Origin of the sequence: Streptomyces sp. NPDC088732, from assembly GCF_044751205.1 — a bacterium.
Classification (GTDB): domain Bacteria; phylum Actinomycetota; class Actinomycetes; order Streptomycetales; family Streptomycetaceae; genus Actinacidiphila.
In genome coordinates this window covers 279,980-336,547 of the sequence record NZ_JBIVLI010000005.1, presented here as the reverse complement: position 1 = coordinate 336,547, position 56,568 = coordinate 279,980, and the positions used below count along the sequence as shown (strand labels likewise).

General features: G+C 71.2%; 49 protein-coding genes and 1 pseudogene. 27 read left to right on the top strand and 23 right to left on the bottom strand.

Features of this window, described 5'->3' with window-relative positions:
- Nucleotides 1–73 precede the first annotated feature (73 nt).
- From ACIP9H_RS11895 to ACIP9H_RS11885, 3 genes are read left to right on the top strand one after another with little or no spacing between them, the layout of a single operon-like run.
- Nucleotides 74–856 (top strand): helix-turn-helix domain-containing protein, encoded by a 783-nt coding sequence (locus ACIP9H_RS11895; protein WP_401587993.1) that lies wholly within the window; start codon nt 74–76, stop codon nt 854–856.
- The gene (locus ACIP9H_RS11890; protein WP_401587635.1) at nt 853–1,122 is read left to right on the top strand and encodes a DUF397 domain-containing protein; all 270 of its coding nucleotides are present in this window, start codon (nt 853–855) and stop codon (nt 1,120–1,122) included. The genes ACIP9H_RS11895 and ACIP9H_RS11890 overlap by 4 nt, the downstream gene beginning before the upstream one ends.
- Before the next feature lie 32 nt (nt 1,123–1,154).
- Entirely contained in the window at nt 1,155–1,376 is a 222-nt protein-coding gene (locus tag ACIP9H_RS11885) for a hypothetical protein (RefSeq protein ID WP_360914096.1), read from the top strand.
- Between the two features lie 39 nt (nt 1,377–1,415).
- On the opposite strand, the gene ACIP9H_RS11880 is transcribed toward ACIP9H_RS11885, so the two are convergent.
- Entirely contained in the window at nt 1,416–1,982 is a 567-nt protein-coding gene (locus tag ACIP9H_RS11880; protein WP_401958956.1) for a Uma2 family endonuclease, read from the bottom strand.
- 244 nt (nt 1,983–2,226) lie between these two features.
- On the opposite strand from ACIP9H_RS11880, the gene ACIP9H_RS11875 reads away from it, so the two are divergent.
- Nucleotides 2,227–3,303 (top strand): glycerophosphodiester phosphodiesterase family protein, encoded by a 1,077-nt coding sequence (locus ACIP9H_RS11875; RefSeq protein WP_401587629.1) that lies wholly within the window; start codon nt 2,227–2,229, stop codon nt 3,301–3,303.
- 63 nt (nt 3,304–3,366) lie between these two features.
- Here ACIP9H_RS11875 and ACIP9H_RS11870 read toward each other — a convergent pair whose 3' ends face one another.
- From ACIP9H_RS11870 to ACIP9H_RS11860, 3 genes are all read right to left on the bottom strand, one after another.
- On the bottom strand, nt 3,367–4,275 hold the full coding sequence (locus ACIP9H_RS11870) for a DMT family transporter (protein WP_401587627.1): 909 nt from the start codon (nt 4,273–4,275) through the stop codon (nt 3,367–3,369).
- A 161-nt stretch (nt 4,276–4,436) separates the two neighbouring features.
- Nucleotides 4,437–5,633: a MarP family serine protease gene (locus tag ACIP9H_RS11865; protein WP_401587624.1), complete on the bottom strand. Its 1,197-nt coding sequence runs from the start codon at nt 5,631–5,633 to the stop codon at nt 4,437–4,439.
- Between the two features lie 252 nt (nt 5,634–5,885).
- The gene (locus ACIP9H_RS11860; RefSeq protein ID WP_401587621.1) at nt 5,886–7,403 is read right to left on the bottom strand and encodes an MFS transporter; all 1,518 of its coding nucleotides are present in this window, start codon (nt 7,401–7,403) and stop codon (nt 5,886–5,888) included.
- Nucleotides 7,404–7,593: 190 nt separating this feature from the next.
- Between ACIP9H_RS11860 and ACIP9H_RS11855 the strand changes: the two genes are divergently transcribed.
- Together ACIP9H_RS11855 and ACIP9H_RS11850 are read left to right on the top strand one after the other, a co-directional pair.
- The gene (locus ACIP9H_RS11855; RefSeq protein WP_401587619.1) at nt 7,594–7,863 is read left to right on the top strand and encodes a DUF2630 family protein; all 270 of its coding nucleotides are present in this window, start codon (nt 7,594–7,596) and stop codon (nt 7,861–7,863) included.
- Nucleotides 7,860–8,168, top strand: a complete 309-nt coding sequence (locus tag ACIP9H_RS11850; protein ID WP_401587616.1) for a GNAT family N-acetyltransferase — start codon at nt 7,860–7,862, stop codon at nt 8,166–8,168. Before ACIP9H_RS11855 ends, ACIP9H_RS11850 begins: the two co-directional genes overlap by 4 nt.
- 42 nt (nt 8,169–8,210) lie before the next feature.
- On the opposite strand, the gene ACIP9H_RS11845 is transcribed toward ACIP9H_RS11850, so the two are convergent.
- Both ACIP9H_RS11845 and ACIP9H_RS11840 read right to left on the bottom strand, forming a co-directional pair.
- On the bottom strand, nt 8,211–8,807 hold the full coding sequence (locus ACIP9H_RS11845; protein WP_401587614.1) for a TetR/AcrR family transcriptional regulator: 597 nt from the start codon (nt 8,805–8,807) through the stop codon (nt 8,211–8,213).
- Between the two features lie 135 nt (nt 8,808–8,942).
- Nucleotides 8,943–9,380: an OsmC family peroxiredoxin gene (locus ACIP9H_RS11840; protein WP_360914068.1), complete on the bottom strand. Its 438-nt coding sequence runs from the start codon at nt 9,378–9,380 to the stop codon at nt 8,943–8,945.
- A gap of 285 nt (nt 9,381–9,665) precedes the next feature.
- On the opposite strand from ACIP9H_RS11840, the gene ACIP9H_RS11835 reads away from it, so the two are divergent.
- The 3 genes from ACIP9H_RS11835 to ACIP9H_RS11825 all read left to right on the top strand — a co-directional run bounded on the left by ACIP9H_RS11835 (nt 9,666) and on the right by ACIP9H_RS11825 (nt 14,928).
- The gene (locus tag ACIP9H_RS11835) at nt 9,666–12,182 is read left to right on the top strand and encodes a SpoIIE family protein phosphatase (protein ID WP_401587611.1); all 2,517 of its coding nucleotides are present in this window, start codon (nt 9,666–9,668) and stop codon (nt 12,180–12,182) included.
- Nucleotides 12,183–12,391: 209 nt separating this feature from the next.
- Nucleotides 12,392–13,855 carry a dihydrolipoyl dehydrogenase family protein gene (locus tag ACIP9H_RS11830; RefSeq protein WP_401587609.1) on the top strand — a complete coding sequence of 488 codons (1,464 nt, stop codon included), beginning with the start codon at nt 12,392–12,394 and terminating at the stop codon, nt 13,853–13,855.
- A gap of 119 nt (nt 13,856–13,974) precedes the next feature.
- Nucleotides 13,975–14,928 (top strand): hypothetical protein, encoded by a 954-nt coding sequence (locus tag ACIP9H_RS11825; RefSeq protein WP_360914053.1) that lies wholly within the window; start codon nt 13,975–13,977, stop codon nt 14,926–14,928.
- A 231-nt stretch (nt 14,929–15,159) separates the two neighbouring features.
- On the opposite strand, the gene ACIP9H_RS11820 is transcribed toward ACIP9H_RS11825, so the two are convergent.
- Nucleotides 15,160–16,761: an IucA/IucC family protein gene (locus ACIP9H_RS11820; RefSeq protein WP_401587606.1), complete on the bottom strand. Its 1,602-nt coding sequence runs from the start codon at nt 16,759–16,761 to the stop codon at nt 15,160–15,162.
- 36 nt (nt 16,762–16,797) lie between these two features.
- Between ACIP9H_RS11820 and ACIP9H_RS11815 the strand changes: the two genes are divergently transcribed.
- Nucleotides 16,798–18,423, top strand: coding sequence for an IucA/IucC family protein (locus ACIP9H_RS11815; RefSeq protein WP_401587604.1), 1,626 nt, complete (start codon nt 16,798–16,800; stop codon nt 18,421–18,423).
- A 1,107-nt stretch (nt 18,424–19,530) separates the two neighbouring features.
- On the opposite strand, the gene ACIP9H_RS11810 is transcribed toward ACIP9H_RS11815, so the two are convergent.
- From ACIP9H_RS11810 to ACIP9H_RS11800, 3 genes are all read right to left on the bottom strand, one after another.
- Entirely contained in the window at nt 19,531–20,253 is a 723-nt protein-coding gene (locus ACIP9H_RS11810) for a VWA domain-containing protein (RefSeq protein WP_401587601.1), read from the bottom strand.
- Nucleotides 20,254–20,326: 73 nt separating this feature from the next.
- The gene (locus ACIP9H_RS11805; RefSeq protein ID WP_401587598.1) at nt 20,327–21,109 is read right to left on the bottom strand and encodes a GNAT family N-acetyltransferase; all 783 of its coding nucleotides are present in this window, start codon (nt 21,107–21,109) and stop codon (nt 20,327–20,329) included.
- A gap of 7 nt (nt 21,110–21,116) precedes the next feature.
- Nucleotides 21,117–22,103: a helix-turn-helix domain-containing protein gene (locus tag ACIP9H_RS11800; RefSeq protein WP_401587595.1), complete on the bottom strand. Its 987-nt coding sequence runs from the start codon at nt 22,101–22,103 to the stop codon at nt 21,117–21,119.
- A 737-nt stretch (nt 22,104–22,840) separates the two neighbouring features.
- Here ACIP9H_RS11800 and ACIP9H_RS11795 point away from each other — a divergent pair.
- The gene (locus ACIP9H_RS11795) at nt 22,841–23,965 is read left to right on the top strand and encodes a hypothetical protein (protein ID WP_401587592.1); all 1,125 of its coding nucleotides are present in this window, start codon (nt 22,841–22,843) and stop codon (nt 23,963–23,965) included.
- A 22-nt stretch (nt 23,966–23,987) separates the two neighbouring features.
- Here the strand turns inward: ACIP9H_RS11795 and ACIP9H_RS11790 are convergent, their stop codons facing one another.
- Nucleotides 23,988–24,884: a helix-turn-helix transcriptional regulator gene (locus tag ACIP9H_RS11790; protein WP_401587587.1), complete on the bottom strand. Its 897-nt coding sequence runs from the start codon at nt 24,882–24,884 to the stop codon at nt 23,988–23,990.
- A gap of 242 nt (nt 24,885–25,126) precedes the next feature.
- On the opposite strand from ACIP9H_RS11790, the gene ACIP9H_RS11785 reads away from it, so the two are divergent.
- The 3 genes from ACIP9H_RS11785 (at nt 25,127) to ACIP9H_RS11775 (ending at nt 27,414) form a co-directional block, all read left to right on the top strand.
- Nucleotides 25,127–25,828, top strand: coding sequence for a type 1 glutamine amidotransferase domain-containing protein (locus tag ACIP9H_RS11785; protein WP_401587585.1), 702 nt, complete (start codon nt 25,127–25,129; stop codon nt 25,826–25,828).
- Between the two features lie 122 nt (nt 25,829–25,950).
- Nucleotides 25,951–26,637, top strand: a complete 687-nt coding sequence (locus ACIP9H_RS11780; RefSeq protein WP_401958945.1) for a helix-turn-helix domain-containing protein — start codon at nt 25,951–25,953, stop codon at nt 26,635–26,637.
- Nucleotides 26,638–27,075: 438 nt separating this feature from the next.
- The gene (locus ACIP9H_RS11775) at nt 27,076–27,414 is read left to right on the top strand and encodes a YbaB/EbfC family nucleoid-associated protein (RefSeq protein ID WP_401587579.1); all 339 of its coding nucleotides are present in this window, start codon (nt 27,076–27,078) and stop codon (nt 27,412–27,414) included.
- Nucleotides 27,415–27,811: 397 nt separating this feature from the next.
- On the opposite strand, the gene ACIP9H_RS11770 is transcribed toward ACIP9H_RS11775, so the two are convergent.
- Nucleotides 27,812–28,441, bottom strand: coding sequence for a TetR/AcrR family transcriptional regulator (locus ACIP9H_RS11770; RefSeq protein WP_401587576.1), 630 nt, complete (start codon nt 28,439–28,441; stop codon nt 27,812–27,814).
- Between the two features lie 240 nt (nt 28,442–28,681).
- Between ACIP9H_RS11770 and ACIP9H_RS11765 the strand changes: the two genes are divergently transcribed.
- Nucleotides 28,682–29,731: an NAD(P)-dependent alcohol dehydrogenase gene (locus ACIP9H_RS11765; protein WP_401587574.1), complete on the top strand. Its 1,050-nt coding sequence runs from the start codon at nt 28,682–28,684 to the stop codon at nt 29,729–29,731.
- A gap of 186 nt (nt 29,732–29,917) precedes the next feature.
- Entirely contained in the window at nt 29,918–30,223 is a 306-nt protein-coding gene (locus ACIP9H_RS11760; RefSeq protein WP_401587571.1) for a hypothetical protein, read from the top strand.
- A 63-nt stretch (nt 30,224–30,286) separates the two neighbouring features.
- Here the strand turns inward: ACIP9H_RS11760 and lepB are convergent, their stop codons facing one another.
- Both lepB and ACIP9H_RS11750 read right to left on the bottom strand, forming a co-directional pair.
- Nucleotides 30,287–31,033, bottom strand: coding sequence for a signal peptidase I (gene lepB, locus ACIP9H_RS11755; protein ID WP_401587568.1), 747 nt, complete (start codon nt 31,031–31,033; stop codon nt 30,287–30,289).
- Nucleotides 31,034–31,085: 52 nt separating this feature from the next.
- Complete coding sequence (locus tag ACIP9H_RS11750; RefSeq protein ID WP_401587566.1) at nt 31,086–31,934, bottom strand: alpha/beta fold hydrolase; 849 nt, start codon at nt 31,932–31,934, stop codon at nt 31,086–31,088.
- Nucleotides 31,935–32,315: 381 nt separating this feature from the next.
- On the opposite strand from ACIP9H_RS11750, the gene ACIP9H_RS11745 reads away from it, so the two are divergent.
- Nucleotides 32,316–33,008 (top strand): alpha/beta hydrolase, encoded by a 693-nt coding sequence (locus tag ACIP9H_RS11745; protein WP_401587564.1) that lies wholly within the window; start codon nt 32,316–32,318, stop codon nt 33,006–33,008.
- A gap of 21 nt (nt 33,009–33,029) precedes the next feature.
- On the opposite strand, the gene ACIP9H_RS11740 is transcribed toward ACIP9H_RS11745, so the two are convergent.
- The 3 genes from ACIP9H_RS11740 to ACIP9H_RS11730 all read right to left on the bottom strand — a co-directional run bounded on the left by ACIP9H_RS11740 (nt 33,030) and on the right by ACIP9H_RS11730 (nt 35,764).
- The gene (locus tag ACIP9H_RS11740; RefSeq protein ID WP_401587561.1) at nt 33,030–33,779 is read right to left on the bottom strand and encodes an IclR family transcriptional regulator; all 750 of its coding nucleotides are present in this window, start codon (nt 33,777–33,779) and stop codon (nt 33,030–33,032) included.
- Nucleotides 33,780–33,919: 140 nt separating this feature from the next.
- Nucleotides 33,920–34,783: an alpha/beta fold hydrolase gene (locus ACIP9H_RS11735; protein ID WP_401587558.1), complete on the bottom strand. Its 864-nt coding sequence runs from the start codon at nt 34,781–34,783 to the stop codon at nt 33,920–33,922.
- Between the two features lie 159 nt (nt 34,784–34,942).
- Nucleotides 34,943–35,764 (bottom strand): alpha/beta hydrolase, encoded by an 822-nt coding sequence (locus ACIP9H_RS11730; RefSeq protein WP_401958939.1) that lies wholly within the window; start codon nt 35,762–35,764, stop codon nt 34,943–34,945.
- A 538-nt stretch (nt 35,765–36,302) separates the two neighbouring features.
- Between ACIP9H_RS11730 and ACIP9H_RS11725 the strand changes: the two genes are divergently transcribed.
- On the top strand, nt 36,303–37,106 hold the full coding sequence (locus tag ACIP9H_RS11725; protein WP_401958937.1) for an SDR family NAD(P)-dependent oxidoreductase: 804 nt from the start codon (nt 36,303–36,305) through the stop codon (nt 37,104–37,106).
- A gap of 26 nt (nt 37,107–37,132) precedes the next feature.
- Here ACIP9H_RS11725 and ACIP9H_RS11720 read toward each other — a convergent pair whose 3' ends face one another.
- Nucleotides 37,133–39,874 carry an AAA family ATPase gene (locus ACIP9H_RS11720; RefSeq protein WP_401587550.1) on the bottom strand — a complete coding sequence of 914 codons (2,742 nt, stop codon included), beginning with the start codon at nt 39,872–39,874 and terminating at the stop codon, nt 37,133–37,135.
- A gap of 635 nt (nt 39,875–40,509) precedes the next feature.
- Here ACIP9H_RS11720 and ACIP9H_RS11715 point away from each other — a divergent pair.
- Entirely contained in the window at nt 40,510–41,100 is a 591-nt protein-coding gene (locus ACIP9H_RS11715; RefSeq protein WP_401587548.1) for a TetR/AcrR family transcriptional regulator, read from the top strand.
- Between the two features lie 32 nt (nt 41,101–41,132).
- On the opposite strand, the gene ACIP9H_RS11710 is transcribed toward ACIP9H_RS11715, so the two are convergent.
- From ACIP9H_RS11710 to ACIP9H_RS11700, 3 genes are all read right to left on the bottom strand, one after another.
- Complete coding sequence (locus ACIP9H_RS11710; RefSeq protein ID WP_401958934.1) at nt 41,133–42,644, bottom strand: ATP-binding SpoIIE family protein phosphatase; 1,512 nt, start codon at nt 42,642–42,644, stop codon at nt 41,133–41,135.
- A 110-nt stretch (nt 42,645–42,754) separates the two neighbouring features.
- Nucleotides 42,755–43,828 (bottom strand): PP2C family protein-serine/threonine phosphatase, encoded by a 1,074-nt coding sequence (locus ACIP9H_RS11705; RefSeq protein ID WP_401958932.1) that lies wholly within the window; start codon nt 43,826–43,828, stop codon nt 42,755–42,757.
- A 609-nt stretch (nt 43,829–44,437) separates the two neighbouring features.
- On the bottom strand, nt 44,438–45,178 hold the full coding sequence (locus tag ACIP9H_RS11700) for an IclR family transcriptional regulator (RefSeq protein WP_401587540.1): 741 nt from the start codon (nt 45,176–45,178) through the stop codon (nt 44,438–44,440).
- A gap of 385 nt (nt 45,179–45,563) precedes the next feature.
- On the opposite strand from ACIP9H_RS11700, the gene ACIP9H_RS11695 reads away from it, so the two are divergent.
- The 5 genes from ACIP9H_RS11695 (at nt 45,564) to ACIP9H_RS11675 (ending at nt 51,624) form a co-directional block, all read left to right on the top strand.
- Nucleotides 45,564–46,139: a TetR/AcrR family transcriptional regulator gene (locus ACIP9H_RS11695; RefSeq protein ID WP_401587537.1), complete on the top strand. Its 576-nt coding sequence runs from the start codon at nt 45,564–45,566 to the stop codon at nt 46,137–46,139.
- Between the two features lie 1,649 nt (nt 46,140–47,788).
- Nucleotides 47,789–48,544: a hypothetical protein gene (locus ACIP9H_RS11690; protein WP_401958929.1), complete on the top strand. Its 756-nt coding sequence runs from the start codon at nt 47,789–47,791 to the stop codon at nt 48,542–48,544.
- Nucleotides 48,545–48,978: 434 nt separating this feature from the next.
- The gene (locus ACIP9H_RS11685) at nt 48,979–50,148 is read left to right on the top strand and encodes a GNAT family N-acetyltransferase (protein WP_401958926.1); all 1,170 of its coding nucleotides are present in this window, start codon (nt 48,979–48,981) and stop codon (nt 50,146–50,148) included.
- Between the two features lie 178 nt (nt 50,149–50,326).
- Complete coding sequence (locus ACIP9H_RS11680; protein WP_401958924.1) at nt 50,327–51,058, top strand: hypothetical protein; 732 nt, start codon at nt 50,327–50,329, stop codon at nt 51,056–51,058.
- Entirely contained in the window at nt 51,055–51,624 is a 570-nt protein-coding gene (locus ACIP9H_RS11675) for an ASCH domain-containing protein (RefSeq protein WP_401587530.1), read from the top strand. The genes ACIP9H_RS11680 and ACIP9H_RS11675 overlap by 4 nt, the downstream gene beginning before the upstream one ends.
- 167 nt (nt 51,625–51,791) lie before the next feature.
- On the opposite strand, the pseudogene ACIP9H_RS11670 reads toward ACIP9H_RS11675, so the two are convergent.
- Both ACIP9H_RS11670 and ACIP9H_RS11665 read right to left on the bottom strand, forming a co-directional pair.
- Nucleotides 51,792–51,947 (bottom strand): annotated as a pseudogene (locus tag ACIP9H_RS11670) (helix-turn-helix domain-containing protein); the annotation flags it as partial.
- 204 nt (nt 51,948–52,151) lie between these two features.
- Nucleotides 52,152–52,868, bottom strand: a complete 717-nt coding sequence (locus ACIP9H_RS11665) for a TetR/AcrR family transcriptional regulator (protein WP_401587527.1) — start codon at nt 52,866–52,868, stop codon at nt 52,152–52,154.
- A gap of 186 nt (nt 52,869–53,054) precedes the next feature.
- Here ACIP9H_RS11665 and ACIP9H_RS11660 point away from each other — a divergent pair, with 186 nt between their 5' ends.
- From ACIP9H_RS11660 to ACIP9H_RS11650, 3 genes are all read left to right on the top strand, one after another.
- Nucleotides 53,055–54,491 carry an MFS transporter gene (locus tag ACIP9H_RS11660; RefSeq protein ID WP_401958920.1) on the top strand — a complete coding sequence of 479 codons (1,437 nt, stop codon included), beginning with the start codon at nt 53,055–53,057 and terminating at the stop codon, nt 54,489–54,491.
- Nucleotides 54,492–54,760: 269 nt separating this feature from the next.
- Nucleotides 54,761–55,966: an epoxide hydrolase family protein gene (locus ACIP9H_RS11655; protein ID WP_401958918.1), complete on the top strand. Its 1,206-nt coding sequence runs from the start codon at nt 54,761–54,763 to the stop codon at nt 55,964–55,966.
- Between the two features lie 143 nt (nt 55,967–56,109).
- A complete protein-coding gene (locus tag ACIP9H_RS11650) occupies nt 56,110–56,511 on the top strand; it encodes a Sec-independent protein translocase subunit TatB (RefSeq protein WP_401587519.1) in 402 nt (133 codons plus the stop codon).
- The last annotated feature ends 57 nt before the right edge of the window (nt 56,512–56,568 follow it).

Genomic DNA, 56,568 nt, shown 5'->3' with positions numbered 1-56,568 from the left:
GTTACCGAGAGTGACTGTCGCTTCACGGACGGGGGTTGATGTGACGGTGCCCAAGGACAAGCGCTCCGTGAGCATGGCGATCTTCGGCGACCTCCTCCACGCCCTCCGCGAGGGCCGGGGGATCACCCTGGACGCACTGGCCGCGCACACGGGTTACTCGAGATCACTGGCCGTCAAGATCGAGTCCGGTGAACGCCTCGCGAGCAAGGCCTTCATCGACAAGGCGGAGGAACTGCTCGGCGCTGCGGGTGCGTTGCGGGCGGTCGCGCCGCACCTGTCCCGGGAGAAGCTGCCCGCGGGGTACGGCGAGTACGCGGACGAGGAGGCCCGGGCGACGAGCATCGGCTTCTACGACGCCCACGTGGTCAATGGGCTTCTGCAGACCGAGGCCTACATGCGCGCGGTGTTCAACGCCCGCTGCCCGGCACTCGAAGAGGACGAGATCGATCACTGGACGGAGGGCCGGCTCGCCCGCCAGGCGCTCATCACGCGCAAGCCGGTGTGCATGCTGTCCTTCGTCCTGGAGGAATGGCTTCTGCGCCGGCCCGTGGGTGGAAGGCAGGCCATGAAGGACCAGTTGGGGCACCTCCTTGAACTCGGAGAGCGCCGCAACGTGCAGATCCAGGTCATGCCAACGCGCTACGAGGCCGTGGCCGGATTCAACGGACCTTTCACGTTCCTTGAAACGGCCGAACGGCAGTGGCTGGCCTACGCTGAGGGACAGGTCGGGGGGTACCTGAGCGATGATCGCGCGAGGGTCAGTGACCTGTACCACCGCTACGGCACGATCCGGGCGCAGGCCCTCACCCCCGAGGATTCGGCGAAGGTCATCGAGCAGATTGCGGGCGAGCTGTGAGCGCACTCGTGTGGTTCAAGTCCAGCTACAGCGGTGACGACGGCGGCCAATGCATTGAAGTCGCCCTCGACTGGCGGAAGTCGACCCACAGTGGAGACGACGGTGGCGAGTGCGTCGAGGTCGCGTCCTGCGCGGCGGCCGTGCATGTGCGTGACTCCAAGGACCGGACGGGCCCCGTGCTCACGTTCACGCCCGACGCGTGGGCCGCGTTCGTCGGGTTCGTCGCGTTCGCCGCGTTCGCCGCGACCGCCCAAGCGGCCGCGTAGGCCAGGCAGGAGCGGGTCTTACGATCAAGCTCATGACGAGCACTCCGGAGTCCTGGACCATTCGCCACTTCTCCCAGGCCAACCCTGCGGGCCCGGGCTGCGACAACGTGTCGGCGCTCTTGCGGAGGCTGGCCGATTCGATCGAGGCATTGGGCCCTGTTGAGGTTCAGGATGTCGTCATCGAGTCGGAGATGACCGAGCACGGACCTTGGCGGTCGGGGACGGTCTACTTCTACCTGCCCGAAGACGACTGAGCGCGACTCCGGCGCAGTCGAGCGAAGCCAAGCCACGCATCAGATCGAGCCGAGGCCGACCTCGATCGGGAACGGCACCGTGGTCTTCACGACGTCCGTGAAGACATCCCCGTCCCGATAGACCCCAGCCGCGGGATCGAGCACGTAGGTGTACACAAGAGGGACTCCGTTGGCTGTCTGCTCCACCCGCCAGTAGAAGGAGATCCCAGCTTTGGCGTACTGCTCCATCTTCACGATCCGGTCAGTGGTCTCCGAACCGGGCGAGACCACCTCGACGACCAGCAGCACATGCTCGGGCCGCGTGGGCGTGAAGTCGATGGTGTCCGCCTTGTAGACCACTACGTCCGGACGACGATTCGTCAGCGGCACGTCCTGAAGGCGGACATCGAAATCCGTATCGGCATTCCACTCCGGGGATGCGGCCGCATCCAGGGCATTGGCCAGAAGCCGAGCCAGGCGATTGTGGCGCTTGGACGCGCTCGGGCTCACCACGACCATCCCGTCCACGATCTCGATGCCCCTGCACTGCTCCGCAGACCAGGAGTCGTACTGCGCCGCGGTGATCGGGGTGTGCATCCACTCCGGCGCAATCATGTCGGCGGTCATGGCCTACCTCCCCTGGAAACAGTGACGGGCCTGCGCCTTGGGCGCCCAGTCTATGAGACCAGGGCGGGTATGTGGCGGCCATGGCGTTGGACGCGTCGAGGTGCGCCACCCTCCGTCGGCGCCACGCCCGGGGAACGTCCGTTCCCCGGGCGTTCACCATGTCCTCATACCGATGCTTGGTGCGGGCTTTACCTGCCCCCTACCTTCGCCGAAGTCCAGTTCGCCTGAAGTAGACGAGGTATAAATGTCCCTCCGGCATGCAGTCGCCGCCCTGGCCGTGGTGCCCGCGCTGGTGGTCCCCGCGACCGCCCAGGCGGCCACGGACCACCATCACCACCACGTTCCGTCGCAGAAGAACCACTTCGACCTCCAGGCCCACCGCGGCGGCCTCGGCATGACCACCGAGGAGTCCCTCGAGGGCTTCGGCAAGGCGCTGCGCCTCGGGGTGAGCACCCTGGAGCTGGACACGCACGTCACCAAGGACGAGAAGGTCGTGGTCAACCACGACCGGCAGATCAGCGCGCAGAAGTGCAAGGACACCGCGCCGGTGACGCCGGGCGACCCGATGTACCCGTACGTCGGGAAGTACATCAAGGACCTGACCCTGGCGCAGATCAAGACCATGGACTGCGGCTACCAGCAGCTGCCCGGCTTCCCCGAGCAGGAGCAGGTCAAGGGCTTCCGCATGGTGGAGCTCAAGGACGTCCTGAACCTGGTCAAGAGCTACCGGGCCAACAAGGTCACGCTCAACATCGAGACCAAGGTGGAGGCCGGCGCGCCGACCCAGACCGCGCCGCGCGAGCTGTTCGTGCGCCGCGTCTTCGAGGAGATCCACCGCTCGGGCATCGAGAAGCAGGTCACCATCCAGTCCTTCGACTGGGGCGCGCTGAACGAGATGCACAAGCTCGCGCCGAAGTACCCGCTGGTGGCGCTCACCAACTTCGACTTCCTCCAGGTCGGCAAGCCCGGCGCCTCGCCGTGGCTCGGCGGCATCGACGCGGACGACTACGACGGCGACTTCGTGAAGGCCGCCGCGGCCATCCCGGGCGTCACGGCGCTCTCGCCGGTGTACGGCCTGCCGCAGAACGGCACCGTGGCCGACCCGAACTTCACGTTCTACGTCAACAAGAAGATGGTGGACGACGCCCACTGGCGCGGCCTGCGGGTCATCCCGTGGACCTGTGACGACCCCGCCACCATCAAGGCGCTGCTGGACATGAACATCGACGGCATCATCACGGACTACCCGAACCGGGTCCGCGACATCATGGCCGAGCGCGGCATGCGCCTGCCCCGCGCCTACAAGGCGCCCCGTCACTGACGAACGGCGCGGCAGGCATGCGGACGCCCCCGGAACCGCGCGGTTCCGGGGGCGTTCACGCGTTCACATGCGCGATCCGGCCGGCTGCCCCGCGGCCACCGGCACGTGTTCCTCGGGGTGGACGCACTTGTACAGGCACTGCGTGCGGGAGAGCGCGAAGACGCCGTAGGTGAGCAGGGCGAAGCCGGCGACCGCGGGCAGCATCCACAGCCCGGTCCGCGGCTGCTCCCCGTAGAGGATCACCCCGAGGGCGAAGCCCGCCACGGCGTCGCAGAGGGTCAGGGCGGGCTGGGAGGCGATGAGCGGGCCGCCCTGCATGGCGGTGCCGAGCAGGAAGAGGGAGAAGCCGCCCGTGGCGGCGAAGGCGTAGGTCTGCCAGGACAGCAGCCAGGCCGCGATGCCCTGGTGGCCGAGGACGTCCATGGACGACTTGATCAGCGCGGCCGTCAGCGCGTTGCCGACGGCGGCCGCCGCCCCGAGGCAGGCGGCGCGGGTCAGGCCGAGCGGACGCCGCAGCCCGGCCACCACCAGGGCCGCGCCGAGGCCCCCGACGATGAGCAGCGTGGGCACCCACCAGATCCCCGGCACCTGTTCGCGTCCCCCGGCAGGGGCCAGGGAGAACAGGAAGACGCCCAGTCCCACGGCGATGCACCCGACGCAGAGCCACGCCTTCTGCGAGAGGTCGACGTGGAAGACGGCGCCGCCGATCACGAGGGCCAGCGGCAGTTCGAGGATGAAGACCGGCTGCACGGTGGCGAGCGAGCCGGTGCCGAGGGCGAGCGCCTGGAAGACCGCGGCGCCGATCACCGCGGCGATGCCGGCGAGCCAGACCGGGGTGCGCAGCAGGTCGCGCATGAGTCCCAGGCGCAGCGAGGTGGAGGCGGGCACCTTGAGCACCGCCTGTCGTTGCAGCACCGTCCCGAGGGCGTTGCTGCACGCCGCGATCACGGCGAAGAGGACCGACAGGATCATGTCGGCTGCACCACTCCCCTGCCTGCGCTGGTTCGTCAGGTCCCTGCCCCGGCGCGGCACCGCTGTCCGTGGCGGGTCCGCGGCGGGCGGCCAGTCCGGTAAGCCCGGAATGTCCGATCAAAGAGTCAGTCTAACGTCGCGCGCGCGGGCACCGCCCGGGCTCACAGGGCGGCGCGGCTGCCCGTGTCCACTGCCTGCGTGGCGGCCGCGGCGCGGCGCGCGTCGTCGCGGACCTCGTCGGCGGTGAGGACGTAGCCCGTGGTGGCGTCGGTGGTGGAGCGGGCGAAGACGACCCCGTAGACATGGCCCGCGGTGTCCAGCAGCGGGCCCCCGGAGTTGCCCGGGCGCACGATCGAGCGCACCTGGTAGATGTCGCGGGTGACGATGCCGTCCCCGTAGATGTCCTGGCCGGTGGCGCGGATGCGGCCGGCCACGGTCGCCGCGCGCAGGTCCAGGCCGCCGTCCTCGGGGTATCCGGCCACGACCGCGCCGTCGCCGCGCTCGGCCTCGTCGGTGAAGTCCAGCGTGGGGGCGCGCAGCCCCGGCACGTGGAGGACCGCGACGTCCTTGCCGGGGTCGAAGAGCACGACCGTGGCCCGGTACGCGCGCCCGGCGCCGCCGATCTGGACGGCGGGGTCGTCGACGCCGGCGACAACGTGGGCGTTGGTCATGACGTGCCCGTCGGCGTAGACGAAGCCGGTGCCCTCCTGGCCCTGGCGGCGGCCGTTCACGAAGGCGATGCCCTCGATCTTGACCGTGCTGCGGGCGGCGGCCCGGGTGGCGGCGTCGGTGACGCTGTCGCCGGACGGCGCGGGCACCCCGTTGACGGGCTCGGACTCGAAGGGGTTGAAGACCTGCGGGAAGCCCGCTTCGGCCAGGGCGCTGGTCGCCCTGCTGAACCAGCTGGGCGCCTGCCGCGGCATGGTGTCCTGGACGGCGCCGAGCACCGCGGAGCCGCGGATCGACTGGGCGAGCACGTTGGAGGAGGCGGTCACCAGGACGCTCGCGGCGACCCAGGCGACCAGCAGCACCGCCACCGCGTTCGCCGCCGCGCCGCCGACGCCGTCGAGCCAGCGCAGCGGCCCCCAGTCCAGTCCCGTGCGCACCTTCCAGGCGACCCCCGAGGCGACGGCGTGGCCCGCGGCCGCCGGGATGAGGACGGTGAGCAGGGCGACGAGGGTGGCGCGGGGGGTGCCCGGCTCGACGTACTGGAGCACGTACGGCAGCAGCCACACGCCGATCACGGCCCCGCCGAGGAAGCCCGCGAGCGAGATGGTGCCCGCGACCAGTCCGCGCCGGTAGCCGGCGACCGCGTAGGCGACCGTCAGCACGAGCAGCAGCAGGTCGAGCAGGTTCAACCGAGAGGCCTTTCCCGAAACCGTATGGATCCGTAAAAACGCACATTAACCGACCATCGGTTCCCTTTTGTGTCGCACCGCACGCACTATCTGCCCGAAAAGCCATACGAACGGCCCGGTTCCGGCCTCCGTAGTCGTTCTACGGAGGCCGTCACCGGGCCGTTCATCGCGCCGTACCCCGTCCCCACGGGTGGGCGCGCACGGGACCGTCCCACCGCTCCAGGGAGGTCCCGCGGCCGGGGAGCGCCGACGTCACATGTGGACGACGGGCGCCGCGCCGGGGTCCTGCTGCGGCGCACCGCGCCGGTAGAGCACGAAGCTGATCACCAGGCCGGCCGCGAAGAAGGCCGCCGCCCACCAGTAGGCGGTCGAGTAGCTCTCCAGCGCGGCGTTCGCCTTCACCAGCGGGTCGGCCGGGTTCCTGCCGGCGATGTAGTCCGTGGCGGCGCTCGTGGCGAGGGTGTTGAGCAGGGCCGTGCCGATCGAGCCGCCGATCTGCTGCATCGCGTTGACGGCGGCGGACGCCACACCCGCGTCCTCGGGACCGACACCGGTGGTGGCCAGGTTCATGGCGGGCGGGAAGATCAGGCCCATGCCGAGGCCGATCACCAGCAGCGGCGGCAGGACGTCGGTGAGGTACGCGCTGTCCAGGCCGAGGCCGGTCAGCCAGACCAGGCCCGCGGCGGAGAGGCCGAAGCCCACGGGGACCACCGGCTTGGGCCCGATGCGGGGCACCAGCACGACGGTGGCGACCTGGGCGCCCACCATCAGCGCGGCGACGAGCGGCAGGAAGGCCAGACCCGTTTTGACCGCCGAGAAGCCGAGGGTCAGGCGCAGGTAGTAGGTCAGGAACAGGAAGACCGCGAACATGCCGGCGCTGGAGACCAGCGAGGCGGCGAAGGACGCACCGCGGTTGCGGTCGAGCAGCACGCGCAGCGGCAGCAGCGGGTGCGCGGCGCGGGTCTGCCACCAGGTGAAGGCGGTCAGCAGCGCGGCGCCGGCGACCAGGTAGCCCCACGTCTGCGGGGAGCCCCAGTCGTGGCTCTCGGCGTTGGAGAAGCCGTAGACCACGGCGAACAGGCCGGTGGTGACCAGCAGCGTGCCGGGCAGGTCGATGGTGGCGCCGGGACGGCGGCGGGCGCGCTCCAGCATGGTCATGCCGCCGAGGAAGGCGACGACGGCGAAGGCCAGGTTGACGTACAGGGTCCAGCGCCAGTTCAGGTACTCGGTCAGCACACCGCCGAGCAGCAGGCCGACGGCCGCGCCGGACCCGGCGATGGCGCCGTAGATGCCGAACGCCCGCGCCCGTTCCTTGGATTCGGTGAAGGTCGTCGTCAGCAGCGACAGCGCGGCGGGCGCCAGCAGGGCGCCGAATCCGCCCTGGAGGGCGCGCGCGGTGACCAGCATCTCGAAGCTGCCGGCCGCGCCGCCGAGCGCGGAGGCCGCGGCGAAGCCGGCGACGCCGATGAGGAACGCGGTCTTGCGGCCGAAGAGGTCGGCGATCCGGCCGCCGAGCAGCAGCAGGCTGCCGAAGGCCAGCGCGTAGGCGGTGACGATCCACTGCCGGTTGCCGTCGGTGAAGCCGAGGTCGGCCTGGGCGGAGGGCAGGGCGATGTTCACGATGGTCGCGTCCAGCACGACCATCAGCTGGGCGACACCGATGACGGCCAGGACCCACCAGCGCCTGGCGTGGCCGTCGTGATCGCCCTGCGTCCCCCCGGCCGGGGGTGCGGCGACGCCGGCGCGGGGCTCGGCGGTGCTCTGGGACATGGGGACGTGCTCCCGTCGTTCGGAAGAGGCGTGGGACAGGGGTGGCCACGGGTGGCCGGGTACGAGCGATACGAAACCGTTTCGTACGCCTGAAGCCTAGGTCCCGATCCATCGAAACGCAAGAGTTTCGATCGCATGGCCGCGACACGCTGCCTAGAGTGGGTGCCGAGCGAACGAGGAGGTGCGAACCGTGGCCGACCAGCACACGGGAGATCGCCCGGAACAGGCGATACTGCAACGGATCAGCGCGATGGTCTCCGACGAGCGGACGCTGCGCGAACTGCTCGCCGCCGGGCGGATCGACGGCGCGACCGAGCGCGACCGGCTCGACGCACTGGAGCGCGAACTCGACCAGTGCTGGGACCTGTTGCGCCAGCGCCGCGCCAAGACCGAGATCGGGGAGGACCCGGGCCAGGCCCGCGTGCGGCCCTCCGGCACGGTGGAGGGCTACCAGTCGTGAGCGCCGTACCGACGATCACCGACTCCCCGGGGACCCGCCGCTACGAGGCGCACGTGGACGGCAGGCTGGCCGGCTTCTCGGCGTACATCCGCACGCCCGAGATGATCGCCTTCCTGCACACCGAGGTGGACCCGGAGTTCGAGGGCCGCGGCGTGGGCTCCGCGCTCGCCCGCCAGGCGCTGGACGAGGCCCGGGAGCGCGGGCAGAGCGTGCTGGCGGCCTGCCCCTTCATCGCGGGCTGGATGGCGCACCACCCCGAGTACCAGGACCTGGAGTACAAGCCGCGGAGCATGGTCAGCGACTGAGCCGGGCCGGGGACGGGCGACGGGCGGTGCGGCCCGTCGCCGTCAGCGGCGGAAGCCCAGGGCCGGCAGCACCACCGCGTCGATGTAGCGGTGCATGAAGCCGGCGTCGACCTCCACGTCCTCCAGCATGCGACGGGTGATGACCGCCCCCAGAATCATGTGCGGCATGAAGGCGGCCGCCGGGTTGTCCCCGGGGATCTCCCCGCGGTCGGCGGCCCGGGTCAGCAACTGCCGCATCCCGTCGAGCGCGGGGTCGATGAGGTGCTCGCGCATCGCCTCGGCGAGGTCGGGGCTGGTGGCGGAGGCGTGCGCCAGGCCCCGCATCAGCGAGGTGTCCACCTCGGAGCCGTCGCCGAACCCGTCGGCCATCGCGTGCAGGTCGCCGTCGAGCGAACCGGTGTCGACGGGGGCGTGCGCCGGCTTGGTGCAGCGCAGCGCGGTGACCACCAGCTCCGGCTTGCTCTTCCACTGCCGGTAGAGGGTGGCCTTGCTGGACCGGGTGCGGGCGGCCACGGCGTCCATCGTCAGCGCCTCGTAACCGACCTCGCCGAGCAGCTCGATCACCGCCTCGTAGAGCTCCTGCTCACGCTCGGGTGTCAGGCGGGTACGCCGCGCCGGGGCGCTCGCGTCCGTGGTCATCTCGGCTCTCCGTCTCTCGTCCCCTGCGAAACGGTTTCGTATCCAACGACAATATGGCACCGCCCACCGAAACCGAAACGTTTCGATGGGCGGTGAAAAACGTCCGGCCGCGCCGGGGAGCGCGGCGGGGGCGGTTCAGGCCAGGGACGCGGTGAGGGTGATCACGGTGCCCGCGAGCGCCTGGCTCACCGGGCAGTTGGCCTTCGCGTCCTCGGCGGCCTTGATGAACTCCGCCTCGTCCAGACCCGGCACCTCGCCGACCACGGTCAGGTGGATACCGGTGATGCCGGTGCCCGGCTTGAAGGTGACGTCGGCCTGCGTGCGCAGCTGCGCCGGCGGGGTCTTGGCCCGGGACAGACCGGCGGACAGGGCCATGGAGAAGCAGCTGGAGTGCGCGGCGGCGATGAGCTCCTCCGGGCTCGTCTTCCCGCCCGGCTCCTGGGAGCGGGCCACCCACGTGACCGGGAACTCGCCGACCCCGGAGGAGTCGAGGGTGACGACTCCGCTGCCCTCGATGAGGGAGCCGTCCCACACGGTGTGGGCGACGCGCGTCGTCTCGCTGGGCGTGGTCATGGTGGATCCTTCCGAATATGTGGCTCGGTTCGACTCCGGGGCGCGCACCCCGGCGTGTACGGCGTTCCGGCACCCGGGCGGCGGCCTGCGGCGCGTCCAAGTCTCCACCACCGGCCACCGCTTCGCGACGTCGATCGGCGGGCGTTCCGGTGACATGTTGCCCCTGTCAAACGGCTCGTCACCCACAAGAGTGGCTCTACGCAGGGATTTCACGGTCCCGCCCCCGGCCGGTCGCCGCCGGTCCTACGTTCGGCAAGAGGACGCGGACGTCAAGGAGTGAGCCAGGTGGAGGAATCCGTACGGGTGCCGATCCTCGCGTCATGGGAACGCTGCCAGGCCGCCGGCCTCGATCCCGAACGCCTCGACGTCCCCTACACCCGGGACATCGACCTCGCCGGCCCGCTCGCCAGGGCCGCCCGGCCGGTCCTCGACCGGCTCGCCGACGCCCTCGCCGGGTCCGGCACGGCCGTCCTGCTCACCGACGGCAGCGGGCTCGTCCTGGACCGCAGGGCCGCCCGGCCGCCGCTGCTGCCCGCCCTCGACGACGTCGGCCTCGCCCCCGGCTTCGGCTACCACGAACGCGACGCCGGCACCAACGGCATCGGCACCGCCCTCACCGCCCGGCGCCCCGTCCGGGTCAGCGGCGAGGAGCACTACTGCGCCGCATTGCGCCGCTTCACCTGCTTCGGCGTGCCCCTGCGGCACCCCGTCACCGGACGCATCGAAGGCGTCCTGGACCTCACCAGCCTCCAGGACGAGGCCCACCCCCTCATGCCGCAACTCGCCCGCGGCTCCGCCCTCGCCATCGAGCACCGGCTGCTGGAGGACTCCGGACGCCGCGAACGCGCCATGCTGCACTCGTACTTGGCCGCACAGCACCGCATGCCGGGCCCCGCGGCGCTGCGGCTCGACGGCGACGGCCGCATCCAGCCCGTGGGGCCCCCGGCCGGACTCACCGCGGGCGACGAGGCGTCCCTCGCCGAGACCGCCACCCGCCTCATCGCCGCCGGACGGCGCGACGCCGCCGAACTGCCGCTCTCCCGGGGACGCACAGCCGTGCTGCTGTGCCGGCCGCTCGCTGAGGGCGCGGAGGGCGCCGAGGGCGCGGTGGTCGAGGTGAGCATCTCCGGCGACACCGGGCCGCGGGCCGAGCGCCGGCCCCTGCTCGTCGGCGACGCGGGGGTCGGCCGGCTCGCCGTCGCCGCCCGGCTGCGGCTGGAACTGCTCAGCGACGCCGCGCTGCGCATCGGCACCACGCTCGACGTCGTCCGCACCGCCGCGGAACTCTGCGAGGCCGCCGTCCCGCGCTTCGCCGACCGGGCCACCGTGGACCTCCTCGCCCCCGTCGTCCTGGGCGGCACCCCGCAGCCCGACGACACCTCCGCACCGGACCTGTGCCGGGTGGCCGACACCGGGACGGGCGCGGCGCAACCCCCCGCGCCCCCCGCACCGCCCCAGGACCCCGTCCCGGCCGCGCCGGACGGCCCGCAGGCACGCGCCCTCGCGGGCGACGGCCCGGTGCGGGCGGGCAACGGGCTCATCGCCGTACCGCTGCGTGCCCGGGACACCCCGCTCGGCGTCGCCACCTTCCACCGGACCGCCGACAGCCCGCCCTTCGCCGAGGACGACCTCACCCTCGCCCGCGAACTGGCCGCCCGCGCGGCCGTCTGCGTCGACAACGCCCGGCTGTTCACCCGCGAGCACCACCTCGCCCTGGAACTCCAGCGCAGCCTCCTCCCGCACGGCCTGCCCGCGCAGCACGCCGTCGACGTCGCCCACCGCTACCTGCCCGCCCCGGGCCGCGTCGGCGGCGACTGGTTCGACGTCATCCCGCTCTCCGGCGCGCGCGTCGCCCTCGTCGTCGGCGACGTCGTCGGCCACGGCATCCACGCGGCCGCCGCGATGGGCCGGCTGCGCACCGCCGTCCACAACTTCTCCGCCCTCGACCTGCCCCCCGACGAACTGCTCGGCCGCCTGGACGACCTGGCCGTACGGCTCGACGAGGAGGGCGGCACGCACACCGGACTGGCCGGCGCCACCTGCCTGTACGTGGTGTACGACCCCGTCGCCCGACGCTGCCAGCTCGCCCGCGCCGGGCACATGCCGCCCGCGCTGCTCGGCCCGGACGGCGACGTGAGCTTCCCGGAACTGCCCGCCGGACCGCCCCTCGGGCTGGGCCAGGTCCCCTTCGAGACCACGGAGTTCGACCTCCCCGAGGGCACCGCCCTGGTCCTCTACACCGACGGCCTCATCGAGGGCCGGCACGCCGACCCCGAGGCCGGCATGCGCAGACTCGGCCGGGCGCTCGCCGCCGCGCCCAGGGACGGGACACCGGAGGAGCTGTGCGCGGCCGTGGAGTCCGCGCTGCGCCCGGCGCCCTCGGCGGACGACATCGTGCTGCTGGTCGCCCGTACCCGCGCCCTCCACGGCGGGCAGGTCGCCTGCTGGGACGTCCCCGACGACCCGGCCGCCGTCTCGGCGCTGCGCTGCGCCATCACCCGCCGGCTGCGCGCGTGGGACCTGGACGAACTCACCTTCACCACCGAGCTGATCGCCAGTGAGCTGATCACCAATGCCCTCCGGCACGCCCAGGGCCCCGTCCAGGCCCGGCTGGTACGCGACCGGGCCCTGGTCTTCGAGGTCGCCGACGCCAGCGGCACCTCCCCCCGGCTGCGCCGCGCCGCCACCACCGACGAGGGCGGCCGCGGCATCTTCATGGTCGCCCAGCTCTGCCGCCGCTGGGGCACCCGCTACACCGAGCAGGGCAAGGTCATCTGGACCGAACAGCAACTCCCGGCGTGACCGCCGCGCCGCGCGCCCGCCCTGCCCTGGTCCACGGTCCGATCCCCCTACGCCCGTACGGCGCAGCCCCCGGCGCCCGCCCTGCGCGCCGGCTCCGGCTCAGCCGGTCGCACCGCCGCACCGGCCCGCGGCGGGACGGCGGCGGGGGACGGCGTACGAGGGTGGCCGTTCCGGCTGTGCGACGGCGCGGTGTTGCCTACGGTGGGACCATGACCACCGCGGCGCGGACCAGCGCAGACAGCAGCACGGACACCTACGACGTCATCGTCATCGGAGCGGGACCGACCGGCGAGAACGTCGCCGACCGCACTCAGGCGGCCGGGCTGAGCACCGTGATCGTCGAGGCCGAACTGGTGGGCGGTGAGTGCTCCTACTGGGCGTGCATCCCCAGCAAGGCCCTGCTCCGCCCGCAGGCCGCCCTGGGCGCCGCCCGCGCGGTCCCGGGCGCGCGCGAGGCCGCCGGCGGGAAGCTGGACGCGGCCGCCGTGCTGGCGCGGCGCGACTGGGCCACCGGGGGCTGGAAGGACGACGGGCAGGTCGGCTGGCTGGACTCGGTGGGCGTCGACCTGGTGCGCGGTGTCGGCCGGATCGACGGGCCGCGGCGCGTCGTCGTCCGGACCCCGGAGGGCGGCGAGCGGGTGCTGACCGCCCGCCACGCGGTCGCGGTGTGCACCGGCACGCGCGCGCTCCTGCCCGACCTGCCCGGGCTCGCCGAGGTGCGCCCCTGGACCAGCCGGGAGGCGACCAGCGCGCACGAGGTGCCCGGGAGCCTGCTGGTGGTCGGCGGCGGCGTCGTGGCGGTGGAGATGGCGACCGCCTGGCAGTCGCTGGGCACGCAGGTGACCGTGCTCGTGCGCGGCTCCGGCGTGCTGCCGCGCTGGGAGCCCTTCGCCGGGGAGCTCGTCGCGGAAGGGCTGCGGGGCGCCGGCGTCGACCTGCGGACCGGGGTGTCCGTCACCGCCGTGCGGCGCGAGGGCGACTCCGGCCCGGTGACCGCGACACTGTCCGACGGCTCGGAACTCAGCGCCGACGAGATCCTGTTCGCCACCGGCCGCGTGCCGCACAACGAGGACCTCGGCCTGGACACCGTCGGCCTGGCCGGCGGCGCCTGGCTGGAGGTCGACGACACCTGCCAGGTCGGCAACGTCGACGGCGGCTGGCTGTACTGCGCGGGCGACACCAACCACCGCGCCCTCCTCACCCACCAGGGCAAGTACCAGGCGCGCATCGCCGGTGCCGCCATCGCCGCCCGCGCCAAGGGCGAGCCGCTCGACACCGCCCCCTGGGGCGCGCACGTGGCCACCGCCGACCACGAGGCGGTCCCCCAGGTGGTCTTCAGCGAGCCCGAGGCCGCCGCGGTCGGCGTCACTGCCGAGGAGGCCGAGCGAGCGGGCCGCCGCATCAAGGTCGTCGACTACGAGATCGGCAACGTCTCCGGCGCCTACCTGCACGCCGAGAACTACCGCGGCCACGCCCGCGCCGTCGTGGACCTCGACCGGAACCACCTCATCGGCGTCACCTTCGTCGGGCCTGGGGTGGCTGAGCTGCTGCATTCGGCCACCATCGCCGTCGCCGCCCAGGTGCCCATGGAGCGGCTGTGGCACGCCGTTCCGTCGTTCCCGACGATCAGCGAGGTCTGGCTGCGGCTGCTGGAGACGTACCGGGACCAGTAGACCCCGCCCTCAGCGTTCTCAGCGTTCTCCGCGCGGAGGACGCTTCGCCATCGGGAAGGCGCGACCGGCCGATAGGATCGCGCCCTGCCCGTCGAGTCCAGGTCCAGGGAGCTGCAGAGGTGGGGATTTTCCGGCGCGGGCCGAAGCGCGACCAGCGGGACGCGCCTCGCGACCCCGAGTACGCCTTCTTCTCCGTGGACGAGGGCGCGCGCTTTCGCGCCCATGTGCGTGAGGCCTTCGCCGAACTCGGCCTGGAGGTCACCGTCTTCGCGGACCTCGTGACCGACAGCTCCGGCCGCAAGTTCGGCACGGGCAACCTGGCGGCGCTGTGCCACAACGACCGGCGCGGTCCGCGGGTGTGGCCGCAGCTGGCCCGGGAGCACGTCGGCGCCGTGCTGCGGACCCTCGACGGCCCGTCCCCGCTGGAGACGATGCCGCCCGAGGAGATCCGCGAGCGGCTCTACCCGCGGCTGGTCACCCCCGACATGATCGACCCCGAGACCTTCCGGTACGCCCGGATCGCCGCCCCCGGGCTGCTGGAAGTGCTCGCGCTGGACCTGCCCGAGAGCGTCATGACGCTCGCCGACCACGCGCTCGCCCCGCTGGGCGACATCCGGGAGCTGCGCGGCCGGGCCCTGCTCAACCTCCGCGACCTGCCCGTGGAGCGGCACGAGGTCGTCCGCCACGCCGATGTGCGCTTCGACGTCGTCGTCGGCGACTCCTTCTTCACCGCCGCGCGCGTCCTGGCCCTCGACGAGCTGGTCGAACGCGTCACGGGAGCGCCGCTCACCGACGACGGGGCGCTCGTCGCCATGCCGTTCCGCCACCAGCTGGCCTTCCACGCCATCCGCGACAGCGCGGTCATCCCGGCCCTCAACGGCATGGCGGGCTTCGCCGCCGCCGGCCACGAGGAGGCGGTCGGGCCGATCAGCCCGTACGTCTACTGGTGGCGCGACGGCGTCCTCACCCAGCTCAGCGAGAAGGACGGCGACGGGCTCCTCATCACCGTCGGCGAGGAGTTCCAGAACGTCCTGGAACGCCTGGTCCCCGACCAGGCCGGCGAGGAACGCTGAGCGCCCGGGCGGACGCCCGGGGGACCGAACGGGACAACCTCGACGAACTCGTCCGGGTGGCCGAGGCGGAGCACGGCACTGTCACGGACGAGGAGATCCGGTCCCTCCGTGTCCGGCTCCGGCGGGCGCGGACCGAGCAGTCGGCCGGGCCGAGCGCCGTGTGAGCCCCTCCCCGCCTCGCCTGGCGGCACCCTCGGACGGCTCGCCCCCACCGGTACGCCGTCGGCGCCGTCACGGCAGGCGCAGCGCGGGCACGGTTGCCTTCCGGGGCAGCAGGGGGTTGGTCAGGGGCACATAGCGCGCGGCGGCGCCGTCCGCGGCCGTCCAGCGCAGCAGGAGGTTGGTCTTCGCCGGGATGTGCGGTGCGGCCAGGAGGTCCCGCACGGGTGCCGGGTCGCCGTGGGCGCGGGCCCAGTCGGCGAGGAGGGCGCGGGCGCGGGCCCACAGCACGGGGGTGAGTTCCGGGCGGCCGTCGGCGACGGCTCCGGCGATCTCCAGCAGGTTGTTGGTGACGAGGCAGTAGACCAGCCGCTGCCAGCCGTGGGCCGGGCTCACGCCGGGTGCCGGCTCACCGCCCCGCGCGTGGCCGCGCAGCAGCTCGCGGTGCCGCTCCTCGTCGAGCTTGACGCCCTCGTGGTCGCGGAAGACCGCCTGCGCGGGCAGGCCGTCGCCGTCCACGGCGACCACGACGTTCTGCAGATGGGCCTCCAGCACCACGCCGTGCCCGAACCAGGCCGCGAGCACGGGGGGCACGACGCTCTCCAGGTAGGCCTGCCACCAGGCGAGGGCGGTGTGCTCGTCGCGCCGCGCGGCCTCCAGGGGGTCGCCCTCGAAGCCGCCCTCGGCGACCGCCGCCGCCAGCAGCGGGGTGAGGCCGGGCCGGACGTGGCCGCCGAGGCCGTCGCGGACCAGGACCGCCAGTGCCTCGTACGCGTCCCGGCCGCCGAGGTCGGCCGTGCGGTGGCCGCGGTCGGAGAGGATCTCCGCGCCGGTGACGGTCCGCAGGACCTCGTCCACCGGGCCGAGCCAGCGCAGGTCGTGCCGCCACAGCCGGCGGATGTCGTTGGTGATCCGCACGTCCAGGCTGAACTTGAGGAACAGGTCGGCGTCCGGCAGGTACACCGTGCGCAGCGACGCCGTGGGCACGGCGGGCACGGCCGTGCGGCCGAGCCGCAGGACGCGGCCGTCGTGCAGGGCGGGCAGGTCGCCGAGGAGTTCCAGCTGCCACGGGTGGGCGGGCAGCAGCCGGTAGCCGTCCGGAACGTCGTCGTGCAGCCGGTCGACGGCCGAGGTGTCGCCCTCCCCCGCCAGCAGGTCGGCGCGCACGGCGAGCAGCGTCAGCGGGAACGCGGTGTGCGCCTCGGGCGCGTACGGCAGCCAGCTCGCCGGGGCGCCGCCGCCGCGGGCCTTGGGCGCGGGGTGGTACCGGTGCCCGGCGACGAGGGACTGCTCGGAGCGCAGGTACGGATCGGCGGGCGGCGGCGCGTCCTCCCGGGCGGCCAGCAGCGCGGCCAGTACGTCGCGGCTGTCGCGGATCTCCGCGGGCAGCGTGGCGTTGGCCGTGCCGGTGCGGGCGGTCAGCTCGCCTGCGGTGAGGTCGACGAGCCCGTCGAACGTCAGGGGGTGCCAGTCGCCGTCCGGGGCGAGCAGCTCGGGGCGGGAGGGGTGGCGGCCGGCGCGCACGCGCAGGAGACGGCCCGTCGCGGGCAGCCGGAGGACGTCGGACCCGGCGGGTTCGGCGACTTCGCGGGCCAGGCAGTTCAGCAGGGCCGTCGCGGCCAGTTCGTCGGCCCGGTCGCGGGTCCGCGCCGGTGCTCCCGCTGCTCGTTCCACGGTGCGGCGTCCTCCTGCGTAGGCTAGGAACCCATCATGCACCCCGATTCGACGACCGCGACGCGGCGCCCCACGGAGGCGGCGTTCGCCGGCGGGCTGACCGCCCTGCGTCCAGGCCTGGCCGATGCCTGGGCCGCCGCGCTGCCCGGCGCCCGCGCCGCCGTCCTCGGCCGCCTCTGGCGCGCCCTGCTCCTGGAACCGCTGCCCGGCCTGACCGTCCACGGGCCGGGACAGGTGCGCCTGCGCGACGGGCGGTCGCTGACCGGGCCGCCGCGCCTGCCGCACGATCTCGGCGCCGCGCACGAGGAGTTGGTCCTGCGGCTGGACGGCCGCCCGTACGACCACCCGGCCGCGCTGCTGGAGGCCCTGGGCCTGCCCGGCTCCGGGCCGCTGCTGGACGAACTGGAGAACAGCGTCGCCTCGTTGGCCCTGTCGAGGGCGGGCGCGCCCGCGCCTGACGGCCCCGCCGGCGCCCTGACCGGCTTTGAGCAGGGCGTGGTCGACGGGCACCCGTACCACCCCTGCTGCCGCAGCCGCCCCGGCTTCTCCCCGGCCGAGCAACTGGCCTACGGCCCCGAGCACCGGCCGGTCGTGGGCCTGGACCTCGTCGCCGTACCCGCCGCCGAGGCCGTGGTGTCGGGCGACTGGCCGGACCGGCTGCGGGACGGCGACCGGCTGCTGCTGCCGGTGCACCCGTGGCAGACCCGGCACGTCCTGCCGGGCCTCGGCGTACGCCCCCACACCACCGCGGCGATCGCCGCGCGGCCGCTGATGTCAGTACGCACCTTCGCCCCGCTCGACGGCGGGCCGCACCTGAAGACGGCCCTCAGCATGCGGATGACCTCCGCGGTGCGCGACATCTCGGCCCAGTCGGTCGCGGACGGCGCCCGGCTGTCGGAACTGCTGGACGGGCTGACCCGGCGGCTGGAGGGCGGCAGCCTGCGCGTCACGCGCAACCTGGCGGCCGCCTCCGCGGTTCTGGGCGGCACGCCCAGTCCCGATCTGGCCGCGCTGGTACGGGAGTCCCCGGAGGACTTCGCGGACCCCGCGGAAGGGGAGACCGTGGTGCCGGTGGCGGCGCTCATCGGCCGCCCCGCGGACGGCGGCCCGCCGCTCGTGCGCTCCCTGCTGTCGGAGGACGGCGAGGCGTGGCTCACCGCGTTCGCGCGGCTCGCGCTGCCGGCCGTGCTCCGGCTGCTGTCCTGGGGGGTCGCGCTGGAGGCGCACGGCCAGAACCTGCTGGTCGTCCTCGACCGGCGGGCCCGGCCGCTGCGGCTGGTCTACCGCGACCTCGCCGACGTGCGGATCAGCCCGGCCCGGCTGGCCCGCAACGGCTTCGCGACGCCCTCCCTGGGCCGCGGGCTGAGCGACGACCCCGCCGTCCTGCACGCCAAGGCGTACGGCTCCCTGGTGGCCACCACCTTCGGCAGTCTGGTCTCCGCGCTCGGCCAGGCGCACCGCCCCACCGAGGCCCGCCTGTGGGCCGCCGTCGCGGCGGAGGCCGCCCGCGCCTGCGACGGCCTCCCGGACACCCCGGACACCCGCACCGACCGCGCGGCCCTGTTCGCCCCCGAACTCCCCGTCAAGGCCCTGACGTTGATGCGCCTCCGAACCTCCACCCCGGGCGACCGCTGGGCCCGCCTCCCCAACCCCCTGCGCTGACGCGTACGTTCGGGCTCCCGCCACGGCACCGCGGGCGGCGAACGCCGTACCCCCACGGGGGCAGCGTGCCAGGCCCGGATCGGCCGGTCCCCGTGCGGGCCCGCGGCAGACAGCCCCCACGCCCCGCCCGCGCACCCGCTCCGGCCCCCGGCGGCCGCAGCGGGTGCCGCGCGGTCACGCCCACGACCGCCGGCAGGCGCATCCGCGACGCCCCGGGCGACCCTCGGCGTGCCCAACGACCCCAGCACCACACGTCGTTCGCCCACCGCGCACCGCAGGCACCGACACCCCGCGCCGACGCAGACCGCCACGGACCCCGGGCCGCTGCCGACCCTCGGCGTACCCAACGACCCCAGCACCACACGCCGTTCAACGGCCCTGCGCGGCAGCCATCGACGCAGACCGCCAGGCCGCCGCCCCTCAACGACCCCGCCGCCCGGCCGCCAACAGCCCTCGGCCGACGAACGACCGCAGCGGCACATGCCGTTCGGCCACCGCGGACCCGCCAAGGGACAGTCCCGACTGCCCGAGCCACCGACAGCCCTCAGCGGCACCAACGACCGCACACCGCAACGCCCCACGCCGACGCGGACCGCCACGGGCCCCAGGCCGCTACCGGCCCTCGGCGTCACCAACGACCCCAGCACCACACGCCGTTCAACAGCCGTGCGCGGCAGCCATCGCACAGACCGCCAGGCCGCCCCTCAACGGCCCCACCGCCCGAGCCACCCGCAGCCCCCGTGCAGCGGACATCCCCAGCGACACATGCCGTTCGGCCACCGCGAACTGCAGGCGCATCCGAGACGTCCCGCGCGGACACGGACCGCGAGGGGACAGTCCCGACTGCGCGGGCCGCCCTCAGCCCTCAGCCCTCAGCCCTCAGCCCTCAGCCCTCAGCCCTCAGCCCTCAGCCCTCAGCCCTCAGCCCTCAGCCCTCAGCCCTCAGCCCTCAGCGGCACCAACGACCCGCCGTGCGCGGCAGGCACCGACGCGGACCGCCACGGGCCCCGGGCCGCTGCCGGCCCTCGGCGCGCACCCGCCCCGGCACCACATGTCGCAGGCCACATCAGCGAGGTCCCGCGGTCACGCGGACCGCCGGGCCGCCCCTCAGCGGGCCGGGGCGATCCCTGCGGCCCGGGCGGCCGCCAGCCACTGGGGGAACTCGGTCACCAGGGCCTCGTACAGCGTCGCGTCCGGTACGTCGCGCGGCTCCGGGCCCGCGGCCCAGAAGCCGGCGTTGTCCACCGGCCGCCTGCCCGGCACGGGCAGCTCGTCCAGCTTGCGCAGGAAGTCGAACTCCTTGCTCGCGGGCTCCCCGAAGCCCACGAACTGCCAGAACAGCGGCAGCCGCGCCGCCTCGCACAGCAGGCGCTCCGCCGCCGTCCGCGAGGTCGGTCCGCCGTCGGTCTGGAAGACCACCAGCGCGGGCTCCCGGGCGCCGGACGCCTCGTAGTGGTCGATCACCGCCCGCATGGCCAGGTGGTAGTTCGTGCGTCCCATGTGGCCGTAGCTCTCGTGCAGCGCGTTCACGCGGCCCGCGTAGTGCTCCAGCCCGAGTTCGGCGATGCCGTCGACCTCCGTGGAGAAGAACACAACGGGCACGACCCCGTCGTCGTCCAGGTTCGCCGCCAGCCCCAGCACCTGTTCCGCGAGCCGCTGGACCGTTCCCTCCCGGTAGTGCCGCCGCATGCTGCCCGAGCGGTCCAGCACCAGGTAGACCGCCGCGCGCTCCCCGGCGGCCCCGGCCTTCTCCAGTGACACCCGCGCGCCCTTGTAGAGCCCCACCAGCCCGGGTGCCGCGGCGGCCACCTTCTCCAGTCCGATCCCCATCTCCCCGTGCCCCTTCCGTCCGGTGACGGTCCGGCCGGGCCGCCCCGCCCCACAGTAGGCGGGGCGCCGCCCGTCACGCCGGGGTCGGGGCCGAGATCGTCGTCAGGTGCTCCTCGGTGCGGAACCCGGCGGCCGCGTAGACGGGTTGGCCCATCTCGCTCGCGTAGAGGTAGGCGGTGGTGGCGCCGGCGGCCCAGCCGGTCCTGACCATCTCCATGGTGATCGCCGTGCCGTGTCCGCGGCGCCGGTGGGCCGGGAGCGTGGAGATGTTGAAGATGCCGGTCAGCTCGCCGGTCACGATCGCCATCCCCGTCCCCACGGGCACACCGTCCGCCTCGGCCAGGAAGAACGTGGCACCGGTCATGCGGTCCAGGGCCGGATCGGCGAAGACCCGGAAGACCTCCGGCGGCACCTCGAAACCCTCCGCCATGATCGCGACGTACACGTCGAACTCGTTGCCGCCGATCGCCCGTACCTTCAACGACCTGGTCGCCGGTTCCTCCGGCATCCCCTGCTCGGGGTGCCGGACCATGAGCGGTGTGCGGTGGAACAGGGTCAGTCCGTGCCGCGCGGCCACCTCGGTGACGCCGGGCCCCGGCACCCCGCGGACGTGGACGCCCCACGGAACGTCTCCCCACGGCTCGGAGGCCGCCAGCGCGGCGATCTCGTCCGGGTCCGGCTCCAGGCCGGGTGCGACGATTCCGTTCAGGGACGCGACCGGTGCCCCGGTGACGGCCAGTACGGCGCCCCCCGGACCCCTGCGCGTGCGCCCGGTGGTCAGGGACGCCAGGTTCTCCACGAGGCCGGCGTACGCGGACGCGATCGGTGCGAGCGGGTCGTGCCCTCGGGTCGTCATGCGGAACTCACTTTCTCTGGTCTCTCACGTAGGCGGCGGGGGTGACTCCGTAGACGGATTTGAACTGCCGGATGAAGTGGCTCGCGTCCGAGAAGAGCCAGCGCGCGGCGATCTCGGACATTCCGGCCGCGCCGCCCGGGGCCACGAGTTCGTCGTGCGCCCGTTCCAGACGCCGCCGCCGCGCGAACCCCATGACCGATTCGCCGGAGGCCGAGAAGCAGCGGTGCAGCGTGCGCAGGGACACCCCGACGCTCCGGGCGACCATCGGCGGGGACAGGTCACCGCTGTCGAGATTCTCTTCGATGACGCTCTTGGCGGCGACCACCACGGCTTCGGGATGATCACTCAGCCCCGCGCCGGGGCGCTCCGAGATGATGTGCGAGAAGAGTGTCGCGCAGGCGTCCCGGACCATCTTCCGCGCGGTGACCGAGCCCTCCAGATCGCCGCTGCTTTTGTTGATCGCTTCCAGAAAATTGACGAAGAAGCGAACCTCGGGAACATCGACGTCCGATATGTGGGCCCGCCCGACGGTTCTCCGTGATCCGATGTGCGGCAGCACGAGGTGCCGCGGAATGGAGATCACGTGCGCGGTCGTCGCGGGCGCGCAGGCGAACTCCCAGGAGGCCTTCGTGTCGCGAATGCATATCTGCCCCGGCTGTACGGAGTGTTTCCGCTTCCCCTCCGTGAACTCGATCCAGCCCGATGTCACCAGGTCGGCGACGATCGGGTCCTGGTCGAGATGGCTCCCCGACACACCTGTCAGCGTGTCGCAGTACACCTTGGCGGACAGCAGCCCGTCGATGAGATGGCCGTTCGCGACGAAGCGGAATCCGCCGGGGACGGCGGCCTCCGGTACGGCGAGGCGTACGAGGTGGGAGAAGGGACCGCGCTCCCAGTCCCGGAAATGCCGCTCGGACGTCCGCGCCTGCTCGGCGGTGAGGACCATGTCCTCGCGGTAGCGGACCCCGTCGTCGTGGGGCGGCGCGGGGTTCACGGCGCCTCTCCCGCGGTACCGGCCCTCCCGGTGCGGGCGCGGAGCGGGCGCGCTGGCACGCGCGCCGTCAGGGCGCGCAGGGACGTCATGCGTGACTCAGTCATCGAAGCTGAAGGCAATTCCTTGATCCATTGCGGTCGGCCGCCGGTTTCGGGTCCGCGCCCCCACCGGGGACCGGCACATCGAGCGGGCGCCATTGCCCTTGAGGCGCTCGCGGCGGGTCACCCCCGCGGCGAGGCGCGGCGCGCACAACGCGCCGCGGCCGGGTCGAAGGCCGCTTCCCGCATTATTGCCGACCCCGCACCTCACGAAATAGTACGGCCGCGCCAGAGTGCGGTTCCGATGCGACAAGGGCGGCACTCGGCTCCCATGAACCACAAGCGGGCGGGAAGTCCCGCGCGGCCACCCCGCCGGGCCCCCGCACAGGCGCCGCGCGGAATGCGGGAGCTTCCCGGGTCCGCGGCACACCGGGCACGATCCCGGTTCCGCGGGCAGGCGCCCGGCGGCACCTCGACGTGAATGGAAGGCCCGCGTCCGGGAATGGAATGCGGGCGTCGATCCTGGACGAATCATTTCCCTTGTGTCTGATGCTTTGTCACGCTGTGTTCTTCCTGGCCCTGTTCAGTTCTCCCGCCGTACGGAAACGGGTTTATGATCTGCTCCGTCATCGGGTCGTCGCCGCCTCGGCAGCCGTCCGACACAGACACCACAGAAGACGTAAAAGGGGACAGCGCGCCATGTATCAGCCCGCCGTGTCGGTCCATCAGTTGCGTATCGCCGTGGCCGTGCTCAGCCTCGCGCTGTTCGTCCAGACCTCCTTCTGGCTCGTGTACGACGCCGCCGTGCGCGGTCTGCCGGGCGCGTGGGAGATGTGGACGACCGGCTGGGTCCCCGGCCTGTCGGCCACGTCCTCCCTGGACTTGGGCCTGGCGGCCCTGCAACTCACCGCCGGCGTGGCCGCGTTCCTCGGCACCCGGGGGGCCGGCGGACTGCTGGTCACCGCCTGCGCGGTGACGCTCGGCTTCCGCCTGCCCGCGGTCTGGTACTTCCTGCTGAACTCGCCCGACGACCCGTGGTTCGGCTCCCTCAAGGGCCCCTCGGTGAACGCCGTCGGCGGCTCCGCCGTCCTCGCCGTGGCGCTCGCCCTGATCCTCGGCGTGCTCCTGCTGCTGGCACGGCACATCGAGTACGAGGCCGCCGCCGCGGACGGGACGCCCGCCGGCAGGATCCGCCCCGTGAAGGTCACGGCGACCACCTCCGGCGTGCTGCTCGGCGTGCTCAACGTCTTCTACATCTGCCGGAACACCGTGACCGCCTTCCAGGTCGGCCCGAGCGTGCTGGGCGACCTGCTCGTCGGCAAGGGCACCGGCCGCGCGATCCTCGGGGTGTCCACGCCGTACCAGTGGGCCTGCCTGACCGTGCTGTGCGGGGCCGGCATGCTGCTGGCCGCCAGGCGCCGCCCTGTCGCGACGGGCTTCTCCACGGGCCTGTCGCTGTTCATGATGCCGCCGGCGCTCACCGACCTGTGGGCGTACCTCCAGGACGCGATGGGGCAGACCCTCGTGGACGGTTCGCAGCACGTGCTGGAGTTCGTCGGTTCCGCGGCCGTCGTGGCCCTCACCGTCGGGGACGTCCGCCGCGACCGCCGGCCGGCCGTCATCGCCGCCGACAACCTTGTCGAAGCGGGGCCGGCTCCCGTCGCGGCGGCCGTGGCGGCCGCTCCGGCCGAGGCTGCCGTGACGACAACGGTGGCGGCTCCGGCCGACGCCGACGCCGGGGTCCCCGCACCGCGCCGCACCTCGTCCGAGCCCGCCGCATCCGAGGACGCCGAGGACGCCGAGACCGAGCCCGCCGAGGCCTGAGCCCCGAGGGCGTTCCGGCCTGCTACCGGGGCCGCCCGGCCTCGCGAGGGGCCGGGGACGCGCCCGTGCCCGCCGCCGGTTCCGCGGCGCTCCAGCTGGCCAGCAGCTTCCACGCGTCCTGCGAGCCCTGGTCCTGGGCCGGCAGGTACATGAAGAGGGTCTGGTCGGTCTCGCCCGGCATCGTGAACGCCTGGTAGTCGATGCCCAGGTCGCCGACGACGGGGTGTCGCAGGCGCTTGTGCCCGTGGGTGCGGTCGAAGACCTCGTGGTCGGCCCACCGGCGCCGGAAGTGCTCGCTCTTCATGGCCAGTTCGCCCACCAGTTCCGCGGTACGGGTGTCCTCGGGACGGCGGCCGGCGTCGAGGCGCAGGATCGCGGTCATCTCGGCGGCGATCCGCTCCCAGTCCGCGTACAGGGACCGCGCCGCATCGCTGAGCAGCACCCAGCGGGTGAGGTTGCGCTCGCGGGCGGGCATGGCGTCGAAGTCGGCCATCAGCACGCGGAAGAGGTGGTTGGTGGCGAGCACGTCGGTCCGGCGCCCCAGGACGACACCGGCCTGGTCGGTGAAGGAGTCCAGGAACCGCCGCACCCCGGGCCGGACCCGCTGCACGGTCGGCGCGGACCGGCGGCCCCCGCCGGACCTGGGCCCGACGAGGTCGAACAGATGGGTGCGTTCGGCGTCGTCCAGCCGCAGCGCGGCCGCCACCGCGTCCAGCACCCCCGTGGAGGGGCTGATCTGCCGCCCCTGTTCCAGCCGCGTGTAGTAGTCGGTGCTCACCCCCGCGAGCTGGGCGACCTCCTCCCGGCGCAGCCCCGGCACCCGCCGGTAGGCCCCTCGCTCGGGCAGCCCCGCCGACTCGGGGGTGACGCGGCCGCGGCACCGGCGCAGGAACTCGCTGAGCTCGACGTTTCTGGCCATGTCCCCATTCTCCTCCGCGGCCCTGCCCGGTCGACCGGGGAAAGGGGGTCGCTCCGTCCCAGGCAGCGGTCTCCCCGGCAGGTCAGGCCCGGGAAGCGGCCCCCGCGGCCCGTGCCGCGCGTGGTGTGCTGGATCGCGGAGGACACCGGGCGGCCCACGGGCCCCGGAACCGGGCGGTCTCCCGGTCCCCCTCCACCCATCCCCCCACGGGGCATCCCACGCGAGAGAAAGTGAGTGCCGACATGGCCAGGATCCTGATGGTGCTGTCGGGCGTCGACTACTGGACGCTGACCGACGGCAGCAAGCACCCCTCCGGCTACTGGGCCGAGGAGTTCGTCGTCCCGCACCGCATCCTGACGGGTGCCGGGTTCACCGTCGACATCGCCGCCCCGGTGGGCGGCAGGCCGGCCGCCGACCCCGTGAGCCTGCGGCCCGACGTCGCCGGACCGGAGGCGGAAGCCCTCGCCGCCTACATCGACGCGGCGGCCGACCTGCTCGCCGCCCCCAAGGCGCTGTCCGACGTCGACGCGGCCGACTACGACGCGATCTTCCTGCCCGGCGGCCACGGCCCCATGGAGGACCTGGCGCACGACCCGGACCTGGGCCGTCTCCTCATCGAGGCCGACGCCGCCGGGAAGATCATCGCCCCGGTGTGCCACGGCCCGGCCGCGCTGCTGTCGGCGAACCTGCCGGGCGGACGCTGGCTGTTCGCAGGGCGCGCCCTGACCGTGTTCACCGACGAGGAGGAGCGGCTCAACGGGACCGCCGACCTCGCCCCGTGGCTGGTGGAGACCGTGCTGTCGGCCCGCGGCGCCGTCGTCCGGTCCGCCGACACGGCCTGGGACGCGCATGTCGTCGTGGACGGCAACCTGTTCTCCGGTCAGAACCCCGCCTCCAGCAAGCCGCTGGCCGAGCGGCTCGTCGCCGCCCTCGCCGGCCGCTGACCCCGGCCGTCCGCCCCGCGCGCCGCCCGGGCGGTCCTCCCCGCGAGGACCGCCCGGGCGGCGCGGACGACAGGAACTCGGACGCCATCGGTGGCATGCTCGGGCGTAGGAGGTGCATGGCCGTGAGCGAGAACTCGACGTCCTCCCACCGGCCGGCCGGGACACCGGAGCCTCAGTCCGGCGTTGTGGCCCGTCGTGTGCGGCAGCGCTGCGCGATGCTCGGCACGAACCTCGAAGAGGTGGCGCGCCGGGCGGGCATGTCACCGCACTATCTGGAACAACTGCTGGACACCAGCCGCGACTTCGACCCGGCGGGCGTGTTCCGGGTCGCCGCCGCCCTGAGCACCACCCCCCGCGAACTGCTCGAGGGCCCCGCCGACCCGCCCGCGGGCCAGGGCGCCGCCGCGCCCCGGCCGGTGCTCCGGAAGCTCGGCCCCGAGGAGTGCCGGGATCTCGTCGGCACGCACGGAGTCGGGCGCGTCGCGATGGCGACGCCGGAAGGCCCGGTGGTCCTGCCGGTCAACTACACCGTGCTCGGCGGCGCCATCGTCTACCGCACCGATCCCGACGCCGTGACGGCCGCCGCCGAGGGCTCGGAGGTCGCCGTCGAGGTCGACCACGTGGACGACGCCCTGAGCTCGGGATGGAGCGTGCTGACCGTCGGCACGGCCGAGCACGTGAGCGATCCGGACACCGTACGGCAGCTGTCCGAGCAGGCGGCGACGGAACCCTGGGCCGGCGGCAGGCGCGACCTGTGGATCCGGGTCGCCCCCGGGCGGGTCACCGGGCGGGGTATCGAGCACGCCTGACCCGGCTTGCCGGGGGGAGCCACCGGGTACCGCGGGACCGGGTGCGCACCCGCGGCGAACGGCACCGGCCGTTTCCGGACCACCGTCACCACGCCGAGCCCCGGCATGTGGAAGGCGACCTTCGCGGGAACGGCCGACACCGCCGCACCTCCGTCCTCCTGGTACTCCGGCTACATCTGGTGACGGGCGTACGCCGCTCGCGGCGTCAAACGACCCGGGCACCGTGCGCGCGTCAGGGGTGTTTGACCCATGCGGCGGTCGCGGCACCGCTGGCACAGTGGCCAGGGCAAAGGAGTCGGCGAGGCATCGGCGCTCGGTGACCGGTCCGGCCGCGGGACCGGGGTCATCGACGTGGACAGCCGGGCCGGGGCAGCGTGTTCCCGGCCCTCACCGCGACCCCGGAAAAGCGCAGCCCCCCCCCACGATCGGAAGACGACGATGGATCTCGACGGCGACAGCCCCGGTATGCGGAAGCTCCTGGACAGCGCCCAGCGGCTCCGCCAGGAACTGGCCAAGGCCCAGGACGAACTGCGCTCCGCAAGCGTCCACGGGACCGCGGGCGGCGGCACGGTCCGGGCCACGGTCGACGGCCAGGGCACGCTCCAGGACCTGAGGATCTCGTCCGTCGTCGCCGACCCGGGCAACGCGCAGGGTCTTGCCGCCATGATCGTCGCCGCCGTCCGGGACGCCCAGGAGTCCCTCGTCGTCCGGCAGGCGGCCCGGATGACTCCCGTGCTGGACGCGCTCCGGACGGACGTGGAGGACCTCCCCCGCTGAGGCGCGTTGTCCTCGGGCGGAACAGTCAACTCAGCGGAAAGGTGGGGGAATTCCCTCTCCAGCCCGAACTCCGCGCGACGGAACGCGACAGCCGTTGTCCGGAGTCCCCCGGCCGGCACGGGACGGGCTCGGATCCGGCCGTCCTTCACGCCGGACATCCGCTTCGTCACCGCGATCCGGCGTTCGCCGAAGGCCTGCGCCTTGCCGGCACTCCTGGCCAGCCACCCCGATGTCACCTCGTTCAGCCTGTTGTTGATCCGCCGAATCGAACCGGTGCCACTGTGCCAGCGGCCCCCGAGCCGCCGCATGGGTCAAACACCCCTGACGTACGGGTGGTGATCAGGTCGTTCGACGCTGCGCCCGAGGTGTCCCAGAGACCGGGGGCCGTCGGGGGCGTTCAGCTCTGGGTGGTCGGCTGTGCCTCGCGGGCCAGGCTTCTGGCGATGGCCGCCGCGTGGGCGGCCACGTCGTCGATCGTCGGGTGGCGGCGGCTGAGGAAGCCGCTGCGCAGGAGCGTCGCGTAGCCGTGGGCGGCGGCGATCTGCCGTTCCAGCAGTTCCAGGGCCTCGCGCGCGTCGCCGCCGGTGACGGCGAGGACCGAGGGGAGCAGTGCGTCCATGACGCCGCGGCCGGCCTGGAGCAGGTCCTCGTCGCCGGCGTCCTGCAGTTCGGGGGCGAAGATCAGATCCAGCCCCGAGCCGTTCTCGGCCGCGAAACGGGTGTAGGCGGCGGCGGACACGGCCGTGGCCTCGACCGGGTCGGGCCTTCCCTGCTCGTTGCGCGGCAGTTCCTCCTGCGCGTGCAGCATGCGCGCGGTGAGGGTCCCCGCCGCGGCGATGGCGCAGGCGATCAGCAGGGCCTGCTTGCTGGCGAAGTGCCGGTAGGGCGCGGCCGTGCTGACGCCCGCGCGGCGGGCCACTTCGGCCACGGACAGCGCGGCGATGCCCTGCTCGGCGATCAGCTCCAGCGCGGTCGAGACCAGCACGGCCTTCAGGTCGCCGTGGTGGTAGGTGCTCCGCTTCGGCACGGCCCCTCCGCTCCTCACTCAATGTAAGAGACATCTTACATCCTGCGACGGCGGCTCCGCGCACCCCCATCCTGCCCCAGCGCAGACGTTTGACTTACTGCTAGAGGGTTCTTACATTGAAGCAAGTAAGAGGCCTCACACATTGGGTGTGAGCAGCCACTTTGCCGCGATCAAGGCCGTCCCGACCCCCCGAGACGACGCGCACCGCATCGATCCCCCGAGCACTCAGAAGGAACCCCCATGCCCACCACCACCGCGGCCTTCGCCGCCCCGTCCGTCGGCGCCGAGCTGAAGCCGCTCACCATCACCCGCCGTGACCTCCGGGCCGCCGACGTACGCATCGACATCAAGTACACCGGCGTCTGCCACACCGATCTGCTGCAGACCTCCGACGGCTGGGGCCCCGGGCTGTACCCGATGGTCCCCGGGCACGAGATCACCGGCGTGGTCACCGAAGTCGGCCCGGAGGTGACGAAGTTCGCCGTCGGCGACCGCGTCGGCGTGGGCACCTACGTCGACTCCTGCGGGGAGTGCGAACCGTGCCGAGCCGGCCTCGAGGTGTACTGCGAGAAGGGCTGCACCCCCACCTACAACGCCAGGGACCGGCACGGCGAGACCACCCACGGCGGCTACTCCCGCCAGATCGTCGTCGACGAGCGCTACGTGCTCCGCATCCCCGACGGCCTGCCCCTGGACGCCGCCGCGCCCCTGCTCTGCGCCGGCATCACCACCTACTCGCCCCTCGCCCACTGGAACGCCGGGCCCGGCAAGAAGGTCGCCGTCCTCGGTATGGGCGGCCTGGGACACATCGCCGTCCAGCTCGCGCACGCCATGGGCGCCGAGGTCACCGTCCTGTCCCGCACGCTGAGCAAGAAGGACGACGGCCTGGAACTGGGTGCCGACCACTACTACGCCACCGACGACCCCGAGACCTTCGCCCGGCTGGCCGGCACCTTCGACCTGATCCTGTGCACGATCTCCGGTGCGCTCCCGTTCGACCCGTACCTCCGCCTCCTGAAGCTGGACGGCACCCTGATCAACGTCGGCGCCCCGGACGACGACATCTCCATGAACAACTGGGCCCTGATCCCCGGCCGCCGCTCCTACGCGGCCTCGGCGGCCGGCGGCATCCCCGAGACGCAGGAGATGCTCGACTTCTGCGGCGAGCACCGGATCACGGCCCGCATCGAAACCATCGCGATGGAGGACATCAACGAGGCCTTCGCGCGGCTGCACCGCTCCCAGGTCCGCTACCGCTTCGTGGTCGACATGGCGAAGTTCCAGGGCTGAGGCCCCCCTTGCCGAACCCGGAGAAGGAACACACCCCGCCCGCCCGGTGCACGCGCCGGGCGGGCGAGCCCTCGACGCGCACCGAAGGGTGCGACGGTTGCCGCACCTCGCTGCTGCACAGCGGCCAGGACCGCCCGGGAAGGGGTGGCCCGTCGAGCCGGATCCCCGGGCTGCTTGGATCAGCTCATGAGCCGTACTGGTGATCCGGTCAGCGGCAGTTCCGCACGCTTGAGTCTCGCCGTCCCCTTCGGGGCGGCATCCATCGCGTGCTGGTGCTGCTGCCCCTTCTGGATGCTGGTCTGGTTCGTGGCGCTGCCACTTGGCCTGACGGGCCTGCTGCGGGGTGTCATCGAGTATCGCGCCGCATCACGCCGGGGTGAGGCCCGCGGCAACCCGCTGGCCGGGCTTGCGCTCTCAACCGTGGGGACGGCGGCAGCCATCACGTACATGGTCTTTCTGCTGACCCACCCGGAGCTGCCCATTCAGGGCTAGGCGGAAGGGCCTTGGGCGGCGACTGCGGCTGCCCCACGCACGGACAGGTGCCCGCAACGGCGATCAGAAGTCGCGATGAAAAGTTGCCGGTACCGGCAGCGTCGCCCATCGGGGGATCGGCCAAACCACCGTGAAAGCGCGGCCGACCACATCCTTCACGGGTACGAACCCGCCGGTGGGACCGTGGACGTGGCCGCGGGAGTCCCAGGAGTCGTTGCGGTGGTCCCCCATCACCCACAAGTGGCCCTCGGGCACCTTGATCGTACCGACGGGGTTTTCGTCACACGGGGCGGAACCCGGATAAATGTACGGCTCGTTCAACGGGATTCCGTTGACCTTGAGCGGTTCCCCCCGATTGCACTCCACCGTGTCACCGCCTACCGCGATCACCCGCTTGATCAGATCTTTCTCTTCGGCCGACGGCATGAGGCCGATGAAGGCCATTCCCTTCCGCAGCCCCCGCAGAACGGAATTGTTCTCCTTCGGACCCCCTTCGTCGAGCCAGCCACCGGGATCGCGGAAGACGACGACCTCGCCGCGCTGCGGTGTCGCGCCGAACCACGGCGTGAACTTGTCCACCAGGACCCGATCGCCCCGCTGCAGCGTGTTCTGCATCGAATCGGAAGGGATCGAGAAGGCCTGCACGAAAAACGTCTTGATGAGCAACGACAGAAGCAGCGCGACGACGACCAGCACGGGCAGCTCCCGCCACCACGGGCTCCGCCTCACGCCGACCGCCTTGCCGGGCCGCTCGGCGTCCGCGCCCGGCGCGTTCCCCCGCTCGGCCGCCGCCGCTTCTTCGGTGCTCATGAATGGTTTCTCTCCCTCGGGACAGGGGCTGCGGACTGCCCGCGGTGCGGTGTCAGTTGCGGAGGAAGTCCAGGGCCTGCTGCACGAACACCTCGTGGTACTGGAAGATGCCGCCGTGGCCGGAGTCGGGGTACACGGCCAGCTTGGCGTCGGGCAGCAGCCGCGCGAGGACAAGGGTGCCGGCCGCTGTGGGCCACATCGTGTCGTTGTCGCCGTTGACGACGAGTACGGGCTGCTTCACGGCCGCCAGGCGGGCCGGCGAGGCCTCCCGCTCCCACGAGGCGAGCGCGGTGAGCTGGGCGCCGATGGCCTCGTTGGTGATCGGGGTGTCGCGGTCGTCGGCGGTGCGCCGGTCCAGGCGGGCGAGAAAGGCGTCCGCTGCCGCCTGACCGGCCTGCGACGGCTCGAAGAACAGGAAGTGCTTGGGGTGCTTTCCCCGCTCGGTCGCCTTCTGGACGGCTGCCTGAAGGACGGCACCGGTGGCGGCCGGGCCCTGGGCGCCGGCGGGCGCCGTGGCGGCCAGGATGATCCGGCGGACGCGGTCGGGGTACTGCTGGGCCACGACCTGGGCGACGATGCCGCCCAGGGAGTACCCGAGCAGGTCGACCGTGTCCAGGCCGAGGGCGTCGAGGAAGGCGACGGTGTCGTCGGCCATCGCCTCGAAGGTGTCGGGGGTGGTCCCGCCGGAGCGGCCGACCCCGCGCAGGTCGACCAGGACGACGCGCCGCTCGGCTGCCAGGCCGTCGACGACGGCGGGGTCCCAGTCGTCGAGGACCGCGGTCACGTGGTGCAGGAGGACCAGCGGAACGCCCTCGCCCTCACCCACCTCGCGGTACGCGAACGGGGTCCCCGCGACGTCGGCGGTTCGGGTCGGAGCGACGGCTGCGCCTACTGCGGACATGATGAGGTCCTTTCCCTCGTACTCGATGCCGGCGGTCCTGCCTGGCATCCATCGGATAGCGCTCGTTTATATAACGAATTCCGATGCCGAGCCAAACTTTCATTCAGTGAAAGTTTTTTGCCGCCCGCCGCTCCGCCGGTAGCATGCGGACATTCGCATTTCCGTTCGGGAGCGGAGCCGGGCTTCGGTGAAATCTCTCCTGCACGGGAGTTTCTCCGGGCACCGGACGCGGGGATTTCAAGAGCGCCCACCGGCAGGAGGCCGCGGTTCAATTCGGCCGCACCGCCGAATTGCCGGTCCGCGACAGGCGAAAGAATCATCCCGCATGAAGGACAGCAAGCGAATATTCGCGTCAGCAGCCGCCCAACCGAAAGCACTCTCATGTCTCTTCCGGCTCTGCTCCTCGTCCACGGCGCCTGGCACGACTCCGCCGCCTGGCAGCTCCTTGCCTCGCATCTCCCCGACGTGGACGTGCGGACCGTTCGCCTGCCCAGTACCGGAGAGGACCCCGAACTCCTCGGGGACCTGTACGCGGACGCGGCACGCATCGAAGCCGTCCTGGACGACATAGGGGGGCCGACGGTGCTCCTCGGCCATTCCTACGGGGGAGCGCCCGTGTCGCAGACGCCGGCGGGGCCCGGCATCGTGCGGGTGATCTACCTGGCAGCGATGATGCAGGACGTCGGTGACAGCGTGCTGACACCGACCGGAGGCGTCCGCCCCCCGTACTGGGACGTCCGTGAAGAGGAGGGCGACCGCCCCGGCTGGTTCGGCGTGTCCGATCCGGTGGACGTGCTGTACAACGGCGTCGACCCGCAACTGGCGGAGTCCGTCGCGGCATCGCTGCGCTCGCAGTCCCTCGCTTCCGTCACCCAGCCGCTCACCCGGGCCATCTGGCACGACGTACCGAGCTCCTACATCGTCTGCGAGCAGGACCGCGCGATTCCCGCCGCGTTCCAGCACGCCATGGCCCGGCAGGCCGACCGCGTCCGCCTGCTGGACAGCGGGCACTCGCCGTTCCTCTCCCACCCGGCGGAACTGGCCCGCCTGATCCGTGAGGAGATGGCCGTCTGAAGCGCGGGCATCGGGACGTGTTCACTCGCGCAGGGCGCGGGAAACCCTTCGGGCCGCCGCGCGAACGGCGGGGCCGAGCGTCTGGGGGGTTTGACTGCCCGCCCTGAAGGCGATCGAAAGGGCCGCCACGACCGAGCCGCCCGGGCCGTGGATCGGGGCTCCGATGCAGTGGACGTCCGGTCCCACCATTCTGTCGCTGCTGGCGTAGCCCTCCCTGCGGACATCGGCCAGCAGGGAGCGGAGCTGGGCGGGAGAGGTGATCGTGTTGCTGGTGTAGCGACGCGGCGGGGTGCTCAGATACTCCTCCCGGACGTCGTCGGGCGCGTGGGCGAGCAGGACGAGTCCCGCTCCCGTGGCGAACGCTCCGAAGCGGCCTCCCACCCGGCTGTCGGCCTGCGGTGCGCCCGGCGCGCTCAGGCGCTCCAGGAAGACGACGTCGAGGCGGTCCCGCACGGAGAGATGGATGTGCTGTTCCTTCGTCACGTCGTACAGGTCGTACAGGATCGGCAGGGCCAGATCGCGCAGCGGGAGGCCGCGAGGTGCGAGGGCGGCGACCTCCCACAGGCGCAGGCCCACCCGGTAGCGCCGGTCGGGTCCGCGCTCCAGGGCTCCCCAGGCGACGAGTTCGGCGGCACGACGGTGAACCGTGGGCAGCGACAGACCCGTTCGCCTGGACAACTCGGTGAGGGTGAGGGCGGGGTTCTCGTGGGTGAACGCCTCCAGCAGCGCCAGGACCTTGCCGGTCACCGACATGCCGTTTTCGTCGGACATGTCCATGCCCCTTCCTTCGTGTGCGGGACGGTCTCCGCGCCGTTCGCCGGACGTACCGTCCGCGGCCCCTCCCCGCACGGCGACGCGGGCCGCCGTGCGGGGAGGGTCGGGCACCGGCTGATGCCGGGGCCCGCTTGCCGTCAGTGGGCGGTTGCGGCGGCCTGCTTGATGAGGTCGGTGACGATGCCGGGGTTGGTGACCTGTGCGGCGTGCGGGACGTCTGCCTCGACGGTGTGCGCGTGGGCGCGGTTGGCCATGAAGCGCTCGGTGGCCGGCGGGATCACGTGGTCGTCCTTGGCGACGAGGTACCAGGACTCGACGGACTTCCAGGCGGGGACGCCGGAGGGCTCACCGAGCGCCTCGGGGGCGGCCGGGCTCTGGGTGGCGGCGAGTTCGGCGGCGGTCCTGGCGCTGACGCGGTTGCTGAAGAAGAGGTTGCGGTACTGGTCGGCCTTGGCGTAGAGGTCGACCCCGACCCCGGTGGTGCCGTCGGGCTTGGTGACGGGGAAGGTCACGGGGAACAGGGCGGTGGGAATGGCGGCGTTGGGGTCGTTGCTGATCTGGGAGCCGGGGAACTTCGCCGTCAGGGTCTTGACGTCCTCGTTCTTGTCCGGCGCGAAGGCGGAGATGTAGACGAGCGCCTTGACGTTCGTGTTGCCGGTGGCGGCGTTGGTGATGACCATGCCGCCGTAGGACTGGCCGACCAGGACGACGGGGCCCTGGATGGTCTTGAGGTACGAGGCCAGGTAGGAGGAGTCGGCGGTCACGCCCCGCAGACCGGTGGGCGGCGCGACCACCGGGTAGCCGTCGCCCTGAAGGCGCTTGACGACGCCGCTCCAGCTGGCGGCGTCGGACCAGGCCCCGTTGACCAGGACGACGGTCGGCTTGGGAGCGGCCGGGGTGTGGTGGGCGGGCGCGGCCGACGCGAACGCGGTCACGCCACCGGCGAGGGCGACCCCGGCCGTGGCGAGAACGGCGACACGGAACGTACGACGGCGAAGCATGGGTTTCTCCTTGAGCGATGGGTGCGCGACGATCGCGTCCCCGGGGAGCCCCCGTGAATGGCGGGGGCGGCGCGCCGAAGCGTCGGTGACGGACGGCGCGTTCATGCGGTCGAAGGCCGGCCGATCAGGGCCGGCGGTCAGTACTCCCGCGGGCCGCGGTCACACGTGGGCGGGCGCGTGGTCCACGGCCCAGTCCAGCGCGAAGTCGGCGACTTCCTGCCAGCCGTCCTGGCCGATGATGAAGTGCGAACGGCCGGGGAACTCCCGGTACTCCGTGACGGCCGGCGACTTGCGGTAGAGCTTCCAGTTCGCCTTGTTGACCTTGGCCGGCACGATGTGGTCGACCTCTCCCGCGATGAACAGGAGCGGGGACCGGCGGCCGTTCCGGAAGTCGATCCGGGTGGCGGCCCGCGGGTTGAAGTTGGCGAACGCCCCCTGGAAGAGGACGCGGGCCGAGCCGGGGACGGCGTAGCGCTCGTAGCGGGCGGCCGATTCGTCCTCGCTCAACGTGTTGGTGATGGCGTAGTGGAACTGCCGCGCCGTCAGGGAGACCGCCTTGTTCTTGTTGGCGGGGTTCTTCAGGACCGGCCAGGCCGATCTGAGGGTGGACAGCGGAAGGGGCAGCACACCCTTGACCGCCGCGGAGTCGATGGCGACCCCGGCACTGCCCAGACCCCGGTCGAGCAGGATCTGCACGACGGTGCCGCCGAAGGAATGGCCTATGAGGATGGGCGGGCGAGGCAGGTCGCGGATGACCTTCTCGTAGTGGTCGACCACCTCGTGCAGGCCGATGCCCGCGATGCCCGAGGGGTCGCGCCGCAGTTCCTCCACCTCGCGGTCGAGCCCGGGCCAGGCGGGAGCGATGACTCTGTGCCCCCGCGCCTCGTAGTACTTCTTCCATCCTTCCCAGCTGCGCGGGTTCACCCACAGGCCGTGGATGAGCACGATCGTGGCTGCCTCATGGGCATGGGGCTCACTCATACGGACCTCCGAAATGAATAGAACGTTCTGTTCATTCAAGCTAGCCGAACCGGTATCCGCGGGCAAGCGGAGCCGCGAAAGCACACGGTTCGGACGCAGGGCCGGCAGTGTGCGCCGGCCTCCCGCAGCGGTCCCAGAGTGTCGTCGGAGGCCCAGGACCCACATCCGTCGAACATCTGCGGGAAACCCGTCACCGAGCCGTGCCGGGCAGTCGTTTCGCCGGCGCACCAGGCGTCCGGTCGGCCGCCGGGCGGCGGCGCGGGCGCCACGGACCGCGCGAGGCACGGGATTTCTCGGCGGAAGGATCGCGGGAGTCGTGTCCCGCGGCCCGGTCGACCTGGTCCGGCCGCCGCTCGGACCGGAACAGCCATGAGCCCCAGTCGTCGCCACTGTCATATGACTTATGCGCTCCGGTGCCACCCGTACCGATACTGAGCAGGTGCCCGCGCTGCCACGCGCCGGTGCCGGAACTGTCGTGGCCCGTCGTCCGCCGGGACCGTGGCCGTCCCACCGCTCCCACCATGCGCCGAGGAGCATGATGTCGAAGATCATCCTTGTCACCGGGGCATCCGGCGGCCTCGGGGCAGCCACTGCCCAGGCCCTGGCCGACGCCGGTCACATCGCCTATGCCGGTGTGGAAGCGGCTTCAGGCCGTCCGTCGCTCGCCGCGCTCGCCCCAGAACCGGACGGGAACGCGGGCCGTCAAGGCGCTCGGCCGCGTCCTATCGCCCTCGACGTCGCCGATCAGCGCTCGGTCAGCGCCGCGGTCACCGGCATCACGGCGGAAGCCGGGCGGATCGACTGCGTGGTCCACACCATGGGACCTGTGCCCCGGGGCCCCGTCGAGTCCTTCACCCCCTACCAGTTGGCCCAGATCTACGACGCGAACGTGCTGTCCACCCAGCGGGTGAACCGTGCCGTGCTGCCGCAGATGCGCGAGCGCCAGGACGGTCTGCTGGTCTGGGTGGTGTCCCACGCCGATCCCGCGGACGAGGCCCCCTTCCTCGCCCTGCACTCCGAGAGCGTCGCGGTGATCGACCATCTCGCGGCCAGCTACGCGAAGGAACTGGCCGGCTTCGGGGTGGAGGCCGCGGTCATCGTGGCCGCCCTGATCGCGCCCGAACCCGGCGGCCGGCGGCCGCGGCTGGTCCTCCCCGACGACCTCGGTACGGCGCAGGCGTACGAGGGCCGGTATCCCGGTCTGGTCGACAGCGTCGACGTGCACCTGGCCGGTCAGGCCGTCACCGCGGCGCGTCTCGCCCGCACGGCGCGGGCCGTCGCGGCCGTGGTGGACAGCCCGAAGGGCGCTCGTCCGCCGCGGGTCACCGCCGGGGACCGGTGACGGCGGTCAGGCGGAGCGTGCGGGCCTCACTCCTCCAGGGCGCCGAGCGCGTCGCGGAGCGCCGCGCGGGAGGTGATGCCGAGCTTCGGAAAGATCTGGTAGAGGTGCGCTCCGACCGTGCGGTGCGAGAGATAGAGCCGTTCGGCGATCTGCTTGTTGCTCAGCCCCGATGCCGCCAGGTCCGCGATCTCCCGCTCCTGCGCCGTGAGCACCTTCCCGCCCGCTTCGGTCCGCGACGCGACCCATCCGGCGGCCCGCAGCTGCTTGGCCGCGCGATCCACCCAGGGGCGGGCGCCGAGCTCGGCGAAGGCGTCGTGGGCCAGCGTCAGCTGCCCTCTGGCCTCCGTGTTGGCACGGGCCCGCCGGAGCCGTTCGCCATGGGCCAGCCGCACCCGGGCCAGATCGAACGGCCATTGCCCGACCTCCGGCAGGGCCAGTGCGTCGCCGAACAGGCGCACCGACTCCTCGTCGTCCGTGGCGCACAGAGCGGCCGAAGCGCCGGCGAGGAGCGCGAGCCGCGTGGAGAGCGCGGCGATGTCGTTGTCCCGGATCGCCCGTACATGAGCGGCCGCCTCCGCCGGGCGGTCGGTGCGGACCGCGGATTCGACGAGATCCATCATCACCCACAGGGCGTGCGGCACATGGGAGGCGAAGGTGCCCGCGGGGCTGATCGCCGTCGCGTGCCCGTAGGCGCCGGTGAAGTCGCCGCGTCCGAGATCGGCCACGGTGCGTATGTGCCGGGCGTAGTGCAGTGCCGTCCCGACGCCCCGCGGCGCTGCCCATCGCTCGATGCGGCCGCTGAGGAGGGCGACGGTCGCGTCCTCCCCGCGGGGGGCGGCGACGACGGCCCGGCAGTACCAGAAGTACCAGGTGAAGAACCGGTATCCGGAGTCCTCGCAGAGCTGGGCTCCTTCCTCGGCGAGTTCGACGCACTCGTCCCACCTGCCGGTCAGGTAGTCGTTCAGGCACAGGTGCATCAAGGCGCCGAGGTGCCGGCGCACCGGGCCGCCGTCCCGTCCCTGGCGGACGACCCGCCACGAGGGCTCGCGGAGGGCCGGCAGCCGATCGAGGTAGAGCGCCGCGGTGCCGACCCGGACGATGCGGCCGGGGTCGGTCTCCTCGGGCAGTCCGCCGAGGATGTCCTCCAGCCGGTCCAGCGCGGCCGCTCCCGAACGGGCCGGGTCGGAGAAGGTCCTGCCGGCGACGGACAGCAGTGCGGGCGGCTCCGGGCGCAACCGGGAGAGCGCGGTGTAGAAGGGGTCCCACAACTCCGCACGGCCGCTGAAGAAGCACAGGAGCAGCAGCAGGTGCACGGCGTCGACGACAGCGTTGTCCTCGGCGTCGTACTGGTGGGTGCCTGACTCGATGGCGCCCACCAGCAGGCGGTGGGCCGTGTCGATGTCCCCGTCGCCGTTGATGACCAGATAGACGGCGGCAGCCGCGGAGCGCAGGGACCCCGCCAGGTCCGGGTCGGCGCGCCGGGCGTCCTCGAGCAGTTCCGAGACGCCGCGCAGCTCCCCCGTCGCGTCGGCACCGATGTAGGCGGCCTCGGCCAGGCGGCGGGCCCGGTCCGACCCGTGGGGACTCAGGTCGGCGGCCCGTATCAGCGCCGCGACCGCCCCCAGGGCGTCGCCGCGCGCGGTGATGCGCTGGGCGGTCTCCTCCAGCAGGGCGGCGACCTGCTCGTCGGGCTCGACGGACGCCTCTCCGAGATGCCAGGCCCGGCGCTCGGGCTGATGCGCCAGAGCCTGGGCCAGCGCCCGGTGCGCCGCGCGGCGTTCGGCGCTGGAGCAGGCGTCGACGACGGCCGAGCGGATCAGGGGGTGGCGGAAGACGAGCCGCCGGGTGCCCTCGTCGACGGTGACCAACTGGTCCTGCTCGGCCGGGGCGAGATCCTCGAGGTCGGCTCCGCAGTCGGCCTCCCTCGCCGCCGCCTGCAGGACCCCGAGATCGCCGGTCCCGTCCATGGTGGTGAGCAGCAGCAGACGGCGGGAGGCGGCCGGAAGGCCGGAGACCCGGGAGAGGAACAGCGCCTGGAGCCGCTGGCTCAGCGGCAGGACCGCGGGCAGGTTCTCCAGCGCCATGCGCTGCTGCCCGCTCAGCACCGTGGGCAGTTCGAGCAGTGCCAGCGGGTTCCCTTCGGCCGCGGACAGCAGCCGGCGCCGCACACGTTCGGCGAGGTTCGGGAACCGCGCGTCGAGCAGGGCCCGCGACGACGCCTCGTCCAGGGGCGGCACCTCGTACTCGGGCAGTCCGCCGCGGTTGAAGAAGGACTCGCTCCCTTGCCGCACGGCGCCCAGGAAGGCGACCCGGCTGCCGCCGAGCCTGCGGGCGACGAAGCCGAACACGGCGGCGCTGGCGCGGTCCACCCACTGCAGGTCGTCGATGACGAGCAGCAGGGAGTCCGACGCGGCCACTTGGCGAAGGAGCATCAGGGTCGCGCTGGACACGACGAGCCGGTTCGGCGACGCACCGCTGCCGAAGCCCAGCGCGACCCGCAGGGCCTCCTGATGGGTGCCGTCCAGATCACCGAACGTCTCGGAGAGCGGGAAGAGGAGCTGGTTCAGCCCGGAGTAGCTCACGTCGGCCTCGAATTCGACGCCGGCCGCACGCAGCACCCGCGTCCCGGTCGCGGACGCCGACTGCGCCACGGCGTTGAGGAGAACCGTCTTGCCCACCCCCGCCTGCCCCGACAGCAGGAGCGCCCCGCCACGGTCGGTGGCGCCGAGGAAGTCGCGTATGCGATCCAGTTCCTTGGTACGCCCCACCAGAGCGCCAGCGGCTCCGTCGTCAAAGGGGTCGCCGTAGCCCACCCGTCCACGCTCCCGTCAGCCGTCCGCGTCCGCGCGGGTTCACTCGGCGGATATTTTTTAATTCATCGACAAGGGGAGCTTCATGCTACCGCGCGAGACTTCGGCATCACCGTACCGAGCTGCATTTCCGGTAAACCCTTCGGCACACCTGGAAACGCCTGGAGAAGATTTCTTTCACTGAGTGAAAGTCGGAATCCGGCGGGCGTCCGCGGAGGGTAATGTGGCGTCCGGACACGGCAAACCCCCTCGTCACGGGGGTGCCCGCGCCGGTGGGGCCGGAGTCGGGGTGCCCGTCCGGCAGCAGGTGCGACCATGCGAGAAATGCCGGAACGCGCGCGACGCGCAGCACGGAAAAGGCACCCCCTCGACCCCGGGGCACCATATATGCATTCCGGCAGGCAAAGGCCGTCCGCTCCTCATGGCCATTTCTGCCGCCCTCCCGCCGGGGAATGGCCGCTACCGCCGGTCCGCACATGGGGACCTGCGCCTTGAGCACGCCTGGCCGCGCATCGGCCCGTACAGCGGCCCCGTCTCCGGGCGCACCGTCGCCGGCACCAGATTGTGGAAGGAACGTTCTATATAATGTCTCCATGACCGAGACGAACAGCGGGCCTGTCACGACCGGCCGCAAGTCGGCGGCGCGGGAGCGGCTGCTGAGCACGGCGAGCAGGCTCTTCTACACCGAAGGGATTCGCGCCGTCGGCGTCGACCGGGTGATGGCGGAGGCCGACATCGCGCGCGGCACCTTCTACCGGCACTTCGAGGGCAAGGACGACCTGGTACGCGGCTACCTGGACGCCACCGACCACGACATCCGGGCCCGGGTGGCCGTGGCGGCGGAGAAGACGGGGGGCGGTGCGGCGCTGCTCGATGTCGTCGCGCACAGCATCGGCGAGGAGATCTGCGGTCCGGGGTTCCGGGGCTGCCCCTTCATCAACGCGGCCGCGGAGTACCCGGACAGGAAGTGCCCGATCCACCAAGTCGTGCTGAGGCACCGCGAGTGGTTCCGCCAGCTGCTGGAGGACACCCTCGCGACCATGGGGGTCGCGGACCCCCGGCGGTCCGCCGACCTGGTGGTCGCCCTGCGGGACGGAGCGATGGTCGCGGGCTACCTCGGCGACTCCGGCACCGCGGCGCACACCCTGGTCCAGGGTGTCGGTCTGGTCGTCGCGGCGGGCTGACGGAAAGCCGCGCCGAGCATCCCCGCGCTCTCTCATGGTCCGTGCAGCGGCGTGTGCTCGGCCCAGATGGTCTTGCCGTGTGCATGGTGGCGGGTGCCCCAGCGGCAGGTGAGTTGGGCGACGATGAACAGACCCCGGCCGCCTTCGTCGAGGGTCCGGGCGCGGCGCAGGTGCGGCGTGGTGGTGCTGCCGTCGGTGACCTCGCAGGTGAGACAGGCGTCGCAGCGGATCAGGCGGAGATGCAGCGGTGGCTGGGCGTGGCGGATGGCGTTGGTGACCAGTTCGCTGACGATGAGGACGGTCGTGGGGGTGGCGTCGTCCAGGCCCCAGTCCGTCAGCTGCGCGGTGACATGTCTGCGCGCGGCGGAGACGGCCGCCGGATCGGCGGCGAGGTCCCACGTGGCGACGGTGGTGGTGTCGAGTGTGCGGGTTCGTGCGGCGAGCACGCGCAGTTGACGGGGGCCACCCTCTGCCGCGAGGGCCTGAAGGGCGGTGTGGCAGGTGGCCGCGAGCGAGGACTGCGGCTCGATGCGTCGTTCGGGCACGGCGGATCCGTCGCTCCCGGACCCGGAGCCCGACCCGGATCCGGTCGGCGGCGCGGAGTGCGTGTGCAGCAGGAGCACGCTGCCTTTGCCGAGCCGGATCTCGGCGGTCGCGACCTGTGCTCGTGTGCGTCCGTGCGGTGTTCCGGAGGGAAGGTCGACGGCGATCGGCACCCCTTCGGGGCTGATGACGATGGGGGCGGGATGGCCGGCGGAGGCGAGGGTGCAGTCCGCGGTGACGGGGTCGTAGACGGCGTACAGGCAGCTTGCCGTGACGTCGTGGGCGGCCTCGTCCGGTTGGAGCCGGTGGAGGACGTCCTGGAGGTGGGTCAGCGTCTCGTCCGGTTGCATGTCGATGTCCGCCAGCGTGCGTACCGCGGCGCGGAGTTCGGGCATCAGGGTGGGAGCCGGTTCTCCGTCCTCGGTCACGCTGCCGGCGACCAGTGCCACCCGGGCTCCGGGCAGTGGGATGGCGTCCAGCCAATGCGCCTGCGGACCTCCGTCATCGGCCCGGCCGTAGGAGAGTTCCACGGCTGCCGGCTGCGGGAGGCGCCCGGCCGGGGATCCCCCGGCGAGCAGGGACGCGCAGAGATCGCCGGTGTCCCGACGTGGCGCGGGAGCGATGCGGCCCCTCTTCTCGCCGCCCAGGGGAGGGATGGCGAAGGCGCACCTGGCCTTCTGGCCGGTCCGGACGCGGCAGACGACCAGGCTCATGGCCAGGGACAGGAAGGCCGCGGCGATGACCACCGTCCGGCCGCCCTCCGACACGCCCGGAATGGCGAAACCGTAGATGGCCACGCTGGTCGCCAGCGTGGAGGCTCCCACGACCAGGGTGTGCCGTACGGGCAGCAGGGCCGCCGCCATCGGGGGCGCCAGGACCGAGTAGTCCGACCAGCGGACCAGGCCCACTGCGGAGGCGTTGAGTTGCACTGCGCAGGTCGCGACGAGATAGCCGGCCAGCAGTGCACTCGGGTGCCGGAGGAGCAGTCTCGGCGTGGCCATCCTCGTCACCGTCCCTTCTGGTGTCGTACGCAGCGCCCTGCGAGACGGTGCGCCCCGGATGCGCGGCTCAGAGTTCGGGTTGTCCGCGCGGGCCTTCGCACTGCGGACGTTCACGACGGAGCCTGATCGGAACGGACGGGCTGCCGTGGGTGATGGACAGCGACGAGGGCCAGGTCGTCCTGGAGGTTCTTGCCGGCGTGCCGGTCCACGTCGACGCTGATGTGCTGCACGAGGCGGCTGGGGCAGTCCCAGGTCCATGTCTCGGCACGGTCGAGGACGGAGAAGAAGTCGCCTGCGGAGTCGCGGGCCTCCGCCAGGCCGTCGGTGTAGAGGAGCAGGGTGTCTCCGGGGCCGAAGGCGACGGTTTCGAGGCAGAAGGCCCTGGGAGTGTCCGCCGCGAGCCCCAGCGGCGGGGCGGGCCGGGTGACGGGAAGCAGGGTGAACCGGCTGCCCCGGCGCAGCAGGGGCGGCGGGTGCCCGCAACTGACGACCCTGGCGATGTCCTCGTCGTCGGGGAGCTCGATCAGCAGGGCGGTGATGAACCGCTCGCTGCTGTCGGGGGCGATACGGGGCAGCTCGCTGAGGTGCCGGCGAACGCTGCGTTCCAGGGAGGCCGCAAGTTCCGGGAGGGTGCGGTACTGCTGGGCCGACTCCCGGAAGGCGCCCAGGACGGCGGAGGCGTCGTCGATGGCCGGCAGCCCCTTTCCGCGGACGTCGCCGATGAGGATGCGCGTGCTGTGGCCGGTACGGGCGGCTGCGTACAGATCACCGCCCACCAGTGCGTGTGCCGCCGCCGCGCGGTACATCGAGGCGACGATGAGGGGGCCCAGCTCCCTCGGGATCGGCCGGAGCAGCACGCGCTGGGCGGCTTCGGAGACGGCCCGGACTTGGGCCAGTTCGCGCAAGTCGCGGTCGTGCAGCGCCCGGGAGGCGATGACGAACGCGGAGACGATGAGGACCGCTCCGATGTGAATGGGGAGCAGCGGTGAGTGGAGCAGGCCGTCGTGCCGGTCCACGAGAAGCACCGCCGCTGCTGCGAGAAGCGCGACGACGCCTGTGAAGCGGGCTCGTGCGAACGTTCCGGTGCACGAAGGGGCCGCGACGAGCAGGGGGGACAGGTGAATCGCGAGCGGGGCGAACGACGCGGCCGAGGTGATGGCCGCGATCAGCAGGAGCGGCGGCACAGCGCGACCACGCAAGCCCGGGGTGCGCGTGCGGCGGCAATGGGCCTGCGGCAGCCCGGGGACTTCAGGACCCCGGAGCGAGCGGGCTCCGCCGCCGGTGACGGGAGTGTGCGGGAAGTGGCGCATCACGAGTCGGGGGAGCGACCGGATGTCCCTGGAAGGGCTGCGTCGAATCAACATGGCGCGGCTTTCGTGCCATCGCGATGGAAAAGGGCGGGTTGAGATCCGATGGGACGTGAGGGTCCGCACCGTTGCGGTGACGTCTTCGGTTTCCACGCGGCTCCGGACGGGTCACAGCTCCACCGCCTTTCGTTTTTCCACTGAATGAAAGCCGTTTACCAATGAGGTGATTCAACTGTGCGACGGGCGGTTCGGTACGTCAAGCGACGTCGTCACCTCTCCACCACGACCCGGCGCGGGAGACGGGACCGCGTGTCCAACCACGCGCTGTTTCCCAGGACGTGAAAGGCAATCGAGTAACGCGGGCGCCGCTTTTGAACGCGACGGTCGAGCGGGGGTGTTCAACGCACATGGGGACAGCAGTCTTCCGCGACAGATGGGCCGAACCCACCTGCCGCGGCAGCGCATTGTGCTCCGACTCCGGCACCCTCACCCGCACGCCGACAAATAGCGCGATATGCCGAGTGCGTACCCCATGACCTGCGCGGCGAGTTCCTCGACCCGATCGGTGGTCAGTTTCTGTATTCGTCCTGCGAGGGTGACAGCGGCCGTGACGGCGCCGTTCGCATCGAACACCGGGGCCGCCAAGGTGCCCATTCCGGGAAACCGCGGGTCGTCGACAGAAGTCCAGCCGCGGCGGCGGATCCGCTCCAAGGAGCCCTCCAGGGGCCGAGGGCCACCCTCCCCGGCGAGTCGGAGGGCATGCGCGTCGTGGGCCATGAAGATGCCACCGGCCGCACTGCCGCGCAGCGGCTGCACACGGCCCACGTATCCGGGATACGCGAACGCCTGCGGTGAATGCGCCCAGAACGCGGTGACGTGCATGCTGCCCCGGCGTATCTGCAGGCCGCAGCCTTCCCCGGTCCGGTCCCGCAGGGCAGGCAGCGAGGACCTGGCCGCTGTCACGAGCTCCGAGGCCGCGTCGGCCGAGGCTCCCCACCGGATCATGCGCAGGCCGACGCTGTAGAAGGGACCGTCACGCCGCAGCAGGTCCTGGTCGACCAGCGCGGGCAGCATGTCCGCCACGGCCGACGACGGCACGCCGGCCATGCGGACGATGTCGGATGTGTGCAGGTACGGCGTTTCCACCGAGAAGCAGTCCAGTATGCGCGACCATTCCTGGAGCACCTGCCCGGCGGCCTTTGCGGCCGGCGGTCCGAATGTCGTCATGGTGGCCTCCTGCGCGGTCCCTCTCCGGGTATGTCGCGGATCTCGCCCGCTCGGACGGGACAGCACATCGGCGGCGGGCCGCGCGGCCGGGACTCCTTACGGCTGCTCCACGACAGTTGCCACCGGAACCTGAATCACGGGGAATGGATGTCCGGCCGATCGGCGAAAAGCACGACGACGTCACGGGCAATGCACCGAGGGGCCCGCTTCGGCTCTTGAGCAGACATCTGCCGACCCCGGTCGGTCCGGGTGGCGATGCAATATTAGATTCTGTTCGCCATCTTACAGGACACCGATCCCGGCGGGGAGCGGCAGCGGGCTGCGGACCGCGAGCCTAATCTGGCACCGGCGGTGTCGGACCGGCCGGCATTACGGAGGGTGATAAATGAGTCGCGTCTCGCAAGCAGAAGCGAAGGCCAATCGGGAGCGAGTGGTACTGGCGGCCTCCCGGCTGTTCCGCGAGGACGGCGTGACCAACGTGGGCATCGCGGATGTGATGAAGTCGATCGGCCTTACCCAAGGCGGCTTTTACAAGCAGTTCGCCTCCAAAGCCGCTCTCGTCGACGAAGCGGCCGCCAAGGCCTTCTCCGACAACTTGCAGGACCTTGTGGCGCTGGATCAGGAGACCGGGGGGCACCAGGCCGCATGGCAGTCGCTGCTCGATTCCTATTGCTCTGTCGAGCACCGCGACAACCCCGGCACTGGTTGCCCCGCCGCCGGTTTCGCCGGTGACGTCGCACGCGAGCCCGAGCACCGGGAGACCTACGCCAACGGCATCCAGGAGATTGCGCGGTGGATCGCACCGGGCGAGGCCGGCCTGGCGGCCTATGCCACGCTCGTAGGCGGCCTCCTGCTTGCCCGTGCCACCGCGGGCACGCCTTTGTCCGAGCAGATCCTGCGGGCCGCGCACGCGGCGGCGGCGGGCGCTGCCGACAGCGGCGGTCGGCCGGCAACCGGCTGACGCGCACGCGATCCGGGTGTCCGCCACGTGCCGCACCGTCAGGCGTGGCAGTCCGCCGAGTGCAGATCAGCCAACGCCTCCGGCCCGAGGCGGGGTTCATCACCACGGACCCGATACCAGCGGACGCCCGGTCCGTACTCGCCGGCTCCGCTCGCCGCTTCCCCCGAAGCGGCGTCCAAGCCGTACCCGGCCCGAGACGCAGGAAATCCCATCCAGAGAACTGACCTGGATGGGATCTCGTGAACCGTTCCCGACCCGAGTCGTGAACGGCCCTGTTGTGGGCCGTTCACGAGTCGGGCTGACCTGCGCCCATGTCCGCCTTACGGAGTGCCCTTCCCGCACAAGCCAAGATCGCTTCCCGTCTTGGCATGCTCAAGACCATTTTCAGAAGCAGCAGCTCTGAGCGCTGCTCGAAGACCCAGGGGCGGTGAAGCGGCCGGAGAACGGCCCCGATGAATTCGGAGCACGCCGCACAGGGCAACGGCCCTGATGGGTCCACTGTCCGACCTGAAATAAAATGGGCCCCCACCCGTCAATGGCAGCGGACTGAGACATGCGATGCGGGTGCGGAGCAAGCGGGATTCCACTCACGTACACGAGACCCGCAGATGCGTCGTCGATCACAGAGTCGCCCGTCGACTCGGGATGCCGAGCCAAACTTTCATTCAATGAAAGGCTTTCTGCTGCCCGCCGGTCCGGAGGTACCATCCCGACGCTCATATTCCAATCCAGGCAGGCGGCGTCCACGATGCGGAAGAAGTCCCCCTGCCCGACTTCGAGCGCCCTCGCCAAGGACGGTCGACACAGGAACCCGCGTTGAAACCGGGGATTTCTCCTGACACGTGTTCACCGTCATGGGAGAGACTGCGCGCTGGCCGAGACGGAAGATGAGGATTTTTTCCGATGGCCGGCTGGCCAGTACCTGCCATGATCTGGAGCACTTTCCCCGTTCACCTATCACGAGGACGTTCAGCTCTGTCCGCCCGTTCCGATTTCGAACACCGTCCTCTGGCGCCGATTGCCAGGCGGACGGATTTTCCATCAACCGGGCTTCCCGGCCAAGTCCTTCGGTCGCGAGGCGCCGCATCCCGTGTCATCGGCGAAGCGATTGTCGCAGTCCAATTTCAAGGGAGTCGCACGTCCCGGGGTCGACCGCGATGCCTGCGTGTCGGACGAGCAGCACGAAACTCCAGCGAAGTCATATTCATCTCATGCCACGGGCGGGAGTACCGATGCCGTCATCATCTGAGTCCGAATCCGAAAATCGCGCGGGCCGAGACCCTCTGCTTCGTCTGCCGCGCAGGGCGAAGCATCCGGCTGGGGATCATGCCGGGTCGGCCGACTCGGCCGAGACGGCTGAGACGGCTGAGACGGTGCCGCCGGACATCGTTCCGGATGTCCATGCAACATGGAGCGCCCCGGACCGGGCCAGGGTCGAGCGGATCCTGCGAGGCGTGAGAGGCGGGGCTCAGCCGCCTGAGGAGAACCACCCCGACCCAGAATCCGCCGCCACCGGGTCGACACTCCCCGACACATCCTGGGCGGACGCACCGCCCACTGGAGCAGGAAGCCGGGCCGGAAGTCGCCCACGTGCCACAGGCCGTAGTCCGCGGGCCGACAGTGCAACCACGAGCGGTGCACCCACGCCCGTGGTCCCGGCCGACCCGGGCGGCCAAGACGCGCAGTCCAGCAAGCGTCGACGCCTGCTCGTGGCCGGAGCCGTGATCACCGTGGTGGTCCTGGCCGGGATTCCTCTCCTTCTCAGTGGCAACGATGAGCGGCGTCCCGCCGGAGGGACTTGGCAGGGCACCGATGCGGACTCACTGCGCAACATCCCCACACAGCAGGCGGCGACGATGCCGTCGACCGCTGGGACGGTGACCGGCGGGCACGGTTCGCCGGACACTTCCGCGACGCGACGCCCGCCTGCGGGATCACCCACCCCTTCCCCGCCTCCATCGGACAAGGGGCTCGGCCAGGGCTCGGCGGATGACGGAACCACCTCGTCGTCGGAGCCAACTCAGCCGACCGCTGCCGGCAGTCAACAGGCGCCTGCGAAGCCCCTCGGCGACAACCTCAAGCCGTTGACAGTGACGAGTACCAGGGCTTTGGCCCTGGGGGACTCGATCGTCAACGGTCCGACCGCTCTGACGCTGCAGACCAGCGGGAACCTCGTCGTGACGCACCACGGAACGGTCACGTGGTCGAGCGGGACGACGGGGCACGGCGCTACAGCGGTCTTCCAGGAAGACGGCAACTTCGTCGTCTACTCCACTGACGGATCAACCGCTTGGTCCACGCGAACGGATGGACACAACGGCGCTGTGCTGATGATCGGCACCAACGGGAACATCCGTATCGTGTACCAGAATTCGGTGCTGTGGCAGACAGGCACTGTCAACTGACAATCCGGTGCGGCCGTGCTCCCTTTACGGGGGCTCGGCGGCCAGATGGCGATCCGTCAGTGCTGAAGATGGCGCCGCACGTGTCCTGCAGCGCGTGCGGCGTCCGTGCCGATGCCGTAGAGGATGCCGGAAGCACGGTGAGTCAGCCACTGGAACCCCACCGCCTGCACTCCTGGATAGTAGGGGGGCATGCCCTCTGTCTGCCCACAGATGCCGCTTCGGGAAGCCCCGTCCATGCCGAGGGCACGGCCTTGCTTATGCCTGCCGGACGTCTACGTGGCGGGGAAGTTGCAAGTTAGCCACCCGTGCAGTCTGACTGCATTCCCGCTTCGCCCTCGACAGGTTTCTAAGCTCTCGGTGTCAGGCAGGCGCGATCTAGCCCAACATCGTCAAATCGGTGGATTCATACGGGATCAGCGTGAAGGCTGTGACACGTGGAGAACTCATCCGGCGGGCCTGTTACCCCCATCCGTGTTCAGCTGGTCGATCCGTCCAACGAACTGTTGGATGCGGTGATCCAACTGGGAGACAGCAACAGGGCCACACTCGGGTTCCTTGCGGGCGCCGCGTTCGTGCAGGCTGCGCACAGCCGTACGCTCTTGGCGGCGACCATCCGCGGAGAACTTGCCGGGTACGCCCTGTTCGCGCTACCCGGTCAGCGCATCCGCCTCGCGCATCTGTGTGTCGATGACCGCTTCAAGCACCGCGGCATCGCACGCCTCCTCGTCGACAAGATCAGCGAGCTGCATCAAGACCGCTCGGGCATTGGCCTCAAGTGTCGCCGTGACTACGGACTCGAGCCGATGTGGACCGCGCTGGGCTTCGAGCAGACCAACGAGGTCGACGGCCGAGGCGCAGATCGTCATCCACTGGTCGTCTGGTGGCGCGACCATCACCACCCCAACCTCTTCACCGACCTGGAGTCGACTGCTCAGTTCCGGGTCGCGATGGACCTGAACGTTTTTGCGGACTTGTACTCCCGCGACTCCCGGTTGGGCCGGGAGGAGACGCAGGGCCTGACCGCCCCGTGGATCGAGGACATGGTCGACCTCCTGGTCCCGCCTACGCTGGTCGATGAGATCGGCAAGCTCAAGGACCCGGCCGAGCGCCGGCGGCAACTGGCACTGGCCAGCAACCATGAGCGTATGTACCCGGACCGGGCGGCAGCCGACGCACTCGTGCAGGAGATGCTGGTCAGTGCAAAGACCGAATTCGGCCTCGATCTGCCTCGCGAGCCCAACGATCTGCTCGACCTTCGATACGTGGCCGAGGCCTCTGTCAGCGGCGTGGGCTACGTAGTGTCCAGGGACAACTTCCTCACCACCTCCATCGGACCGCTCGCTGAGGCCGTCTGCAACGTCCGTGTCCTGCGTCCCAGCGACATCGTTGTGCACGTGGACGAGCTGATCCGCGCGCAGGCCTATCAGGGCCGCGATCTGCTGGGCACCTCGTTCAGCGTTGGTGCCATTCCGGCCGGGCAGGAGGAGAGGCTTGCGGTGCCTCGACCAGCCCGGCGGAGAGCGCAAGAGCACCTTCAACGCCCGTCTGCGCGACCTGGCCAGCAAACCCGCCACGTGGGACCGCCGCTGGATCCTCGACGGTGACGGCCGACCGGCAGCTCTGTACTGCGTGTGCCAGCAAGACGGGCAAATGGAGGTTTCCCTGCTACGCACAGCCGTGAGTCACCCCCTCGCGCGGACCCTGGCACGCCAGCTGTTGTTTCTGCTGAAGGGAATGTGCCGCGCTCAGGGGATCTCCGTCCTTCGGCTGAGCGATCCCCACATGTCGAAGGACATCCGCACCGCTGCGGCCGAGGACGGCTTCCAATCGCACCAGGACACACTCGTCGCCCTCGTGCTCGACGCCTGCGCCGATGCCGCCAGCATCACCGACCTCGCCGCGCAAGCCGGTGCCCTCGCCGGATTCGACACCCCCGAGCTGCCCACGTCGATGCCTGCGTCCGCCGCCTACGCGGTAGAGCGCGCCTGGTGGCCCGCGAAGATCACCGATGCCGAGCTTCCCAGCTTCCTCGTCCCGATCTGGCCCCTGTTCGCGAGCGACCTGTTCGAGTTCTCCCCCTCGTTGCTGCCACGAAATGACCGCCTCGGCATCAGCCGCCAACACGTCTACTACCGCGCTGCACGCTCCGCCGGCGAGCGCGTCCCGGCCCGGATCCTGTGGTACGCCAGCAGCGACAAGAACCGCACCGTCCAACAGGTCATCGCCTGCTCCCGGCTGGACGACACCGTCGTCGACCAGGGCAGGGCCCTGCACGCCCGATTCCAACACCTCGGCGTGTGGGAGCGACGCCACATCGACAAGGCCGCCAACACGGACGGTCTTGCCCGCGCCCTGCTCTTCTCCGACACCGAGATCCTTCCTCGCCCGATCTCGCTCTCTCGGCTGAGGGCCCTGGCGGATGAGCACCGTCACTCCTTGCGGCTACAGTCGATCTCCAAGATCCCGCCGCAACTGTTCAGTGCCCTCTACCGGGAAGGCCATATCGCACGGTGAACGACAACGAACGCGCACTGCTGCTGTCGCTCCACCCCCGCTTCGCTGACTCGATCCTCGATGGCACGAAGACGGTCGAGATCCGCAGGCAGCGCGTGGCGGTCCCCGTCGGCACGCCGGTCATCTTGTACGCCACATCCCCGGTCATGGCACTGGTCGGCACCGCACAGGTCGAACACGTTCAGGTGGCCCGCCCTGCCGAGGTCTGGGCCACCCATACGACCCGCACGGCCCTCAGCCGCGCCGAGTTCGACGACTACACCGACGGTGCTCGTTACGCCTCCGCGGTCGTGCTGCGGGACGTAGAACCCCTCTCACAGCACGTACCCCTTTCGCACATGCGCTCGGCAGGCGACTTTCACCCGCCCCAGAGCTACCGCTATATGTCCAGGCAGAGCCTGCGCCAACTGGTCAGCGAACACCCGATGGCCCCAACCCTCCTGCGCCGAATCGCAGCCATGCCCCAGGCATCGACAGCCGCGCCTACCGATGTCACCCCCATCCAGCCCAAACGCGCCAACGCCGCAGGCCCAGCCCGCCCGCGCACGCGACTGCGACACGCCTGACCTGCGTCTCGCCTAGTGAGTCGAGTCGATAGTCTGTGTTCGGCGTCGAGCTCGACGGACCCCAGCCTGCTGGTCTTGGGCCGCCGAGCCTGCTCGCGAGCGCGCTGAGGCGCCTGCCACGCCCGGTATTCGACGCGGCCGCCGTTCGCGGCGGCCTCCCGCGACACTGTGGGTGTCGCCCTGTTCAGCCGGGCCGCGATCAGGGTGAACGAATCATCAGCATGCAGGCCCAGGGTGATCTCCTCCCGGTCAGCCAGCGTCAGCCGACCCGGCCCGGGAACCCACCCATCCCAGCGAAGCGGCCGCCACGCCGCGTGGCTCACGATCAGCGCCACTGCTTGGTGCGAGCAGCCCACCTGAAGGCCGATCTCCCGTAAGGACAGCCCCTGACCTTCAGCCGCAACGCCAACTGCCGTTACTCGACCGTCAGATATGGACGCATAAGCGAACCACCTCAGCTCATCGAGATTTTCTCGACTCACCAGGGCGTTGCGGCGACCGACTGAATCTGCCCAGTCAGTCACGGATCAAGCGTCGACACCCTCCTTGGGAATCAGGAGGCGCCCCAGCCAATCGCGAAGGAGGGCCCGTTCCGTGTCGCTCAGCACCGCGTCGGCGTCGTCCAGTACGGACAACAGTGCCACCGCTGCAGAAGCTGGTGTCACGCTCTGACCGCCGCCTTCCTGCGGGTGCTGAACGGTCACCGCCACACGGATCGCGTCACGCACACGGGTGGACAGTAGCGGGTCACGTTCCGTTTCAGGCGTGGTGATCAGCGTCATGATCACCCCCGTACTTGCCGCGAGGATCTCCGCAGCGGCAACAGTGGGGGTCACGGTCAGCAGGCCCTGCCGAGCGGCCGGCTCGAGAGCTTTGAGGAGCATCGCCTCCACCTCACTCACCACGCCGCAGCGGGCTCCTGTGCTCACACGGGCATAGATGTAGGCGTAGAACGTCGGATGCTCGACACCGAATCGCACATGGATGTCCCATCCATCACGGATCGCCTGGAGGGGGTCCGGGGATGCGTCCTCTGCCGCATGCGTGGCCAGGAAGTCACGGAAGCCGTGACTGACCACCTCGTCCAAGAGCCGCTGCTTGCTCCCGAAGTGGTGGTAGAGGGTGGGCGCCTGCACGCCTGCCAGCTCGCAAATGGCGCGAGTGGAGACGTCACCGACCTCGGTCTGCTCCAGCAGCTGGGCTCCCGCCAGCAGGAGGCGATCACGGGCAGAGGTTTTTGACATGCAGCTACATTACATGATGTATCAGCGCTCCATTCTCATGGCCGGCGGGCGCCCACGGATGTGCCACCCCCGACCGGACCCTGTGTCGCGAGTGCCCGACTCGCCTCCCGCTCGGCGTCGAATGTGACAACGCTCACCCGCTAAACGTTTGTATCGGCTCCATGTATCGACGCTATATTCGGCGTCATGAGTACTGCAGAAAAGACTTCAGTGGCAGGAAGCGCAGCCACATCCGCGAAATTGGGCGGCGCTGCCGCGGGGTTGCTGGCCGTCCTGTGTGCCGCGTTCTTCCTTGACGCACTGGACACCTCGATGGTCGCAGTGGCGCTGCCTACGGTGCAGCAGGCGCTGCACATGTCGATCAGCCAGCTCCAGTGGGTGGTTTCCGGCTACGTTCTGGGCTTCGGCGGGTTCCTCCTGCTGGGCGGTCGCGCGGCTGACCTCCTCGGACGCCGCAAGGTGTTCCTGATCGCACTGATCGTGTTCTTTCTGATGTCCGGACTCGGAGGTTTCGCGACCAGCGGCACGATGCTGATCGCCAGCCGCTTCCTGAAGGGTGTATCCGCCGGCTTTACCGCGCCGGCGGGCCTGGCGATCATCTTGACGAGCTTTCCTGAGGGACCGGTGCGCAACCGGGCTCTGTCCATCTACTCCTCCACCGGGGCGGCCGGCTTCACCTTCGGTCTGATATCCGGTGGCCTGCTCAGTGAGGTCGGCTGGCGATGGGTGTTCATCATGCCCACCATCGTCTCGGGGCTGATCCTGCTGGCCGCGCCCAGGCTCATTCCCGTTGACCACCGTGGTAGCAGTAGCCGCGGCAGCATGGACCTTCCCGGGGCGGCTGCGATCACCCTCGCCATGCTGCTTCTGGTCTTCACACTCACCGAGGCCCCGAGCGTCGGCTGGGGTGCTCCGCGCACCCTGCTCTCACTGCTGGCCGTCGTGGCCCTGCTGGCTGTCTTCGTGGCCATCGAGCGCCGACAGCAGTCACCGCTGCTCCCGCTTGGTCTGCTGGCCTCCTGGCCGCGGGTCCGCGCCAACCTCGGCGTGATGGCGTTCGTCGGAGGCTGGGCAGCAGCACAGTTCATGGCCACCCTCTATATGCAGGAGACCCGCGGCTGGTCCGCCCTGACCACCGCAGCCGCATTCTGGCCCTGCGGCGTTCTCGGCCTGTTCGTCGCTCCCCGGATGGAGAAGCTGATCGGCCGCTTCGGAGTCCCCCGCGTCCTCTCCTTCGGCCTCGTGCTCACCGTCGTGGCTTACGGCCTGCTGCTTCCCCTCGGTCTCACCTCCGGCTACTGGCCGGCTCTCTTCCCCACGTTCGCCCTCATCGGCATCGCCTTTGCCGTGTGCTTCAGCACGCTGAGCATCAGCGCCACAGCCGGTGTCGCACCCGAGCGGCAGGGCGTTGCCAGCGGCCTGTTCCAGTCATCGGCCCAGTTCGGTACTGCCCTGCTCGTGGCTGTCACCACGGCGGTCAACCAGGCCGTTGCCCGCCCCGGCGCCCATGGCGCCATGCACGGCTACCACGCAGCCCTGCTGGTGCCCTTGATCGCTGCTGCCGCCGTCCTGGTGCTGTCCCTGCCCGCTGCCATCCGGAAGCGGCAACCGGCCCTCGTGTAACGCCGCGGCCGGCGAGAGCAGCCACCGCAATCGACTGCGCTCACCGGCCCACGCACGCGCGGGCCGCCGCCGGCAGCGTCCGGCACCCACCACCCGACGAGAGCCCCGTTCGGGCGCGTCGCACCCCCGAGAGAACCTGTGAGATCTCCATGAGTCATGACGCAACGACCAGGCAGTCACCCGAGAGCCGGGGAGGGAAGTTCACCCGTCGCGGCGTGCTGCGAACGGCAGCGATTGCCGGTGCGGTCGCAGCTCCGCTGCCCTGGACGATGTCGCAGGCAGCGCCCGCAGCGGCGAGCGAGCGAAACCCGGTCGGGCTGGGCAAGCTGCGCCCGGCGACCGAGGCCATCACGCCCTTCCGCCTGCACGTTCCCGAGAACGCGCTGGAGGACCTGAGGTACAGGCTGCGCAACACCCGTTGGCCCGAGCAGGAGCTTGTCAAGGACTGGTCGCAGGGCGCCCCCCTGCACCGCGTCCAGAGGCTCGTGAAGCACTGGGAGACCCAGTACGACTGGCGCCGCCTGGAGCGGCGCCTCAACAGCCTCGGGCAGTACCGCACGAAGATCGACGGGCTCGGCTTCCACTTCCTGCATGTGCGCTCCCCTCACCCGGACGCGACACCGATCATCCTCACCCACGGATGGCCGGGATCGGTGGTGGAGTTCCTCAAGGTCATTGACCCGCTGACCAACCCGACCGCCCACGGCGGCCGTCCCGAGGACGCCTTCCACGTTGTCATCCCCTCCCTCCCCGGCTACGGCTTCTCCGACAAGCCCACCGAAAACGGCTGGGACGTCATGCGGATCGCCAAGGCATGGTTCGAGCTCATGCGCCGCCTCGGCTATGACCGCTACATCGCCCAGGGCGGCGACTGGGGTGCCAGCGTCACCACGGCCATGGGCAAGCTGTGGCCCAAGGAACTCATCGGCGTCCACCTGAACCTGCCGGTCCTGTTCGACGCCCCGCTGGTGGGAACGCCCACCCCTGAGGAGCAGAAGGTCCTCCAGCAGATCGCCGACTTCCAGGCCAACGGCACCGCCTACAGCGCGGTCCAGCGAACCTCGCCCGAGACCATCGGCACCAGCCTGACGGACTCCCCCGCCGGACAAGCCGCCTGGATCTACGAGAAGTTCGGCCTGTGGACCGACAGCAACCACAACCCGGAGAGCATCTGGTCCTACGACGAGATGCTCGACGACATCATGCTCTACTGGCTTCCGGGCACCGCCGCGTCGGCCGGCCGACTGTACGCGGAGAGCTTCGCCTCCGCGTTCATCCGCCACGAACTCGACCTGCCGGTGGGCGTCACCATCTTCCCCAAGGACATCTTCACCGCGCCCAAGATCTGGGGAGAGCGGACGTACCACAACCTCGTCTACTGGAACGAGGCCAAGCGCGGCGGCCACTTCGCCGCCTTCGAACAGCCGAAGATCTTCACCGAAGAACTTCGCAAGTTCGCCCGCCTCATTCGCTGACCCCATCACCAGCAGCTTGCCCGCCGGGGCCGCCCGGCGGGCAAGGGATCGAGACGAGCAAGGCACCCCGACAGTCACACTCCGGTCTCCCTCGTCGGAGGTCGGGGGGCACCACCCCACAAGCTCCCAGACGGGAACCCCAGGTGTTCTTCGACATCGGACCTCTCGAATTCGTGACCCTGATCGTGCTGGCCATCATCCTGATCGGACCCGACAAACTCCCCAAGATGGTGTCGGACGCCACACGGACCCTGCGCCGGATACGTGAACTCTCGCAGAGCGCGCAGGTGAGCATCCGGAGCGAACTCCCGCCCGAGCTCCAGGACCTGCGCATCGAGGACCTCAACCCCAAGACGCTCATACACAAGAACCTGCTGGCTGCCGAGGCCCTGGACCTCGCCACAACAGTGACCGACTTCGATCTCGAAGTCGAACCGTTCTCCACCCCCGACACGAAACTGGCAATCACCCCCAGGGCCGAGCAGCCCCGGCCGACCATCGCGACCAGCGGCCCGTCTGCCCGGCAGACGGACGGCCCCGCTTGACCAAGCAGCGCCTACGCGTGCCAGGAAGGGCACCACACCCGCCTCCCCGCCCCCCAA

Excerpts from the sequence above, each read along its gene's own strand:
- ACIP9H_RS11895 (WP_401587993.1), top strand. The coding sequence starts at position 74 with ATGGCGATCTTCGGCGACCTCCTCCACGCCCTCCGCGAGGGCCGGGGG.
- ACIP9H_RS11885 (WP_360914096.1), top strand. The coding sequence starts at position 1,155 with ATGACGAGCACTCCGGAGTCCTGGACCATTCGCCACTTCTCCCAGGCC.
- ACIP9H_RS11880 (WP_401958956.1), bottom strand. The coding sequence starts at position 1,982 with ATGACCGCCGACATGATTGCGCCGGAGTGGATGCACACCCCGATCACC.
- ACIP9H_RS11875 (WP_401587629.1), top strand. The coding sequence starts at position 2,227 with ATGTCCCTCCGGCATGCAGTCGCCGCCCTGGCCGTGGTGCCCGCGCTG.
- ACIP9H_RS11870 (WP_401587627.1), bottom strand. The coding sequence starts at position 4,275 with ATGATCCTGTCGGTCCTCTTCGCCGTGATCGCGGCGTGCAGCAACGCC.
- ACIP9H_RS11860 (WP_401587621.1), bottom strand. The coding sequence starts at position 7,403 with ATGTCCCAGAGCACCGCCGAGCCCCGCGCCGGCGTCGCCGCACCCCCG.
- ACIP9H_RS11845 (WP_401587614.1), bottom strand. The coding sequence starts at position 8,807 with ATGACCACGGACGCGAGCGCCCCGGCGCGGCGTACCCGCCTGACACCC.
- ACIP9H_RS11840 (WP_360914068.1), bottom strand. The coding sequence starts at position 9,380 with ATGACCACGCCCAGCGAGACGACGCGCGTCGCCCACACCGTGTGGGAC.
- ACIP9H_RS11830 (WP_401587609.1), top strand. The coding sequence starts at position 12,392 with ATGACCACCGCGGCGCGGACCAGCGCAGACAGCAGCACGGACACCTAC.
- ACIP9H_RS11815 (WP_401587604.1), top strand. The coding sequence starts at position 16,798 with ATGCACCCCGATTCGACGACCGCGACGCGGCGCCCCACGGAGGCGGCG.
- ACIP9H_RS11810 (WP_401587601.1), bottom strand. The coding sequence starts at position 20,253 with ATGGGGATCGGACTGGAGAAGGTGGCCGCCGCGGCACCCGGGCTGGTG.
- ACIP9H_RS11805 (WP_401587598.1), bottom strand. The coding sequence starts at position 21,109 with ATGACGACCCGAGGGCACGACCCGCTCGCACCGATCGCGTCCGCGTAC.
- ACIP9H_RS11795 (WP_401587592.1), top strand. The coding sequence starts at position 22,841 with ATGTATCAGCCCGCCGTGTCGGTCCATCAGTTGCGTATCGCCGTGGCC.
- ACIP9H_RS11790 (WP_401587587.1), bottom strand. The coding sequence starts at position 24,884 with ATGGCCAGAAACGTCGAGCTCAGCGAGTTCCTGCGCCGGTGCCGCGGC.
- ACIP9H_RS11785 (WP_401587585.1), top strand. The coding sequence starts at position 25,127 with ATGGCCAGGATCCTGATGGTGCTGTCGGGCGTCGACTACTGGACGCTG.
- ACIP9H_RS11775 (WP_401587579.1), top strand. The coding sequence starts at position 27,076 with ATGGATCTCGACGGCGACAGCCCCGGTATGCGGAAGCTCCTGGACAGC.
- ACIP9H_RS11765 (WP_401587574.1), top strand. The coding sequence starts at position 28,682 with ATGCCCACCACCACCGCGGCCTTCGCCGCCCCGTCCGTCGGCGCCGAG.
- ACIP9H_RS11760 (WP_401587571.1), top strand. The coding sequence starts at position 29,918 with ATGAGCCGTACTGGTGATCCGGTCAGCGGCAGTTCCGCACGCTTGAGT.
- lepB (WP_401587568.1), bottom strand. The coding sequence starts at position 31,033 with ATGAGCACCGAAGAAGCGGCGGCGGCCGAGCGGGGGAACGCGCCGGGC.
- ACIP9H_RS11750 (WP_401587566.1), bottom strand. The coding sequence starts at position 31,934 with ATGTCCGCAGTAGGCGCAGCCGTCGCTCCGACCCGAACCGCCGACGTC.
- ACIP9H_RS11745 (WP_401587564.1), top strand. The coding sequence starts at position 32,316 with ATGTCTCTTCCGGCTCTGCTCCTCGTCCACGGCGCCTGGCACGACTCC.
- ACIP9H_RS11740 (WP_401587561.1), bottom strand. The coding sequence starts at position 33,779 with ATGTCCGACGAAAACGGCATGTCGGTGACCGGCAAGGTCCTGGCGCTG.
- ACIP9H_RS11735 (WP_401587558.1), bottom strand. The coding sequence starts at position 34,783 with ATGCTTCGCCGTCGTACGTTCCGTGTCGCCGTTCTCGCCACGGCCGGG.
- ACIP9H_RS11730 (WP_401958939.1), bottom strand. The coding sequence starts at position 35,764 with ATGAGTGAGCCCCATGCCCATGAGGCAGCCACGATCGTGCTCATCCAC.
- ACIP9H_RS11725 (WP_401958937.1), top strand. The coding sequence starts at position 36,303 with ATGTCGAAGATCATCCTTGTCACCGGGGCATCCGGCGGCCTCGGGGCA.
- ACIP9H_RS11715 (WP_401587548.1), top strand. The coding sequence starts at position 40,510 with ATGACCGAGACGAACAGCGGGCCTGTCACGACCGGCCGCAAGTCGGCG.
- ACIP9H_RS11710 (WP_401958934.1), bottom strand. The coding sequence starts at position 42,644 with ATGGCCACGCCGAGACTGCTCCTCCGGCACCCGAGTGCACTGCTGGCC.
- ACIP9H_RS11700 (WP_401587540.1), bottom strand. The coding sequence starts at position 45,178 with ATGACGACATTCGGACCGCCGGCCGCAAAGGCCGCCGGGCAGGTGCTC.
- ACIP9H_RS11695 (WP_401587537.1), top strand. The coding sequence starts at position 45,564 with ATGAGTCGCGTCTCGCAAGCAGAAGCGAAGGCCAATCGGGAGCGAGTG.
- ACIP9H_RS11680 (WP_401958924.1), top strand. The coding sequence starts at position 50,327 with ATGTCGAAGGACATCCGCACCGCTGCGGCCGAGGACGGCTTCCAATCG.
- ACIP9H_RS11665 (WP_401587527.1), bottom strand. The coding sequence starts at position 52,868 with ATGTCAAAAACCTCTGCCCGTGATCGCCTCCTGCTGGCGGGAGCCCAG.
- ACIP9H_RS11660 (WP_401958920.1), top strand. The coding sequence starts at position 53,055 with ATGAGTACTGCAGAAAAGACTTCAGTGGCAGGAAGCGCAGCCACATCC.
- ACIP9H_RS11655 (WP_401958918.1), top strand. The coding sequence starts at position 54,761 with ATGTCGCAGGCAGCGCCCGCAGCGGCGAGCGAGCGAAACCCGGTCGGG.